Origin of the sequence: Rhizobium sp. 862_C5_N1_2 (assembly GCF_051811205.1) — a bacterium.
In the GTDB taxonomy this organism is placed as follows: Bacteria; Pseudomonadota; Alphaproteobacteria; order Rhizobiales; family Rhizobiaceae; genus Rhizobium; species Rhizobium leguminosarum.
Genome location: NZ_JBPWPT010000001.1, coordinates 957,180 through 1,012,653, shown reverse-complemented (window position 1 = coordinate 1,012,653; position 55,474 = coordinate 957,180). Strand labels below are relative to the sequence as shown.

Sequence of the window (55,474 nt, the reverse complement as noted above, 5' to 3'; positions counted from 1 at the left end):
CCTATCAGGTGACGCCGCTCAAGGTGAAGGACACGCTCTATCTCTGCACGCCGCACAACTGGGCGATCGCGCTCGATGCCAAGACCGGCAAGGAGAAATGGAAATACGACGCCAACTCAGGCATGAACCCCGACCGGCAGCATCAGACCTGCCGTGGCGTCACCTATTATGCCGATCCAACCGTTGCCGCCGGCCAGCCCTGCGCCGAACGCGTCTACCTGCCGACATCCGATGCCCGGCTGATCGCGCTCGATGCGGCGGACGGGAAGGTCTGCACCAGCTTTGCCGACCAGGGCGTGCTGCATTTGGAAACCGGCATGCGCTACAACCCGGCCGGCTATTACTATTCCACCTCGCCGCCGGTCGCGGTGGCGGGCAAGATCATCGTCGGTGGGGCGGTGAACGACAATTATTCGACTGAGGAACAATCCGGCGTCATCCGCGCCTTCGACATCAATACCGGCGCATTGGTCTGGAACTGGGATTCCGGCAATCCCGACGTGACGACGCCGATCACCGAGGGCCAGACCTATACGACCAACTCGCCGAACAGTTGGTCGGTCTTCAGCGTCGACGAGACACTCGGCATGGTCTATATCCCGCTCGGCAACCAGGTGCCCGACCAGCTCGGCATCAACCGCAGCGACAATGTCGAGAAATTCTCCTCCTCGATCGTCGCGCTCGATATCGCCACCGGCCAGTTGCGCTGGGTGCGCCAGACGGTGCATCACGATCTCTGGGACATGGACGTCCCGGCCCAGCCGGCGCTGATCGACCTGACGAAGCAGGACGGCACCGTGGTTCCAGCCCTGGTCGGCCCGACCAAGCAGGGCGATCTCTATGTGCTCGACCGGCGCAGCGGCGAGCCGATCATCCCGGTCAAGGAAATCCCGGCGCCGGGTGGTGCGGTCTCCGGCGATCATACTTCGCCGACGCAGCCGATCTCGGACCTCACCTTCTCGCCGGAGCCGCTTCAGGAAAAGGACATGTGGGGCGTGTCGCTGTTTGACCAGCTCGCCTGCCGCATCGACTTCCACCGCTACTACTATGAGGGCCGCTATACGCCGCCTTCGCTCAAAGGGACGATCGTCTATCCCGGCAATTTCGGCACCTTCAACTGGGGCAGCGTGGCGGTGGATCCGGAGCGGCAGATCATGTTCGGCATGCCGACCTATCTCGCCTTCACCTCGCGCCTGGTGCCGGCCGCCGATATTCCGCCGAGAGGCCAGGACGAGAAGGGCAGCGAACAGGGGCTCAACCGCAATGACGGCGCGCCTTACGGCGTGTTCATGGGTCCCTTCCTCGGGCTGCTCAAAATCCCCTGCCAGGCGCCGCCATGGGGCTATGTCGCCGGCGTTGACCTGCGCACGGGCAAGATTGCCTATATGCACAAGAACGGCACCGTGCGCGACATGACGCCATTGCCCCTGCCCTTCAAAGTGGGCGTACCCGGCATCGGTGGACCGATGCTGACCAAGGGCGGCGTCGCCTTCTTGGGTGCCGCGGTCGACAACTACCTGCGCGCCTATGACGTGACGAATGGCAGAGAGCTCTGGCAGGCGCGGCTTCCCGCCGGCGGCCAGGCGACGCCGATGACCTATGAGACTGATGATAACAAGCAATATGTCGTCATGGTCGCCGGCGGTCACGGCTCTGTCGGCACCACGCCCGGCGATTACGTGATCGCCTATACGCTGCCTTGATGGGAGAACCCTTTCTCCTCAAGAGAAGGCACCGGCGCAAGCTCTAGGCATGGCTGCATCGCCATTCTCTCCCCGTTTTTCGGGGAGAGTTTTTATGGAAATCTCTAGCAATATTCGCAATTATTACGGGGTCGGCGGTCTTTTCGATCAGTCGGCCAAATCCAAGAATCAGCAAACGACGAACTTCGACAGCACTGCGCGCAATACCGCGCCCGGTCTCGAGCCCAGCAGCACGCCGCCGTCGATCGCCAATACGATGTGGGCCCTGCAAAGCAGCGAGGGCCCCTACATCAATCAGCCTTCCGACGATGAAGTGGCGGCGAGTGCGGCGCATGCCGCCCTGGTCGACGAATTCTCCAAATGGGGCAACATGACGCCGGCGGAATATATCCGGGCCCGCTATCTCGAGCAGCACGATCTGACCGAGGCCGATCTGGCCGCCATGCCGGCCGACCAACGCGCCGCAATCGAGAAGGAAATCACCGAGCAGATCAAGCGCGAGATGGCCGGTATCGAGGATGATGGCACCAAGACGGCGGACGATATCACCGCCGCCTGAGCCACAGGCAGATCTAATCCAGCATGCGGCGGGAGCCTTCTCCGCCGCATTTTCCCGATTCACACCATCTCGACGATCATGCGGCCGACTTCGGCAAAGACCGGGTTGAGTTCCTTCACCGGCACGGTCGTCTCGCTGATATAGACGGCTGCGACGATCGGACCGCGATCCGGCGGCCAGATCACAGCGATATCGCCGAGAGAGCCATTCGGCCCGGTGCCGGTCTTGTCTCCGACCTTCCAATCCGCCGGCAAGCCGGCGCGCAGCCGCTCCTTGCCTGTCGTGCTCGCCACCAGCCAGGCGATCAGCCTGTCGCAGGATGCTTCGGCGAGGACCGAGCCGAGCGTCAGATTGCCGAGCGTGTCGAGCATCGCATCCGGGGTCGTCGTGTCGCGCGGGTCGTCCTTTCGGCCCTCGTTCAGCGTCGGTTCGGTGCGGTCGAGACGGGTCGTGCCGTCACCGATCGAGCGCAGCCATTCGGTCAGCGCCGCCGGACCGCCAAAACTTTCGAGCAGCAGATTGCCGGCCGTGTTGTCGCTGACGGTCACCGCCGCCTCGCAGAGTTCGGCAATGGTCATGCCATCGGTGCCGGCATGTTTTTCGCTGAGCGGCGAATAATCGACGAGCTTGTCCTTGCCATAGGTCACCCGCCGGTCGAGGTTCTCCTCGCCCTTGTCGGCACGGGCAAGCACGAAAGCGGCGGCCAGAGCCTTGAAGGTACTGCACATCGGGAAGGCCTGGCTGCCGCGATAGCCGAAGGAGATGCTCGTCTCAGTGTCGAGCACCGAGACGCCGAGGCGGCCGCCGGTGCGTTTTTCCAGCGCAGCAAGGCGGCGCTCGATGTTGTCGTCGCCCTCCTCGGCACTCTCCTTGGCCCCCTCCTCGGCGTTGGCGGGAATCGCCAGCGCGGGCAAGCCCATCGCAGGCAGGCACAATGCCGAGCCTATCAGCATGCGGCGGGTCAGACTGAGATCCATGAAATCCTCCGGCAAATCAGGAGGACAGAGCTAAGGCGAGATTGCGGCGGCATCTCGTCCCCAAGGTGATGTTAATCGTCCGTCGAGCGACCTTTGTCGTCCGATCGCGCCGATCACGCCGCGCGCGTAACCTCGACCGTTACATGCGACAATTCCTCCAACGCCGAAAGCCTGCCCTTGTAGAAGGCCGGATCGCGCGGCTTCGAGGTAAGGACGGCAACAATTGCGGCATGATGGCCGGGGCCGACCTGCCAGACATGCAGATCGGTGATCCGGTCGTCCTCCGTCTCGATGGCGCCGCGGATCTCCGCCGGCAGCGTCTCGCCTTCGGAAATGACGTCGAGCAGGACGACGCCGGAGGATTTCATCAGGCTCCACGACCAATTGGCGATCACCAAACCGCCGACGATGCCCATCAGGGGATCGAGCCAGAGCCAGCCATAAAGGCTGCCGAGCGTCAGCGCCGCGATGGCGAGCACGGAGGTCAAAGCATCGGCGATGACATGCAGATAGGCGGCGCGGATATTGTTGTCGCCGGTCTTTGCGTGATGGGCATGGTCGCCATGACCGTGCGGACGATGTCCATGCGCGGGATGGGCGTGGTTGCCATGACTGTGATGCGCGTGATGGCCATGCCCATGATGATGGTGCGCATGATCGCCATGCGCGACATGGCCGCCGCCGGCCAGCAGCCAGGCGCTGGCCAGATTGACGGCAAGGCCGATCACCGCCACGGCGATCGCCTGGGCAAAACCGATCGGCACGGGATTGGAAAGGCGCAGCAGGCTTTCCCAGGCCATCAGCAGGGCGATCAGGGCAAGGATGATAGCGCTGGCGAAGCCGGCGAGATCGCCGAGCTTGCCGGTGCCGAAGGTGAAACGCGGATTGCGTGCCTGCCGGCGGGCGAAGAGATAGGCGAGCGCCGAAATCAGCAGCGCACTGGCATGGGTCGACATGTGCCAGCCATCGGCGACCAGGGCCATGGAGCCGTAGACGGTGCCGGCGGCGATTTCCGCCACCATCATCACTGCCGTCAGCGCGATCACCAGCCAGATGCGCCGCTCGTTGCGCGTATGATCGGCGCCGAGGAAGACATGATCATGTTCCAGGGCATTGATTCCAGCTTTGTCGCTTTCCACACTCATGACAGGCTCCTTCGTCATCGCGCTTAGAGCGGTTCAGCGCTTCAGCGTTTCATGAAAACGCAAAACCGCTCTAAGCTTTTGTTTTTTACGCAATTCCCGGCAAAATCGCTTCGCGCTTTGCCTGGGAAAATCGCTTCACACTTTTCCTGGAATTGCTCTAGCGCATATAGGTTCTCAACACTTCCGATATGTCCTCGACCGCCTCCGCCCTTGCCGCATCGTCGGCGGCATTCAGCACGTGCTCACGCAGATGATCGTCGAGCACCTCGCCGGTCAGCCCGGTCAGCGCGCCGCGGACGGAGGCGAGCAGTTGCAGGATCTCGCCGCAAGGGCGCTCAGACTCGAGGGCGCGCTCGACCGCCTCCATCTGCCCCTTCAAGCGGCTGATGCGGGCGACGAGCTTCTTTTTCTGCAGGGTGGTGTGGGACATGATGGGTCCTCATATAGCATAGGGGGGTATACTATCAAGAGTGAGGCCAGGGCTCAATGCCTGTGATGGGCTCCGATCCGCCATTGACAAAGCCCGCATTTCCGACGATCTATGATCCATGATCAAAAACGCGCACCAGAGCCGCTCGTATTTTTGGCTGTACCTGTAAAGGGCGGCCGGACAAGATCATATTGTCAACAAGCCGCCGTCAGGCGGCTTTGTTGTATCGGCAGCGTCCTGACGGCAGAATATCAAAGGACGCGAAGACCATGACCGAAATCGAAGACAGCGAAATTTCACTGATGCGCCCATCGGTGGTGACGATCCGCGCCGCCAAGCCGCGCGACCTGCCCGAACTCAACGAGATGATCGCCCTGCTTGCCGCCCATCACGGCGATTCGGCAGGCACGACGGCGGAGCAGCTGGAGCGCGACCTCTTCGGCCCGCTGCCCTGGATTAATGCGCTCGTCGCCGAGACCGGCGGAGGGCTGATCGGCTACGCCATTCTCGTGCCGCTCTACAGGGCGCAGGAAGGCAAGCGCGGCATGGACCTGCACCACCTCTTCGTGCGTGACGGCCATCGCGGTCACGGCACCGGCCAGTTGCTCGTCGACCGGGCGCGCGAGACCGCCCGCAATGCCGGCTGCGGCTACCTCTCCGTCAGCGCCGCCACCGGAAACGTGCTGGCGCACCGCTTCTACGAACAGCTGGATTTCACCCCGCGTCCGGTGACCGGCATGCGCTATATGCAGTCGATCGCTTAGGGTGACCGGCTCGAAGGTTCGGCTTTCGCAAGAGCCGAAGCTCAACGCATCAAAACGGCTGCACAGTATTGCGCGACATGCTTTGTCGAATTGCATAAGGAGCTTTCATGCCTGATTTCAAACTCCATTGTTTCGCTCTGTCGGGGAATTCTTACAAGGTCGCGCTGTTCTTTGCGCTTGCCGGCATCGAGTGGGAAAGCATTTTCGTTGATTATCTGGGCGGCGAAACGCGAACCGAACAATGGCGAAAAACCATAAACGAACAGGGCGAGGCGCCTGTGCTCGAACATGGGCAAACGAAAATCAGCCAATCGGGGATCATCCTGGACTACTTGTCAGAGGTGACAGGCCACTTTGGGGCGCAGACGGTCGAAGAACGGCGTGACATCATGCGTTGGATTCTTTTCGACAACCATAAATTCACGAGCTACTACGCAACGCTGAGGTTCATGTATGGCCTTCAGAAGAGCGGCGAGACGCCCGTCGTCGAGTTTTTGAGACTGAGGGCCAAAGCTGCCTATGCCATTGTTGACGAACATCTGGCGCACCAGGCCTTCATGGTCGGCGACCGACTGACGATCGCAGACCTCTCTCTGGCGGGCTACGTCTTCATGCCGGAGGAAACCGGGATAGATCACAGCGCCTTCCCGGCTATCACAGCCTGGAAAGATCGTATCAGCAAGATGCCCGGCTGGCGCCATCCCTATGATCTGATGCCAGGTCCCACCTCCCTATAAGCAGGCGTGGGACCTTGCGAAGGTGCCAGGCACAACCGCACTTAAAGCGCGTCGCATCAAACTTGATTCATGCGACGCGCTTTGGATCTTTGTTTTTACGCATGTCGTTGCCGCAAAACCGCTGCGCAGTTTTGCGCAACATGCTTTAGCGTCCCGGCACGGCCTTCAGATAGGCGGCGATCGCCTCGCGGTCGGCGGCCGGCAGATGGGCGATGTTCTGCTGCACATCGACCATAGAGCCGCCGACGGAATCGAAATCGGGGGTGAAGCCGGTTTCGAGGTAGCTGGCGATATCGGCCTCGCTCCAGCCGCCGATGCTCTTGGAGGCCGGGGTGATATCCGGTATGCGGCCCTTGCCTTCCGGATTGGGGGCGCCGGCGAGCCACTGATCCGCCTGGAAGCCGCCCAGCGCATCGCGCGGCGTATGGCATTCGCCGCAATGACCGGGGCCTTCGACGAGATATTGCCCGCGCTTGATCTTGTCGTCGCTCTTGGCGAGCGCGACGCGCGGTTGGTCGCTGAAATAGAGGAATTTCCAGCCGCCGAGCGCCAGCCGGATGTTGAAGGGGAACGGCAGCTCATGCTGTGGCGCGACATTTGCGCTCTTCGGCAGGGTCTTCAGGAAGGCGAAGAGATCGTTGACGTCCTTATCGCTCATGCGGGAATAGGAGCTGTAGGGAAAGGACGGGTAGAGGTGCTCGCCACCCGGGCCGACGCCGCGCTTCATCGCGTTGCCGAATTCGGCGAGCGTCCAGGCGCCGATGCCGGCCTTTTCATCGGGTGAGATGTTCGGCACGTGGAAGGTGCCGAAAGGGCTCTTCAGCGCCAGGCCGCCTGCAAGCGTCAGCTTTGCATCGCCTTCGGAACCCGGTGCTGCATGACAGCTGACACAGCCGCCCGCCCAGAAAACCATCTGACCGTTCGCCGGGTCCGGCGCGCCGAGACCGGCCCAACGGCTCTCCGGCAGCGGATCGGGTGCGGTGACGAGATAGAAGGCGCCGCCGCCAAGCACGGCGACGCCGATCAGACAGAGCAGTAACCGGATGAACCTGCGGACCATGCTCCGCCTCCCCTTTACCGAGATTTTCCTGCTTGGAGCGGTTCTGCGACCAGCCCGCACGGGCGGAGAATAAGGTGATCCGCGCCGGCGGCAAGGCCGGCGCGGGTCGCGTATCAAGTTCCAGATCAAACGGCCTATCAATCCTTGATGCGATAGGCCTTGTGACAGCCGCCGCAATTGGCGCCGAGCGTGTTGACCGTGGCGCCGACGGCGGCGGCATCGGCCGGAAGCTGAGCCAGCGCGGTTTCGGCGTCGGTGGAGAGCTTGGCGGCGCGCGCCTTGAAGTCATCCATGTTTTCCCAGATCTTCGGGCTCGCCTCTTCGTCGCCGGTCTCCGTGCCCGGCTTGAACTGGTCGGGGAAGACCTTGGCCGTTGCGGCGATGGTCGTCAGCGCCGCCTTCACCGCCTCGGCGTCATAGGGCTTGGTGCCCTTGGCGATGGCTGCCAGGGCGCCGGCCGAACCGCCGATCTGCTTCATCAGCGCAATGCGCGAATCATGAGTACCGTCGGCGGCGGTCACCGAACCTAAGGCTATGCCGGCCATCGCTGCGGCGGCAGCTACTGCTTTCCAATTCATATTCCTCTCCATTTCTCCTCGGCCAACTGGCCGGAGGCCAATCTGCACCGGGAGCATGACAAAATCCATGCGTCCTGGCAGTCACGTTTTGCCGGAGCATCATAAAAACAATGTGATAGGCCGTTCTCTGCTTTTATGCATGTCGTTATCCCGGAACCGCTGCACACTTCCGGGCGACATGCAGTGGCGCTCAAGCGCTTTTCCACCCCTGCCAGAGGCTGAAGGCGGAGACGACAACCAGCAGCAGTCCGGCGAAGCGGCCGACAAAGGCCGTGACGTCAGGGTTGGCGACGAGCAGGTCGCGGCTGCGGCCGGCGGTCATCGCCAGCGTGCCGTAGATGGCAAACTGGGTGACGACAGTCATGACGCCCATGATCAGCCCCTGCATCCAGATCGGGCCATATTCCGGTCTGAGGAACTGCGGATAGACGGCAAACATGAAGATATAGGCCTTCGGATTGACCAGACAGGTGACGGCGCCCTGGCGAAAGGCGCGCCAGCCGGAGCGTGCCGTTCCCGGCCCGACCGCCTCGACGGTGATCGAACTGCGGATCAGCGAAATACCGATCCAGATCATGTAGGCGACGCCGGCAAAGAGCAGCACGTTGAAAAGCTGCGGCAGCATGGTGACGAGCACGCCGACGCCGGCTGCGCCATAGGCCGAATGCACGGCGCCGCCGGCCATGATGCCGCCGGTCGCCGCCAGCCCGCGTTTGACGCCGCCGGTCAGCGAATTGGCGAGCACGAAGAGCATGTCCATACCCGGCACGATGATGATGCCAAAGAGAAGGGTGAAGAAGAGCCAGAGGTTTTCGTGGTAGTTCATGTCAGTTACCGCCTTGGGTTCTGCGGGCCGTTTTGAAAGACCCTGATTGATTTCAATCCGATAGGCGGCTCTATACGGGAACCCAACTGACAGTGTATTGTCAGGAGCGTGGCGGATGGGAGAGGCAAAAATGCGCAAGGCCTCGCGGCTTTTCGAGATCATTCAGATCCTCAGGCTGGCAAGAAAGCCGATGACAGCAGCGACGATGGCCGAGACGCTCGAGGTGACCGTGCGCTCGATCTATCGCGACATCGCCGCCCTTCAGGCGATGCGGGTGCCGATCGAAGGCGGGCGCGGCATCGGCTACATCATGCGGCCGGGTTTCGACCTGCCGCCGCTGATGTTTTCGATCGAGGAGATGGAGGCGATCGTGCTGTCGCTGGCGCTGCTCGAACGGACGGCGGACGAGGAGCTGAAGCACGCCGCGCGCCGGGTCAACCAGAAGATTGCCGGCGCGGTGCCGGCGCCGCTACGCCAGGCGATGGACAACAAGGCGCTTTACGCCTGGGGCTCGATTGCGCAGCCGGCCGGCTTCGACCTGGCGATCGTGCGCCGCGCGATCCGCGACGAACGCAAGCTGATGCTCGGCTACCGCGACGAACTCGGCCGCGCCAGCGAGCGGACGATCCGGCCGATCGCGCTGATCTATTATTCGCAGACCGCCAATATCGTCGCCTGGTGCGAGCTGCGCCAGGCGATCCGCAATTTCCGCAGCGACCGGGTGGAGCGCTGCGCAACGAGCGAGGATTTCTTCAAGGGCGACGGCGACCGGCTGCGGGAGCTTTGGACCAGTGGGTGGACGGAGAAGGCTGTGCCTGCCTTATATCAGCCGTTCGGCCGATCATCGACACGCTCGATCGGCTTCCGCTGTTTCGCAACTAATAAGCCAGCGTGCGGCTCACCTCGCGGCCGAAGCCGCGGATTTCGATACGGTCGGCGTGGACCTCAACGATCGCGAAAGCGTTTTCCGTCTCGGTGTCGACCACGCCCTTGAAATTGACGAAGTGGCAGGCGCCGGCCATGCCGTAATTGCCGACGTGGTCGTGGCCGTTTAGATAGGCGACGACATTGCTGCTGGAGGCGAGCAGCTCGACGATGCGCTCGCTGTCCCACATGCCGTGCTCACTGGGCGGATGAATGGGATAGTGATTCATGACGATCACCTTCTCGCCGGCCTCGGCCGCTTTTGCGATTTCCTCGCCAAGCCAGGCGAACTGGTCGTCGCTCAGTGCGGCATTCCAGCGATGGGCATTCCTTGCACCCTTGGCCTGCAGCTCCGCCAGCATCTCAGCGGCAAGCGCACGATGATGATGGCCTTCGGGCGGCGCGAAGATGCTGACCTCGTTGCCGTCGAGCACGATAAAGCGCCAGCCGTGGCGCAAGAAGCTGTAATAGGGCGATGGCATGCCGAGGCGCGCGGCGACTTCGGATAAGTGTCCAGCAGAATCCGAGAAATCGTGGTTGCCGAGCAGGAAGAGCGCCTCGTGCCTGAGCTTGTCATAGACCGGCAGGATATCGTCGAAGCTTGAAAAGCTGCGGTCGATGACATCGCCGAGCGTCATGACGAAGCTCAATTCCCAACCGTTAAACACCTCGATCGCCGCGGCGACCTTGGCGAGGCTGTTGGCGTAATAGCGATCCATCGCCACATGCGGCGCGATCGCCGCATATTGCGGGTCGGCGATGACGCCGAAGCGGAACAAGGGAGACGCAGAGGAAGACATGGGGCGTGATTAGGAGCGGCTAGTGACAGGGATGTGACGGCTTCGTGTGAAAACGAAACACCCGGCGTTTGAGGCGCCGGGTGTCAAATTCGAAGAGGCGGACGACATCGCCGCCATGGCGGCTGGTCTGGTACCGCTTACTTCGTGGCTTCTTCGTAGCGTTCCAGGACATAGTCCCAGTTGATCAGGCTATCGACGAAGGCTTCGAGATATTTCGGGCGGGCGTTGCGATAGTCGATGTAATAGGAGTGTTCCCAGACGTCGACGCCGAGGATCGGGGTGGCGCCGTGAACCAGCGGGTTTTCGCCGTTCGGGGTCTTGGAGATTTCGAGCTTGCCGTTCTTGACGGAAACCCAGGCCCAGCCGGAGCCGAACTGGGTGGCGCCGGCATTGGCGAAATCGGCCTTGAACTTGTCATAGCCGCCGAGATCGGAGGTAAAGGCCGCTTCGAGTTTGCCCGGCAGCTTGTTGCCGCCGCCGCCCTTCTTCATCCACTTCCAGAAATGGATGTGGTTGTAGTGCTGGGCCGCGTTGTTGAAGAGGCCGGCATTGGTGCCGAAGGACTTCTTGACGACGTCTTCGAGCGAGAGGTCCGAAAGACCGGCTTCGGCGGCGAGCTTGTTGCCGTTGTCGACATAGGCCTTATGGTGCTTGTCGTGGTGGAACTCCAGCGTTTCCTTCGACATGAAGGGAGCAAGCGCTTCGTAATCATAGGGAAGTTCAGGCAATTCGAAAGCCATGTCAGATCTCCTCTTGGCAATTGATTGCGTCTCGGCAGGTGAGGCGGAACATAGGAGCGGAAAGGGGGAGAGGCAACCGGCGAATTATCAAAAAACGACCGGCCGGAGGAAAATTTGCCTCAGTTACAGGGTTGGAGTCGCGCGTAGAAATCGCTTGGGCAAATCAATGGGAATGCCCGCCCCGAAAACCGCTTTGCCTGTTATGGAGATCAACGGAGCCCCGATATGAACAGGAATATAATCCAGCCTCTCACTGCCGCCGTACTGCTTTGCCTGGCAGGTACGGCGCATGCCTCCTCCGATGACGCCTGGAAGCAGCTCGCCGCCGACGTCGAGGCCAAATGCAAGAAGGCAGCGGTCACGATCGAGAAGCCCAGCACCACGGTCGATCCGTTCGGCAGCTCGCATTACGGGCTTGCCCTGGTGACAGGCAAGCCGAAGGGCGCCAAGGGGCTGATCGCCCAGATCTGCGTCTACGACAAGCAAAAGAAAACCGTCGAGATCGGCAGCGAACTGGACGCCAAACAGCTTGGGCTGATGCCGGCAAAATAGGCTGTAGCGGGGTCACCCCAAAGTGCCCCCCGGTGTGGATCTGTGCCTTGGGTCACATTTCGCCGGGAACCGGAACCTACCCTTAGGAGTTGAGAGGCTGGGCTTTAGAGCGGTTCAGCTTTTGAGAGAAGCACAGAACCGCTCAAATCTTTTTATTTGATGCAATTCCTGGGGAACCGCTTTCCACTTTTCCTGGGCTTGCGACTGCATAATTCCCTAAAGCAGAATTGATTTAGGGGCAAAATTATGCAGCAATTCAAAGTGTTACAGCGCCCTTTGCGCGTCCGAAAAGACGTGCGGCGCTGTAGGGAGGTGCCGGCATGTCAGAGCTTCGCAGCAGGGCGGAAGATCAGCAAAAAATCTATCAGCGTTGGGCGCCGGTCTATGACCGCGTCTATCGCGGCATCCTGCGCGATGGCCACCGCAAGCTTGCTGCACTCGCGGCCGCAGCCGGCACCGATATTCTGGAAATCGGCGTCGGCACCGGCCTGACGCTCGGGCATTACCCGCGCCACTGCCGGGTAACCGGCATCGACATTTCCGAACACATGATCGCGCGGGCGCGTGAAAAGGCGAAACGCGAGAAGCTGCAGCATGTGCGGGCGCTTGATGTGATGGATGCCCATGCGCTTACCTTTGCCGACCGGTCTTTCGATGCGGTCTGCCTGCCCTTCGTCATCACGCTCATCCCCGAGCCCGAACGGGCGCTTGACGAATGCGCGAGAGTGCTCAGGCCGGGCGGCGAGATCATCCTTGCCAGCAAGCTTGGCGACGGCGCCGGTCTGCAGGGCGCGATCGAGACGGCGGTGGCGCCGCTGGTGCGTCACATCGGCTGGTCCTCCGCCTTCCGCGTTCACCGCATCGTCGCCTGGGCCGAGCGCCGCGGTGATTTCGCGCCTGCCGATATTCTGCCGGTCTTTCCGAACGGCTTCTTCAAGATCGTCAGGCTGAAGCAGCACGGACTTGCCGCCTGAGACCGGAAACTTTTTCCCCGCGTCGCTTATTCTGATGCTACCGTTTGTCTGAGGGGACTGCATGACATCGGATTTCTTTTTCTTCATCGTCGTGGGTTTCTGCGCGCAGATCGTCGACGGCGCACTCGGCATGGCCTTCGGCGTGCTGTCGACGACCAGCCTTCTCGCCTTCGGGGTGCCGGCGGCCAATGCCAGCGCCATGACGCATGTGGCGGAAATGTTCACCACCGCCGCCTCGGGCATCTCGCACGCCTATCATCGCAACGTCGATTGGCGCCTCGTGGCGCGGCTCGCACCGGCCGGCATGATCGGCGGCGCGATCGGCGCCTATCTGCTGGCCAATATCGACGGCAAGGTGATCGCGCCCTTCGTGTCGGCCTATCTGATCGCGATCGGGCTGGTGATCCTCTACAAAGCCTTTCGGCCGCCGCCGAAACGGGATGTCCGCGACTGGATGGTGCCACCGGTCGGGCTTTGCGGCGGCGTGCTCGATGCGATCGGCGGCGGCGGATGGGGGCCGATCGTCACCAGTTCGCTGGTCAGCCGCGGCCATGATCTGAAACGGGTGATCGGCTCGACCAATTTCACCGAATTCGCGGTGACGCTGACGATTTCCCTGACCTTCATGCTGACGCTCGGCTGGTCGGAACTCAATTCGGCGATCGGCCTGATCATCGGCGGCGTCATCGCCGCCCCCTTCGGCGCGATCCTCGTCAAACGGCTGCCGGTGCGGCCGCTGATGGTGGCGGTCTCGATGATCATCATCGGCACGTCGGCAATGCGGCTCCTGTAAAGCAGTGGCGCGTCCCCGTCTCGGCCGAGCTTACAAACTGCGGCCGAAATAGACATCCACGGAGGCGATCTTGTCGCCGCGGAAGCTAAGGCTCTCGATGTTGCGGAAGCTGCCGCCATCCCGTTTTTCGGCGCGATAGCGGATGACCGCCTCGTCGCCGTCGATCGCCAGGAATTCGATGTCAAAGCCGCGGAAGACCGGCTCCTTCGGCCAGCAGCGCTCGAAATAGCTCGCCCGGTCGATGTGGTCATCGCGCGGACTGGAGAAGGTGAAATCCTCCGTCAACATCGCACCGACGATATCCTTGCGGTCGTCGAGATAGGCGGCGTAGAGATGACGGACAGTCTGCTCTCGGGATGTGCGCATGTCGCTCATGGCAATGTCCTTGGATTGACCGATTGCATAACGCAATCGGTCATGTTGTAGCAGTTTTGTCCGAGAGGGTCCAGATTGCGGCTCTCATTTCCGAAGACAGGCCACCAATGCGGAAGCGCCATCTTGAAGGATGGGCCATAGCGCGGTTATATCAGCGCGTGCCCGCCCTGGAACGGCGAGCGCATGCACCGCTACGGCCTATGCGTTCGACCTCGAAAAACTCGATCTCAGGACAGTTTCACCCGCGCCGATCTCCTCGCCGCGGCAAAGGGCACATTGTTTCACCATGCGTGCGGAACTTCGCCCGCGCGATCAATGCCGGGGCCGAGAGAATGACCGATACGCAATTGGACGCCGCCAGCGCCAGGCCCGGCTCGATCCACTGGAAGCGCAATCTCACCATCTCGCTGATCGGCTCCTTCACCACGATCGTGGCGATGACGCTGCTGCTTCCCTTCCTGCCGCTTTATGTCGAGGAACTCGGTGTCAGCGACCATGCTGACATCGTGCAGTGGTCGGGTATCGCCTATGGCGCCACCTTCTTTGCCGCGGCTCTCGTCGCGCCGCTCTGGGGCCGGCTCGGCGATATTTACGGCCGCAAGCTGATGCTGGTGCGCGCCAGCCTCGGCATGACGCTGGCGATCTCGCTGATGGGCATGGCCGGTAATGTCTGGCAGCTGGTGGCCCTGCGCCTCTTCGTCGGGCTTGCCGGCGGTTATGCCTCCGGTTCGATGGTGCTGGTGGCGACGCAGACGCCGAAGGACCGTTCGGCCTGGGCGCTCGGCGTGCTCTCCTCCGGCATCATGGCCGGCAATCTCGTCGGGCCGCTGGTCGGCGGGTCGCTGCCGCCGATCATCGGCATCCGCGGCACGTTTCTCGCCGCCGGCGGCATGATCTTCCTCGCCTTTCTCGCCACGGCCTTGCTGATCAAGGAAGAGAAATCGCCGGCTCGCAAGCAGGCGGCCAAGGCCAGCGGCGGCTGGAAATCCATTGCCGATAAGCGGCCCGTCATCGCCATGCTGGCGACCGGCATGCTCTTGATGTTCGCCAATATGTCGATCGAGCCGATCATCACCGTCTATGTCGCGCAGCTCGTGCCCGTCGAAGCCCAGGTGACGATGATATCGGGCATCGTCATGTCGGCCGCTGCCCTCGGCAGCATTCTCTCGGCCTCATGGCTCGGCAAGCTCGCCGACAGGATCGGCCATTGGCCGGTGATTTCAGGCGCGCTCGCCGTCGCCGGGCTGCTGCTGATCCCGCAGGCCTTCGTCACCAGCTCCTGGCAGCTGATCATCCTGCGTTTCCTGATGGGCGCAGCACTCGGCGGGCTGCTGCCCTGCATCGCCGCTGTTATCCGCCACAGCGTGCCGGACAGTGCGGCCGGCAGCATTCTCGGGCTTTCCATCTCGTCGCAATATGTCGGCCAGGTGGCCGGCCCCATCCTTGGCGGCTTTGTCGGCGGGCATATCGGCATGCGGGCGGTGTTCCTCGGCACGTCAGTACTGCTTCTCGCAGGTGCTGCCTATTCCTGGATGGTACGGCCGAGGGAGACATCCGGCTAAGGGGCGCTCCCGCAGATCAGCTCGACGCCCGACCGGGCGATCGCTTCCAGCGTCTCGCGGCTGTCGCCGGCGCGGGCGCGGACGGCGAGCGAATGCATGACGGCGGAGGCGAGCCTTGCAAGCATCTGCGGATCGGCGCTTTGGGGAAGCTCGCCCCTGTCCACGGCAAGGCGCATGCGCTTTTCGATCTCGTCGTCGAAATCATTGAGGCTGCGGCCGAGCACCTCGCGGACCCGCTCATGCTGGATCGCCTCGGCCGACGCCGTGCCGATCAGCAGACAGCCGCGGGCAGCGGTTTCACCGTGCAGATAGATCGCCAGCGCACCGGCATAGACGCGGGCGATATTGTCGCGCAACGGCAGTGACGGGTCGAGCGCCTCAGTCAGCACGTCCATGCCGTCCTGCCGATACCCCTCCAGCGTATCGAGATAGAGATCCTCCTTGTCGCCGAAGGCGCCGTAGAGGCTCGGGCGGTTGAGGTTGGTCGCAGCGCTCAGATTGTCGAGCGAGGCGGCGGCATACCCCCTGTCCCAGAAGACATCCCGCGCCTTGCCGAGCGCCGCCTTGGCGTCGAAGGCCCTTGGGCGGCCGCGCTTCTTTTCGTCCTTCATATTTTGTACCGTTTCGCAGTAAATTCTTGACGAAGATTATTTTATGCGAAACAGTACAAATGTTCAAACGCTATCGGCGGGCGGCATCGACCGCCTCCCCAAGGAGAGGAAACCGCAATGAAACTCTATATGCACGCAGCCGCCTGTTCGCTTTCGCCGCACATCATCTGCCGTGAGCTGGGGCTTGATATCGAGCTCGTCCAGGTCGACCGGCAGACCCACAGGACGAGCGACGGCGAGGATTACCTCGCCATCAACGGCAACGGCTATGTGCCGGCGCTGATGCTCGACGATGGCAAGGTGCTGACCGAGGGGCCGGCGATCGTGCAGTTCCTCGCCGACAGCGTGCCGGAAGGGGCAGCTATGTTGCCTGATGTCGGCGACATCCGCCGCAACGAGGTGCAATCCTATCTCAACTTCATCACCGCCGAGCTGCACAAGCCGATGGTGTTGCTCTTCAACCCGATTTATTCCAGCGTTCATGGCGAGGTCCGCGCGCTGATCTCGAAGCGGCTCACCTGGCTGAACGGCCGTCTTGCCGGACCCTATCTCACCGGCGATGCCTTCACGGTGGCAGATGCCTATCTCTTCGTCTGCCTGAACTGGTCGCCCTGGACCGACATCGATCTCAAGCAATGGCCTGATCTGCACGGCTTCATGGCCCGGGTGGCGGCGCGACCGAAGGTGCGCGAGGCGCTGCAGGCCGAAGATCTCGAGGCCTTCGATGCCGACGGCGTCTATTTCGCGCCGCACGCCTATCTCGCCTCATCAGGACGGACCGGCTCGCCGCTCAGGCCGTAAACGCTATGTCGGCCACACCCGCGACACCGAGGGGCATCAGAGGGCGTTGACGGCGACCGGCAGGGCGCGCTTGTGGCCGGTCGCCCGATAGGCGGCGAGGATGCGGCGGCGGGCGATCTCGCCGACCGGCTTGCCTTCGAGAAAATCGTCGATCTCGTCATAGCTGACGCCATAGGCCTCCTCGTCGGGACGCAACGGGCGCTGGTCCTCGAGATCGGCGGTCGGCACCTTGAACACCAGCTCGTCCGGGGCGCCGAGCCGCTTTGCCAGCAGGCGGACCCGGCGCTTGTTAAGGCCGGCGAGCGGCAGGATATCGGCCGCGCCATCGCCGAACTTGGTGAAGAAGCCCATGACCGCCTCGGCCGCATGATCGGTGCCGATGACGAGGCCGCCAAGCGCCCCGGCCAAGGCAAACTGGGCGATCATCCGCTGGCGGGCCTTGATATTGCCGAGGATGAAATCCTGTCGGCCCGCATCGGCAAAGGCGAGGCCGCCGTTTAACGCGGCGCCAAGCATCGCATCCGCCGGCGCCTTGATGTTGACTACCATCGAGCGGTCGGCGCCGATCGTTTCCAGCGCCCTCACCGCATCCGCCTCATCAGCCTGGACACCGTAGGGAAGGCGCACGGCGATGAATTCGGCCGCGTGGCCGCTGTCCCGCAGCTCGCGCACCGCCTTCTGGGCAAGCAACGCTGCCGTCAGCGAATCGACGCCACCGCTGATGCCGAGGACGTAGCCGCGCATGCCCGAAGCGATGAGATAATCCTTGAGGAAACCGGTTCGCCGTTCGATTTCGCGCTCAGGGTCGATGTCGGCGGCGACACCCAGTTCGCGGATGATCTCACCTTGTTCGTCGAACAGCACAGTCATAAGCCTCTTCCTCCCCGCTTGCGGAATTTCGGCGCCACTATGGCGAAAAGATGGGGGGAAGACGAAGCCGTTTCGGGCAGACCTGCCATGCATTTTATGCAAGTGGGCGGTTTGGCACCTACCGCACGATCGTGAACAGCTCCACCGGATCGGCAAAACCCTTCAGCCCGTGCGCCCCGACAGAGACGACATCCCCTGCCCCGGCCTCCTCACGGAACGGCGCCGACATCAGCAAGGGCTCTCCCAGTTCGCTGCAGGCGGTCTGGATGCGGCTGACCAGGTTGACGTCGCCGCCGATCAGGGTGAAGTCGAGGCGGCGGCCGGAGCCGACATTGCCGTAGCTGACCTCGCCGTAATGCAGGGCGATGCCGGCCTTCACGCCGAGGCCCTCATATTGGAAATGGTCGATCTCATCGAGGATAGCGCGGGCCGATGCCAGGGCCGCGCCGCACGAATGGGCGGCATCATAGCCCGGGAAAAAGGCAAGCACGGCGTCGCCCATGAATTTCAGCACCTCGCCGCCTTCGCGGGTGATGGCCGGCACGATTTTATCGAAGTAGGCGTTGAGCAAGCCGAGCACGGTGCTGCCCGGCAGCCGGTTCGACAGTTCGGTAAAGCCTCTGAGATCACAGAGCAGCAGGGCTGCCTCCATCGATTCGACCTCGTCGCGGCGGATGCGGCCGGCCAGGATGCGGCTTGCCGTCAGCGGGCCGATATAGGTATCGAGCAGGCTGAGCTCGACCTGGCGAAGGATGCGCAGTTCGCTGGTGTTGCGCAGCGCCGGCAGGATGCGCTCGATTACCTGACGTTCGGAGGCGGTAAAGCCGCCCGGCCGCTTCGTACCGAAGACGGCAGCGCTGACCGGGCCGTCGACATTGCAAAGTGGCGCGATGACGAGCTGCATCAGGCCGCGATCGGCAAAGACATCGATATGCTGCCAGCGGCCATGCACGCTTTCTCTGGTATCGACGACCAGCGGTTCGCGGGTTTCCATGACCTTGCGCAGCGGCGTATTTGATATGGCGACGCGCGCGCCGTGTTCCCGGTCGTGGATCTCGACCGGCTCGCCCGGCGCCCAGGCAATGGTGCGGCCGATGAACTCGGGATGCAGCGTCATCAGATGCAAGGTCAGCCGGTCGACCGGCAGGCCGAGCGCCTGGAGCCTGCGGCCGAGGCCGGAGACGAGGCCCGCTTCATCGAGCGCGTGGCATTCATCGCCGGAGAGCCATTCGATGATGGAGAGCAGCGCAGCGGCGCTGACGGCATGGCCGGCGGTCTTCGTTTGGAGCCTGTCGGTATCGGGAGCGTAGATCGCTGACGTCATGGCTTTCTTCTCCTTGAGGGAGGCGGGGCGCTAGTGAGCGCCGCCGCCGGAGAGTTGACCGGGTTTCCTGAGAAGCAGGGTTGCAAGCAGGGCGACGACGAGGGCGACGCCGAGCAGGAAGAAGGTGTCACTGAAGGCCATGATATTGGCCTGCTTGCGTATTTTGAGCGCGATGGCGACGACGGCCTTGTGGCTGGCGAGCGCCTGATCGCTGACACCGTGGCTCATGAAGTAGCCGGTAAGCCTGGCGATGCGATCGCGGGTGGCTTCCTCGAAGACCGAGACCGAGTTGGTCAGGATGTTCGAGTGGAACTGTTCGCGCTTCGACAGGAAGGTCTGCAGCGAGGCGATGCCGACGGCGCCACCGAGATTGCGCATCATGTTGAAGAGTGCGGAAGCCGAACCGGCATTCTCCTGCTCGATGCCTGCGGTAGCGATTGCCGAGAGGGGCGTGAAGACGAGCGCCTGGCCGATGGCGCGGACGATGTTAGGCCAGAACAGCTGATCGCTCGCATAATCGCCGGTCATATGCACATTCATGAAATTCGAGGCGGCGAAAAGGGCAAAGCCGACGACGATCAGCAGGCGGACATCGAAACGCTTCATCAGGCGCGGCACCAGCGGGATCAGCAGCAGCTGCGGGATGCCGGTCCAGGCGAGAACCATGCCGATCTGCTCTGAATTATAGCCCTGGATGCGGGTCAAATAGATCGGCAGCACGAAGACCGAGCCGTAAAGCGCAATGCCGAGCAGGAAATTGGCGACGATGCCGAAGCCGAAATTGCGGCGCACCAGCAGGCGAAGGTTCAGCAGCGGATTGGCGGTCTTCAGCTCGATGATCAGGAACAGCGTCAGCGAGACGGCAGCGATAACAGACAGGCGGACAATGAAATCGGAGCCGAACCAATCTTCCTTGTTGCCCTCTTCCAGCACGGTCTGCAGGGCCGCAAGGCCGATCGCCATGGTGACGATGCCCGGCCAGTCGCCCTTGGCGAGCAGCTTCAGGTTCATCGGCGCGCGGTCGAGCGAGACCCAGAGCAGGCCGACCATCAGCGCGCCGGGCACCAGGTTGACGTAGAAGATATGTTCCCAGCCCCAGTTCTCGGTGAGATAACCGCCGATCGTCGGGCCGATCGCCGGCGCGAAGGTGGCAGACAGGGCAAAGAGCGCGAGACCGATCGGCTGCTTGGCCTTGGGCAGCAGGGTGATGATGATGGTGAAGGCCATCGGGATCAGCACGCCGCCGGAAAAGCCCTGAATGGCGCGCAGGATGATCATCTGCTGCAGATTGGCCGCGAAGGCGCAGGCGACGGAGAAGATGAGAAAGAGGATGGCGTTGACAAGCAGATAGTTACGGACCGAGAAGACGCGCGCCAACCAGGCGCTCAGCGGAATGACGACAATCTCGGCGATCAGATAGGAAGTCGAAATCCAGCCGCCGTCATCCGTGCCGGCGCCGATCGCGCCCTGGATATCGGCAAGCGAGGCGTTCACGATCTGGATGTTGAGGACGGCCATGAAGGCGCCGAGCGTCGAGCCGACAACGGCTGCCCACATGCGCAGAGGGCTCATGACGGCAGGTGCCACGGGCGCTGCGGCGGCGGGGCGCGTCAGCGAATTGCCGTTTGCGGCGATCTGAAGAGTGGCCATGGCTTATCTCCTTCCAGCTCTCGCGGGAAACTTTCTCATGACGGGATTCGGGTGATCATTCGGAAATGATCGGGATCATTGGGCGAAGAAGGGAAGGATCATCCAGCGTGGCTGGATAATCCCTCTTCGGCCGCCCCAGAGGCTTGGGCAGGCTTGGTCTCGCCCACCTTGGTCTCGGCAGCTCGGGTTTGGGCAGCCTTGGTATCGATTTCAGGCTCGACCGACATGCCCGAGCGCAACAGCCCGCTCGGCGCTTCGTCGTCGATGACGATCTTGACCGGGATACGCTGAACGATCTTGGTGAAATTGCCGGTGGCATTGTCCGGCGGCAGCAGCGAGAATTCCAGGCCGCTTGCCGGCGAAACGCTGTCGACATGACCCTTGATCGAGATATCGGGAAAGCTGTCGACCTTAATCTCGACCGACTGGCCGGGGCTGATATAGGTCAGCTGCGTTTCCTTGAAATTGGCGACGACATAGACCGCATGCAGCGGCACGACGGCCATGAGCTGCGTGCCCGAGGTGACATACTGGCCGACCCGGATCGACCGGGCGCCGACCGTGCCGTCAACGGCAGCGACGATGTCCGTATAGGAGAGGTTGAGCTCTGCTTGGTGGGCGGCGGCGGCCGCACGGTCGCGCTGGGCAACGGTCTGTTCGCGCTGGGTCTGAAGCACCGGCACCTTATTCTGAGCCGTGACGAGGGCTGCCCGGTCGCGCTCGACGGCAGCAGCGGCCTGGTCACGGGCCGACTGGGTCTGTTCGGCGCGAGACTGGGTGCCGGCGCCGTTGGTGATCAGGCGGGCCGAGCGGGCGGCATCGGACACGGCAAAATCCAACGACGCCTGCGAGGCATCGATCGTCGCCCTCGCCTGCTCGATCACCGATTGCTGCAAGGAGATCTGGGCGTCGATATTGGTGATGGCGGCTTCGGCCGCCTTCACATCGGCTCTGGCCTGCGACAGTGCAGCCTGGAAGTCGCGATCGTCGATGCGGGCGAGAACCTGGCCGGCCTTGACCGCGTCATTGTCGTTGACCAGCACCTGGCTGATATAGCCGGCGACCTTCGGGGCGACAGTGGTGTAATCGGCCTTCACATAGGCATCGTCGGTGGTTTCGATGAAGCGGCCGACCGTCCAGTAGCGATAGCCGAAATCGCCCGCGAAAGCGACGCCGGCAAGCAGCGCGGCGGCAATGACGGCGCGCTTGACGATCCGACGGCCGGTCTTTTTGGGCGCTTCCGCGACTGATGCGTCCGCAGCCGGTACTTCGGCGACCGGCGCTTCAGAGACAGGCATGGCGGGCGCCTCGGCGGCCGGCGCCCTGGCGGCTTCCTCGGCCAAGATCTGCTCGGCCTGCTTCGCACTTTCGAAAACTTGCCTGTGGGGTAACTCGACCATCGCAATTCTCCTTCACCGTTGGCCTCCTCCGTGAGAGGCCATGTTCGATGCGCAGGAAAATGCACCCTGACATTTATTTTGATAATCTGCTTAAATCGGGAAGGATCATCAACTCTCAGCGGATAATCCGAGGGCAATATGGATCGGCTGACAAGCCTCACAGTCTTTGGCCGGGTGGTGGAATGCGGTGGTTTTTCCGCCGCCGCGCGCCGGCTCAACATGTCCGTCACCATGGTCGGCAACCACGTGCAATCGCTGGAGGACCGGCTCGGCGTGCGGCTGCTCAACCGCACGACGCGCAAGGTCAGCCTGACCGAAACCGGCAAATATTACTATGAGCGCTCTTTGCAGATCCTGGCCGAGCTGGAAGAGGCGGACCGGACGGCGGGGGCGCTGAGTTCGACGCCGCGCGGCACGTTGAAGGTCTATACCAGCAGCGCCATCGTGCGTTTCCTCTCGCCTGTCGTCAGCGAATTTATGGAGCTCTATCCGTCGATCTCACTCGATTTCAGCGTCGGCGAGCGGATGGTCGACATGATCGAGGATGGCTACGATCTGGTGATGCGCACCGTACTGCCGCCGGATTCGTCGCTTGTCGCGCGCAAGCTGACGCCCTGGCGCCATATGCTCGTCTGCTCGCCGGCCTATTTCGAGAGCCGTCCGATGCCGAAGACGCCGGCCGAGGTCGCCGATCACAATTGCCTGCAATATGCCTATTACCCCTATGGCGACGAATGGCGCTTCGAGGATGGCGAGGGCAAAAAGGAGAGCGTCAAGATCAGCGGCAATGTCGTCTCCAACAGTGCCGAGATGCTGCGCTTCCTGACGCTGACCGGGCGGGGCATCTTCCTGGCGCCGAGTTTCGTGGTGTTCGACGACATCGCCGAAGGGCGGCTGGTGAAGATCATGCCGGACTACCGGCCGATCGAGTTCAACATCAACGCCGTCTACCCCAACCGCAGCCACCTGCCGACCAAGGTGCGGCTGTTCATCGATCTCTTGGCGGAGAGATTTGCGGAACATCGGAAGTGGATGACGTGAGGGTGCGCCCCGGGTAGGCCTGCTCTCACTTTTTTTGCGAATGGGCTCGGGTGTGGCTGGCACCGACAGCGCCGGCCCTGCGCTTGCGCTCCGGGCGTTCGCCACTGCAATCGATTCACTGGATCGATTGCTCCCGCTTCGCGGGATCGTGGCTCACTCCTCGCTTTCGCTCCTGCCGTAGGCCCAATCCATGTAGAGTTCCAGCGCCTTGCGGGTGACCGGGCCTTCCTGGAGATCGCGGTCGTCTAGGCGGGTGACGCTGACGACCTTGGAATAGTTGCCGGTAGTGAAGATCTCGTCGGCTTGCATGAAATCCTCGACGGAGAGCGTTGCTTCGTGCACGTCGAAACCGGCCTGGCGCAGCAGGCCGATGACGCGGGCGCGGGTGATGCCGGCGAGGAAGGTGCGGTTGGCAGCGGGCGTCATCACCACGCTGTCCCTGACCATGAAGATGTTCGAGGAAGCCGTCTCGACGACGTTGCCATTCAGGTCGCGCACCAGCGCATTGTCGAAACCGCGGCTGCGCGCTTCGGCGATCATGCGGCCGCTGTTTGGATAGAGCGAGCCGGTTTTCGCCTCGGTCATCGCGGTTTCCGGCGAGGGGCGACGATAGGGCGAGACGGTGAGGCTGGTGCCGCCATGGCCGCCCATCGGCGCCTCGAACAGGCAGAGCGCGAAGCGGGTCGATTCCCCGTCGACGGCGACGACGCTGCCGGGCGAACCGTGTTCGCCCCAATACATCGGCTTGATATAGATTGCCGTCGCACCGTCGAATTTCGCGACGCCTTCCCAGGCAAGTGCGGCAATCTCCTCGGCTGATTTTACCGGCTTCAGGCCCATGGCGAGTGCCGAGCGGTTGATGCGCTGGCAGTGCAGGTCGAGATCCGGCGCGATGCCGTCGAACCAGCGGGCGCCGTCGAAGACCGTGGAGCCCAGCCACATGGCATGCGAGGTCGGCCCGATCAGCGGCGGATTGCCGGGGAGCCACTCCCCGTCGACATGGGTCCAGGTGGTTGAACGGGGTGATGTATCGACGGCCATGATGGTTTCCTCCTGAAGCCGGAGAAGGAAAAACCGCCGCGGCAAGCCGGGTCAAGGACAAATCCCGAGCGGAAACGCGGAAGCAAGAAAATGCCGGGGAATGGCGGCAGGCCGCAATATTCGTGCGCAGCACGGCGGCTTCATCGATGGGTGCATCAGCAAAAATGATGGAATGGAATGTTGGAATGGCTGCCTGCCGCATGGCATCATGCGCGCAATCGCGGATAGACAGCAAGGGAAGACACCGATGAAAGCCATGTTCTACGAAGCCTTCGAACAGGCGCCCGAAATCCGCACCCTGCCCGATCCGACGCCAACCGAGGATGGCGTCGTCATAGCGGTCGGGGCCAGCGGGCTCTGCCGTAGCGACTGGCACGGCTGGATGGGCCACGACCCGGATATCCGCCTGCCGCATGTGCCGGGACACGAGCTTGCCGGGCGGATCGTCGCCACCGGCCGCGGCGTGATGCGCTGCAAGGTAGGCGACCGGGTGACCGTGCCCTTCGTTTCCGGCTGCGGCCATTGCAGCGAATGCCATTCCGGCAACCAGCAGGTCTGCCCGAACCAGTTCCAGCCGGGCTTCACCCATTGGGGGTCGTTCGCCGAATATGTGGCGATCGATTATGCCGATACCAATCTGGTGCACCTGCCCGATACGATCGACGATGCGACGGCGGCAAGCCTCGGCTGCCGCTTCGCCACTTCGTTTCGCGCCGTCGCCGATCAGGCCCGCACCGGGCCTGGCGAATGGATCGCCGTGCATGGCTGCGGCGGCGTCGGCCTGTCAGCGATCATGATCGCCACCGCACTCGGGGCGAATGCGATCGGCATCGACATTTCAGAGGAGAAGCTCGCCTTCGCGCGGGAGTGCGGGGCGGTGGCGACGGTCAATGCGTCAGGTCTCGCCGACGTGGCGGAAGCGGTGCGCGAAATCACCAAGGGCGGCGCGCATGTCTCGATCGATGCGCTCGGCCATCCCGTCACCTGCTTCAACTCGATCAAGAATCTGCGCCGGCGCGGGCGGCATGTGCAGGTGGGGCTGATGCTGGGTGAACACGCGACGCCGCAGATTCCAATGGCGCAGGTGATCGGCCACGAGCTGGAAATCTACGGTAGCCACGGCATGCAGGCCTGGCGTTACGACGCCATGCTGTCGATGCTTTCGGCCGGCAAGATCGCGCCGCAGAAGCTGATCGGACGGCGGGTTAGCCTCGAGGAGGCGGTGCCGGCGCTGATGGCGCTCGACAAGGCTGAGGCCACGGGAATCAGCGTGATCACCCGGTTCTGATGAAGTGCGACTCCACCCTCCCCTCCTGTGGCGAGCACGGGAACCAGGGAGAGCGGGCCGGGCTTAGAACCTTATTCAGCTACGCCGATCGAGGCGAGAAAAGCTGATGAAGCCGGGATCTTGGACTTATCCTTGATCTCGATGATGAGGCGCGGATTGCTTTCGAGCTTGGCAAGGGCCCTGAAGACAGCGTGCCAGTGGATCGAGCCCTCACCGAGGCACCAATGGCGATCGGCATATCCGTCTGCATCCTGCAGATGGACATGCTGCAGGCGATTGCCAGCGGCCTTGACGTAATAATCGACCGGCGGAGCACCGGTATAGCCATGGGCATAATGGGCGTGGCCGGTATCGATCGAGACGGCGACGGCAGGCGATTGGAAGCTTTCGGCGAGCGCCACGCGAATATGCGGATCCTTGTCCTCGATGTTCTCGATGACCATGGTGCAGCCGATATCCTCGGCGCGCCTGACGGCATCGCGCAGGGTCATGTGCGTGCGCTCGACCAAGGCCTCGCGGGCGCCGGCATTGTCGTCGAGATTGTTGTAGGACCAGGACGTATAGGGGCTGTGGATGACCATTTGGGTCGCGCCGATGGCGGCGCAGACATCGAGCCCCTGCAGCAGACGCCGGGTGACAATGGCGCGGATATCTGGATCTTCCGAGGCGATGGTGAAGCCCCAGAACGGGCCGTGAATGCCGAGGCGGCCACCATGACCGTCGAGAAGCCTTCTGGCGCGGGCGGCGAGCGGCGCCCAGTCACCGTTCAGAATCTCGGCATCGACGAAGCTCTGCAATTCGAGATCGCGGGACTTTTCGAACAGCCAGTCACGGTGAAGTTCGACTTCATCGAGCGTCATGGCGGCGCCGACGACGGGAAGAGAGGACATGGATACGCTCCATCAATGTGAATGATCAATGTGAATGCCGGGACGGCGTGGAATGACGGCCCCCAAGAACGGCTAAGAACGGCCGCCGCGTTCTATGCGCCCCTTCTGTGTCGGCGGTATTACAGGCGCCGAGCCTTTCGCACCCTCTGGCCTCAGTCATTTTCGCATAGCTGATGCGGCATTGGCGGACCTTGCGGAAACGCCCCAAAGTACCGATATCGGCCCCGACAGTCTCGTGACGCAGTGGCGCGCGAGCGGCGCTGAACCCCTGGCAACGGAGCCGTTTGTTCATCGCTTCGGCCGATGTAGCGCGCTTCTTTGAAAGCGTTCGGCGATGTTACCCCCAACAACAGGGCGGGTTGTCAAAGGCGTCGCAAAGGTCTAACGGCTGCGCCCGCAAGAAAAAGCCCATAAGAAGAAGCCCTGTAAGAAAAAGAAAGAGACATGATGTCCAACTCATTTGTGAAAATGCCTGCGAGCGACGAGGCAAAGCGGTTTTTCGTCCTCGGCGACCGGGTCGAGCGGCGGCTTAGAATCAGCGGAGCCTGGCTCAATATCTTCGACGTCACCGTGCCATCAGGCAGCCGGACGCCGAAACATGCGCATGCGAGCCCGGAAGTGTTCCGCATCATCGAGGGAAAGCTGACGATCTGGCGCCTGAGCGACAGCGGCCCCGAAGAGATCGAAGCCAGCGCCGGCGACATCGTCACCATCCCGCCCTTCATGGTGCACGGCTATTCCAACCGCGGAACCGTTCCCGTGGTCTTTTCCGCGGTCGTCGATCGAGACATGGCCGAGTTTATCGAAGCGGAAGGCACGACCGAGCCACCGAAGGTCAGCCCTTCGGCGGAAACCATCGCTCGCATGACTGCGGCCGCCAATTCGTACGGGATCACCATCCTCGCGGCCTAGCGGCCGCATCTGGGGGCGTCATTCCGCGGCCATGCTCTCCACGCCTGGGGAACTTGGCCGGAGAGCTGCAACTGCAAAGGAAGCGAGTTCATGAGCTGATAGCTCACAGTGGCTCCAAGGCAGGGCGCCAATAATTCTGGGGTCCCATAAGGAGATGATTGAGGCGCAAAAGCAGGATGCGGCCGCGTCAACATTCCTCGGAACGAACTCTTCATTCGCGATGCCGGCGCAAACGAGCTCCCTCACATGCGCCTCAAGTCGTTTCAGATGGTCTCTGAATGATGGCCAACTGCCGTCTGCGGCGAGAACAACGAGGTCGAACATCTGGCTGTCGCCGAGACGTGCCTGCAGCATCAGGCGGTGTTGCCCGAGCGCGGTTTTTTTCAGGCGGCTCGCCGCACTGGTGAGCTCGCCGTCGGCAGACGGAGTGAAGCGGAGGTCAGTTTCGAAAAAATTCCCGGCGATGGCATCCCAAATCGCCGCCTTGGAGGGGAAGATTTTGTACACACTTGCCGGCGACTTCCCCAGCAGTCGAGCAATATCGACGACGTTTGTTTTCGTGGGCCCGTACAGCCGGCACGCTGCCGTGCCGGCTTCGACGATCGAGGAGATGTAATCAGCTCGCGGCTGGTTTTTTACAGTCGTGCCAACTTCCATTTGCCAATCCTATCTAGTCCGCATGCTGGACGGGTCTCAGACCGCTCTGATCGAGGCGGCTGACGATCAGTACGCAATCTGACCATCCACCATCTTTCCCCCATTCGAGGAGAGCTCCCGCTTCAGGATTTCTCGCGCCTCCGGGCTGATGACCGCGACTGGAGCCGCAACGGCTACGCGCGCTGCCGAGCCGGCGAAATTGGCCGCCGTCATCCCGATCTGATCGGCAACGCTTGCCTCTCCACCCTCGAGGCTCTGCCCTGCCAGCCGCCGCCCGAGCAGGCGCACGATCTCAGGACTGTCGGCGAAGGCATTGTGGCCGAGCGGATCATTCGTCGCGATGGCGCTGGTATCGATAACGGAAACGCCGAGTTGGTCGAGAAGAGGCGCGTAGGGTCTGAGATCGGACCCGCCGACGCGGCTAACGCCACCCGATAACCAGCTCGACATCTCCAGCGCCTTGTCACGTGTCGATGTCAGGATCACAAAGTGTGGCCGCTTCGCCCCCATCTCGGTGAACTGGCGACGGAACACGTCGATATCGATGTCCGGCGATGCGAGAACAACGTTCTTCACCTTCGTCGGGATTGATTTCTCGCGCATGGCGACGCCACGCAGCGCCTCGGCCGCAAGCCAGCCGCCCATGGAATGGGCGAGGATCGTCACATCGGAGACGTCGGGACTGTTCACAGCCTGGAGGATCAGATCCTCCAGAGCGCGACGCGAATAGTTGGCGCTCTCCTTGTCATAGAGGTAATCGAAGACACGGCCCCTTGATGGCCAGGTGAAGAGGATCGGTGCGGCGTCGGTTCCCGAGTCATGGACGATCTGCGCGAAGCGGAAGACGGCATCGGCATAGGTGTTGTTGAAGCCATGCACGAAAATGATGACCTGATGCTTGGTGTTTCGATTCTTCCGGTACCAGTCGAACGCCTGGCCCTCGGATTGCACCTTGGCAACCTGCGTGACCGCAAACTGCTTTTGCGGGTTGGGCGGCATGCGGGACGGCCACTGCACCTCTCCGATCTTGCGGTTCCGATCGGGCGGGATGGATACGTCGACGCTGTTAAGGGAAATCGCCGTCCCGCGGTCGCCGGAAAAGAGTTTGCCGGGATCCTCCGAAGGCTTGCGCGTCGTGGCGACGAGCATGGTGACCCGGCTCGTGCCGGCCGGGGCCACGGCGAGAGGCTGCAGGACATCCTGCACCCGGTTGGCGCAACCCGATGTAACGAGTGACAGGGCCACAAGGACCAGGACGGCGCGGCCCAAGCGGGCAGCGATCGCCTTGCCGAACCCAAACCCAAAGCTGGTGAGACCCTGGGCAATGCGCCCAGGGAGTGAGAGGGATGTGGTCATCTCAGTGCTGCTCGGCTTCGCGAAGAATCCGGAACCAGGCGACGTAGAGCGCCGGCAGGAAGAGAAGCGTCAGCGCCGTTCCGACGACGATCCCACCCATCATCGCGTAAGCCATCGGACCCCAGAAAATCTCATGCGAGATCGGGATCAGGGCCAGAGTCGCGGCCGCGGCAGTGAGCATGATCGGCCGCATGCGGTGTTCGGTCGCCTCCACCACCGCCTTCCATGCCGACATTCCCTCTGCACGCAGCTCCTCGATCTGCACGATCAGGATCACGGAGTTGCGGATGAGGATTCCGACCAGCGCGAGCACACCCAGGAGTGCGACGAACCCAAGCGGCGAGTTGCTGGCGAGCAGTGCCACGACGACGCCGATAAGGGCCAGCGGCGCCACCGAGAAGACCAGGAACAGCCTGTGGAAGCTCTGAAGCTGGATCATCAGCAGCGTCGCCATGATGACGAACATAGCCGGCGCCACCTTCGCGATCGGACCTTGCGACTTGGCGCTTTCCTCGACCGCGCCGCCGATCTTGACCGAATACCCGGCCGGCATCGTCTTTTCGAAAGCTGAAACCTTGTCGGAGAGTGCCTTCACCACCGTCGCCGGCTGCGTCGCATCGCCGATCCCGGCCTTGATCGTGATGGTCGGAATTCTGTCGCGGCGCCAGATTGTCGGCTGTTCGAGCTCGTAGTGGAAGGTTGCGACCGATGACAGCGGGACGGATTGACCGCTGCTGCTTTGCAGTTGCAGGTCAAGCAGGGTGTCGATCGAGCCGCGCTCCTTTTCCGCGGCACGACCGATGACATCGACCAGATAGATGTCGTCCCGGACCTGCGTTACGGCATTTCCTTGTACGACAGTGTTGAGCGCCATTGCGATGTCCTGGGACGAGACGCCGAGCTGTCTGGCCTTGTCCTGCAACACGTCTATCTTCACGACACGGGCCGGCTCGTTCCAGTCGAAGGCAATGTTCCTGAGGGAAGGATAAGTGCCGACAATCGAGCCCAGCTTCTGTGCCAGGTCGCGCACCGTCTGCAGATTTTCGCCGGACACACGGTACTGGATCGGCTTGCCAACCGGAGGCCCGATGTCCAGAAGCTTCACGTAAGCGTCCGTTCCCGGAAACGTCTTCTGAAGGTAGGTTTCCATCTGCTGCTTCAGCTTGTCCCTGACGTCCAGTCCCTTGGTGACAATGACCGTCTGGCCGAAAGAAACGTCAGCCGGCTGCACGTCGAAGGAAAGAACGAAGCGCGGCGCACCCCTGCCAACGTATGTCGACCAATGCTCGATGCCAGGGTTGTCAGTCAGCATCTCATGCTCGAACTGGGCCATCTGGCGGCTCGTTTCGGCGATCGAACTGTTCTGCGGCAGGTTCCAGTCGACGATCAGTTCCGGACGGTCAGAGCTCGGGAAAAATTGCTGTTGCACCATAGACAGGCCAACGATTGATCCAGCGAAGAGAAGGACTGTTGCGACGATCGTCATCCAGCGCCAGCGCAGGCAGAATTGCAGCACGTTCGAAAACGCCTTCGCAAACCGACCCTTGTGCTCAGCGTGCTTCTTCATTGTCTTTGGTAAAATGGTCACCCCGATCAGGGGCGTGAACACGACCGCGACCACCCATGAAACGACGAGCGAAACCGCAATGACGACAAAGAGCGTGAAGGTGAACTCGCCGGCGTTGCTCTTGTTGAAAGCGACGGGGATGAAGCCCGCGACCGTAACCAGAGTGCCGGTCAACATGGGAAACGCAGTCGATGTGTAGACGTAGGTGGCGGCCTTCGTGAGACTGTCGCCCGCTTCCAGCCGTGCAACCATCATCTCGACGGCGATCATGGCGTCGTCGACGAGGAGGCCGAGCGCGATGATCAGCGCTCCAAGCGAGATGCGCTGCAGCGATATGCCAGTGTAGAACATGACCATGAACGTGATGGCGAGAACGAGCGGGATCGCGATTGCCACCACCAGGCCGGCCCTCATCCCCAGACTGATGAAGCTGATCGCGAGCACGATCGCGACTGCCTCGAACAGGGCTTTCGTAAAGCCGCCGACTGCCTCCTCAACCACCTTCGGTTGGTCGGATACCTGTTCGACGGAGACGCCGACCGGAAGCTCCTGGGTGATTTTGCTCATCGTCTTGTCAAGCGCTTCGCCGAAGGCAAGCACATTGCCGCCCGTCTTCATGCCGATCGCGAGCCCAATGGCGGGCTTTCCGTTGAAGCGGAAGAGCGACGTCGGCGGGTCGACGTAACCACGGGTGATCGTGGCGACGTCGGTCAGCGGGAAGAACCGGTCGTTGACCCTGAGATTGATCCCCCGCAGGGTGTCTTCAGAGATGAAACGCCCGCCGACCCGCAAAGCGACCCGCTCCGGCCCCGTTTCGACAAAGCCGGACTGGGTGACGGCGTTCTGCGCCTGGAGCGTGGCAATGATGGCGGAGCGGTCGATGCCGAGAGCGGCGATCTTGCGGGTGGAGAACTCGAGGTAGATCACCTCGTCCTGCGCACCGACGATGTCGACCTTGCCGACGTCGGGGATGTTGAGGATCTGCGTTCGGGCACCCTCTGCGAAATCGCGCAGTTCTCTCTGACTGAGGCCGTCCGCCGTGAAGGCAAAGATATTGCCATAGACGTCGCCGAACTGGTCATCGAAGAAGGGGCCGACCACGCCTTGGGGGAATTCGTGCTTGATATCGTCAATCAAGTTGCGGACGCGCGACCAGGTGGGCTTTACGTCCCGTGCGTTCGTATCCGGCAGCAAATCGACGAAGACGATCGTTTGACCGGCAGTCGTAATGCTGCGGGTATGTTCCAGTTTGTCGAGTTCCTGGAGCTTCTTTTCGATGCGGTCGGTAACCTGCTGCGTCACCTCCTGGGCAGAAGCGCCCGGCCACTGGGCCTGGATCACCATCGTCTTGATCGTGAAGGACGGATCCTCCTCGCGGCCGAGCCCGAGATAGGCAAAGGCGCCCGCCGCCGCGAACATGATCATGAAGTACCAGACGAGAGAACGATGCTCGAGCGCCCAGTCAGAAAGGTTGAATTTGTTCACGGGCGTGGCTCCTGTCCGAGTTGCACTTTCTGTCCATCGGTGAGTTCATCGACTCCGGCGATGACGATCTCTTCCCCTTCCCGCAGGCCCGCTTGAACCAGGACAGAACGGGGGGCGGACGCCGGACCTTCCAGTTCAATCACTCTCGGAGCGACAGTGGCTGTCGAGCGATCTACCACCCATACCTGGCTGGTGCCGCCTTCATGGCGAATGGCGGAGAGCGGCAGCGTGATCGCCTGCTTCCTTTCTCCGACAAGCGGCGTCGCGGTGACCACGGCGCCAAGGCGGAAGATGTCCGGCGCCTGATCGATCCCGATCTTCAGCCGATAGGTGCGGGTATTGGGATCGGCCTGCGGTGCGATCTCGCGGACCACGCCAGTCGCCTGGATCCTGCTGTCGAGCTGGAGGGCGACGTTGAAGCGGTCGTCCAGGCGAATGCGACTGAACTGCGCTTCCGGCATGTCGACGACCACGTCGCGCTGCTCGAGGCGTGCCAGTTTCAAGACCGGTTGGCCGGCAGAAACGGTCTGCCCCATTTCTGCGGACGTGGCGGTCACGACGCCATCGAACTCGGCCCTCAGCTCGGCGTAGCCTAGCTGCTCGCGCGCCTTCGCAAGGCTGGCCGTCGCTTTCGCAACATTGGCGGTAGCCGACTTGAGCTGCTGGTCGGCAAGATCGTGATCAGCAATGCTCGCTGCATTGCTTTGGACGAGCCTTCGCTTGCGGGTTTCCGTCGTCGCGGCGTTCTCGAACTGCGCCTGGGCGTTGTGGAATTCCGCCTCCGCGCTCGTGACCGCGAGCTGCAGAGTGAGCGGATCGATTTCCGCCAGGACATCGCCCTTGTGCACAAGGTCACCGACATCGACCTTGCGAGACACCATTTGCCCCAGCGTCCGAAACGCCAGGTCGGTCTCGATGCGGGCTCGCACCACGCCGGGCAAACTTACGATTTTGTCCTGTTCGGCCGCGGCCATGACGACTTTGACAGGGCGGGGGACCGTCTCCTCCCCCGCAACGGAGCTCTGATCGCAGCCTGCAAGCAGCGACACTGACAGAAGAAGCGGGAGAGAGGTATATATGCGATTGAGGGTCATCTCACTTGCCTTCCCAGGCGACGGCCTGGCCTTCCTTGAGGAACTTTCCGCCTTCGGTGACGATCAGGTCTTGTGCGGCGACGCCGCCGGTGACGACGAAATCGCTTTGGCGATATCGGTCGACCGAGATCCTACGGAGCGAAACGGATTGGTTTTGAGTGTTGACGAGCCACACGGCAGGTTCGCCCCCGGCTGATGCGATCGCGGTAGAGGGCAGCACGATTCCGTCGCGCGGCGAGGCGCGCAGCTTGCCCACGACAGGCGTTCCGAGCGGCCATGGCGCGCCGTCCTGCAGTCCCACCTTGATCCGGATCGTGCCTGCCTTCGCGTCTATGACGGGAGAGACCTCGCGAATGCTGGCGTGGACGTCGCTCGCAAGGTCGGAGACCGGTGCGACCTCGACGTCGTTCAGCGGCCGGCCATCCAGAAAGAACGCCTCGAAGACGTCGAACACTGCGTCTCGTGGCCCGTCATGGGCGAGCGTGAAGGCCGACTGCGCTGCTGACACCACCTGCCCGGCTTCGATGCTGCGCGCCGTGATGATGCCGTCTGCGGCGGCCTTCAGCTCGGTGTAGGACAGAGCGTCCTCTGCCGTCGCGAGCGCGGCCTCGGCGGCCTCGAGGGAAGCCTGTGCGCTCAGCAGCTCCGTCTGGGCATCATCAAAGACCGCCCTCGGAACGGCCTGCGACTGCAGGAGTGACTTCGCCCGGTCGAAGGCGAGCGTCTTCTGCGCAACGACGGCCTGCGCCGACGCCAGCGCGGCACGGGCGACGCTGACGTCCGCCTGCTGTTCCGTGTCGTTGAGCCGGGCGAGGACGTCGCCGGCGCGGACATGCGACCCGACGTCGACCCTTCTCTCAAGAACCCGGCCACTGACGCGAAAGGAGAGTTCGGTCTGGACCCTCGCCTTCACCTCGCCGGTGATTTCCGCACCCGGCTGATACTGAGCCTCGGCTGCCGCGACGACGCGGACCTGCTGCGGCGGCGGCGCAACTTCAGCTTTCTCTTCGCAGGCAGCTAGGACTGCGCAGGCGAGACCAATTCCCAGCAATCGAAAGGACTGCATTTTTTGCTCCTAACAGGCCATCGCCCAATGTTGACAACGCCCACTTAATGGCTAAAGTAGACGATGTCAACATCTCCGTCAGAAAATGTTGACACACGCAACATGGGCATAGGTGAAGCAGATGCGGTTAGCCGCCGGACAGCCGAACAATTCCAATTGGATGATCGACCGAGTTATTAAAAAAACATCGCGGGCGGAACGGAAGGCGCGGCGTCCCCATGAAATACTGGAGGCCGCGTTCGAGGAGTTTGCGGCAAAAGGTTATGCGGCAACCCGAGTTGAAGATGTCGCAACCCGACTGCGGATAACAAAGGGAACGGTCTACCTCTATTTCCCGACCAAGGATGTTCTTTTCCAGGAGATGTTTCGTCACGCGTCGACGTCATCCGCAGACCTGTCGACCGCCATCGGCAGCCTTCGGGGATCCTGCGCCGATAGGATCCGCGACCTACTGCTTATCGCTTATGAAAATACGGCCAACGACCGAAAGACGAGAGAACTCCTGCGCTTGTCCGTCGCCGAAGGAACTCGTCTTCCCGAAATGGTCGATTGCCGTCATGAGCTATTCATCGCACCGACGCTTGCAGCCCTCACGGCCTTGGTCGAGGAAGGCGTGAAATCGGGAGAGTTGAGACATGATACGGCCACCAATACGCCTGACGTGCTCGCGAGTTCGATTTTTCAGATTGCCGTCTGGCATCTCATGCTTGCCGATCGAAAGCCGATCGACGGCAGGGCGCTTATGGAGGCGCACATTAACCTCGTTATGAACGGGCTTCTGCGGCGTTCGAAACGAATGGCCTGATTTGGCGAGGTGCGTCAGAGCGGACGGAGCTGTGCAACTTTCGATGCTGGCAAAGGCCGGATACGTCGTGCGACGTATCCGGCCTTTGCCTCTTCCCATGCTGAGCTGAATCTAATTGCCGCTAGGAACGCGATTGTCATCCGACGGCGGGACTTCGCCCGTGACCGTGATGTTTCCCTGGATCTTATAGACGATCCGTAGATTGGCGGCCGCAGCCTGAAGCCAACCGACCGCATCCTCCGATGACCATGCCGTGCCCTCCGGTGGCAGGCTCTCAAACAGGCCGGCAATCAGCGGATTGACAGACTGGGACCTGCCATTGCCGCCGCTCTGGTTCGACCCGCCCTCTCCGCTGCCAACGGGCCGGTCGGAGCGGCTCTGATCGGAAGAGCTCGCATATTCCCCGCCAGATGAGCCTGAAGACCTGGCGTGAGACGAACCTGAAGAGCCCGCCTGGGACGAACCCGACGACGACGCGTCGGCAGAACCCGAAGAGGTGCGGTGGGACGAACCCGAGGACGCTGTGCCAGAGGAACCTGTAGCGGATCCAGACTGGTATCCGTCGGAAGAATATGTCGTTCCGCCGGTGCTGGAGGCGGCTGCCGCACCGGTGACGACGCCTGCCGCATACCCGCCCAGAACATAGGCTCCGCGGCGATAGTATCCACGACCATAATCCCCACCGCCATACTCTCCGTCACCGTAGTCGCCGACGCCGTGGTCTCCACGACCATAGTATCCACTGCCAAAGTATCCGTTGCCGTTGCCGGAGACTTTGACATCGCCGGAATTGTTGACGGTGACATTGCCCGAGTCCTTTGCGGCGATGTTGCCGCCGGAGTTCATGAAGGTGCGGTTCCCGTTGATGTTACCGCCCGAGTTCAGCGTGTTGCGGATATTTCCAGACGCGTTACTCCCCCCGCGGCCAGGCCCTTCCGCCAATCGCCCCTTTGCGCCGCCGACACCTGGCATACGAGTACGTGGGTTCGCCGGAGGGCGGTTCTGAGCGCTCACCGGCGGCCGACGGTGGCTCGCCATTGGTGGACGCGGAGTGCGGCCTATCTGCGGACGTGGGCCCCCGCTTGGCCCGCCCGACGGGAGATGCGGTGGCCCTCCAGACGGCAGGGACGGCGGGCCGCCGGGGGGCGGCGCAAACTGACCGAAGGCAACGTCCGATGTGATGGCCGTTAAAGCGAGAAAAGCAAGGCAGGTGCGCTTGAGATGGTTCACCACTTCCTCCCCTCGGTTCCCGACGCGACGGCTGGTGTCGGCTCGATCTTTTTCACATCAGCAGGAGGTTCAAAGGTGAATTCGGAGTCGGACAGAGGGGGCTCGGTCGTCCAACTGGTGAATTCGGCAACAAAGCTTGGTTGGCCCTGCAGCAACGGGTAGGTGACGACCAAGCGATGCGGCGTCGCCGCGTCATTCTTCTCGAGCCACAATTCCACATCGATGCCGGACTTCTGTGAGAAAAGCAGATGCCGGCACTCGACCCCGTCGATGGTAGCCATGCCCACCTGCTCGGCCGCCATGGCATCGCCCAGCAGCACTTCGTCCGGAGAGCCCGCAAAAAGGACGCCGAGCGGAAAATCGAGGTCCAGCTTGTCTGCGATCTCGTCGAGCGCGGACGATATGTCGCCCGACGCGGGGATCGTCATGTATTTCTTTCTGTCGGGAAAGAAGACCGAGCCCGCCTTGCCGTCGTAGAAGAGATCGTGTCTGCCGTCATCGCCGATAAACTCGACGGCGATCCGATCGGGCCGGCGGGCGGCGATTTTGATCGTATGGAAGATGTGAAGCGGTTGTCCGAATTCGTCCAGATAGACGCTGATCGTTCTTGCCGTGACCGACAGGTCCCTGGCGTGCAGCGTCTTTCCCATCTGCGAAACGGCGGTCGCGGCCTCGTCGCTGATCGCTGGCTTGAACGGAGGTGTCGGTTCATCCGCGCGGGCTGTCGGCAGTGTGGCGAATCCCACAAGAATGCCGAACGCGGCAGTCTGCCCGACATTCCGCAGTATCGCAGTCACTCCACGCACGCTTACGCCGTCGACAGAGCGGTTCGTTGCCACCGAAGGTCGCCGGGCCTTCGCGAGGGCCCGCCGCAAACCATTACAGACTTCCATGTTCATTTCCTTTGATACTAATCCAGATAGCGCGAGCCTACTGCGGCTCGTCGCGAGGTAGAGTTGGTCAGGGGTGTTGGAGCGTTTCTGTCGCACGGCGCCGCAAAGGGTGTCGTCCGTCTGTCCGCAATCGATCCTACTCCATGAACCAGCCGTGGCTCACGACCAGCGACTGACCCGTCACGGCATTGGACTTGGCCGCCGCGAAATAGAGAACAGCGTCGGCCACATCATCGGTGCTGGTAAACTCGCCGTCGACCGTATCCTTGAGCATCACCGCCTTGACCACCTGCTCCTCGCTGATGCCGAGCTCGCGTGCCTGCTCGGGGATCTGTTTGTCGACGAGCGGCGTGCGCACGAAGCCGGGACAGACCACGTTGGCGGTGACGTTGTGCTCGGCTCCCTCCTTTGCCAGTACCTTGGCCAGTCCGATCAGTCCGTGCTTGGCCGTGACATAGGGCCCCTTCAGCTTCGAGGCTTCCTTGGAGTGCACGGACCCCATGTAGATCACCCGGCCATAATCGGCGGCATACATGTGTTTGAGGCAGGCGCGAGTGGTCAGAAAGGCGCCGTCGAGATGGATCGAAAGCAGCTTTCTCCAGTCGGCAAAGGGAAAGTCGACCAGCGGCTTGACGATCTGGATGCCAGCATTGCTGACCAGCACGTCGATCTTGCCGAACCTGGCGATCACCTCGACAACGGCCTTTTCCACCTGCTCTTCTTCGGCGACGTTCATCGCCACCGCGAATGCATCGCCGCCCTTGCTTTTGACCTCGGCGACCGTTGCGTTCGCGGCGTCGAGATTGAGGTCGGCGATCACGGGAATGCCGCCTTCGGCTGCGAAGCGAAGCGCGATCTCCTTGCCGATGCCGCTCGCGGCTCCGGTGACAATCGCCACTCTTCCATCAAATCGAGACATGGATAGTTCCTTTCAGTTGCGGGAGATCAGTCGTTTTGGAGGTAGTCGAATACGACCTCGCCGAGGCCGAGCGTCAGGTCGGCGATGTAATGGCTGGCCGACGTGACCTCCCGCACGGGCAGCCGCGCGACGTCGCACATCGCGTGTTCGAACAATTGCAGGGCTGCTGGCCCGGCCCATGCGCCCTTCAGGGTCACATCCTCGAGATAGTAGCGCACGAGTTCGCAAATCCGGGGCGAACCGTCGACGTGCGGGATGATCTTCAACATGAAGGCGGGCTTCGCCATTGCCTTGGCCAGCGGCTCCAGCGGGAGTTCCCGATGCTTGTAGCCCATGGTCGCCCTGACGCAGAGAACCGAGCCATAGTGCAGCGTTCCGACAAGCGTCTCCTGCTCGTGCGAAAGCTTCGGGGTCGCCAGCTTCTTCGGAAAGCCCCAGATCTCACGGCCGCCGGCGATCGGAGAGTTGTCGTCAAGGTACATGGCATGCACATAGCTGCCTTCCTGCACCTTGCCCGATGGCGTCGTGAAGCGCACCGGAATGACCTGCCCGGTTTCCGTATAGTCCCCGAAGCCGGTCGAATCCGGCATGCGGATGAATTCATAGGCGACGGTGTCGCCGATCACTTCCAGCGGCTCCGGCACGACGGCGCGCAGGGTCTCCGGATCGGTCCGGTAGTTGATGACGACAAATTCGCGGTTGTAGAACTTGTAGGGTGGCCTCGGATAGGCCGGATTGTTGAGCGGCATCGCGAAGGCATTTTCGCGGACTGCGGCGATCTTCATGGTCGTGCTCTTCTCTTTGGTGAAATCTCAATCGAAGTCGAAAATGGCGACGCCGTCCGGCGTGCCGGGCCGCTGCAGCACCTCGGGGTGGCGCAATGTTTGAAGGGCGTCGTTGTAGCCTGAGGCCCAGTGCTCCTCCATCGTCAGCCGGGAGAACTCGTAATCCTTGGAGCTCGCTTCGTATTTCTTGGCGCGATATATGAGTTGGACGATGTTGTAGACCTTCTCGTCGGCTTGATCGACGAGCAGCTTGATCTCCGGATCGGCTTGCAGCAGAGCGTCCTGCGGGACGAGTTCGACCAGATGGCCGAGCGCGCGGCGCAGCCGCTGCTGCGTCTTGAAATGGTCGGTCGCCGCGCGCGTGCGGCTCGAGAAGCGGATATCCTTCTGCCGCAGTTCGATTCCGAGAAGGTCACGCGGGAACTCGCCACTCGCGCTCCAGAGATCGACTTGAAAGGCCAGCGTGTCCTGGCGCGGCGCGTTATCGAGGACCCATTGCAGCGGCGTGTTCGATATGAGGCCGCCGTCCCAGTAACACTCGCCGTCGATCCTCGTCGCCGGGAAGCCAGGCGGCAGGGAGCCGCTCGCCATGATATGTTCGGGGCGGATATCGTGGGTCGTGGTATCGAAATACTCGAAGTTGCCGGTGCGTACGTTGACGGCGCCGACGCTGAAACGCATGGCCCCTGCATTGATGCGGTCGAAGTCCACCAGCCGTTCCAGCGTCGCCTTCAGCGGTGCGACGTCGTAGAAGCTTTCCGCCTCGATGCTGCCGGCGGATGAAAAGAAAGGTGGCACCGGACGGGGCCTGAAGAAGCCCGCGGCGCCGTCCATAAGGGTGGCGAAGGCATGTGCCTGATTGAGCAGGCCACGCGCGAAATCACCCTGGAACCCCATCGCCCCTAGCATTGCCGAAAACAGAGTGGGAAACCCGTGAGCCGGGGCGGTTACCGTCTCCCAGAAGCTCCTGAGCGCCTCCACTCGTCTTTCAGGCGGATTGCCGGCGATCAGAGCGCTGTTGATGGCACCGATGGAGATGCCGGCGACCCAGTCAGGATGCAGACCGGCTTCGGCCAGTGCTTGATAGACGCCGGCCTGATATGAGCCGAGCGCCCCCCCGCCTTGCAACAACAGCGCGATACGCTCGAATGGCGGACGCTCCGCTATGCGGTGCCTCTTGTTTATGACGGGATGTTGAGCGGCCATCAATGTACCTTTTTTGTTGTAGCGTCCGTAGGCGCCGATCGCGTGCTCGTATGCGCCGAAATAGTAGACGGAACGGGCACGCCACATGTTGACAACGCCCACTTAAAGATGAGAGTAGACAATGTCAACATCACGCAGTCAAAATGTTGACACGAGCAACTTAAAAACCTAATGGACGAATATGACCAAAGATATTTCCACCACAGAGCAGCGCCCGTATCATCATGGCGACCTGCACAGGGCGATCGTGGAGGCGGCACTCGATGTCCTCAGCGAATCCCAGAGCACGGAATTTTCGCTTCGGGAGCTCGCCCGACGAGCGGGCGTCAGTCACAACGCCCCCTACAAACACTTCGCCGACAAGCGCGAATTGCTGGCCGCCGTCTCGGCAGTCGGATTTGAGCTCCTTGCGAAGCGGATGGCCGATGCGACAAAGGAACTCGACAGTCCGCGCGAGCGGCTGGCAGCTATAGCGCGCGCTTACGTTTGCGGCGGCGTCAACAATCCAGCGCTCTACAGATTAATGTTCGGCGGCTACCTTGGTGGCCAGGACAATGGGCGCCCTGCGATCGAAAGAACTGCGGCCTACAGCATGAAAGCCGTTGTGGTAGAGGCGATATGCGACGGCGCTCTTGGGCGCCTCATTCCCAACACCGCGGCAAACACGCGTACGATCGATGGTGCCATTCTAATATTCTGGTCGCAAATGCATGGACTTACCTTGCTGCTGGTAGACAGCCTCGTCGGCCCCAGCGGCAAGATTGAGGAGCTGAGCGAGGGCGTGTTGCAAGGCATGCTCGACGGATTGGCGAATTGTATCCCGGAAATACCAGTCGGCGTGTGGGTGGGGCCTCCGCTTGCAGAGTAGAACCTCCCAAGCCTCGCGCTGGTAAACCTTTGAATTTTTGTCAAGCACGCCTGGGCATTGGGGCTGGTCGGCGATCCGCCCTGTTATTTACGTGTCGCGCGCGGCTCGTTCCGAGAGGAGAATCTCATGGACGCATACATCTCTGCTCTGATGGGTCTCGCCGGCATCGCGATTGGCAGCCTGACCTCATTTGCCAGCACGTGGATGACGCATCGATCACAGGTGAAGGAAAAACAACGCGAGGTCGAGATTGCCAAGCGCGAAAAGCTGTTTTCGGATTTCATCGCCGAAGCCACGCGGCTTTACGGTGACGCACTAAGCCACCAGAAGGACGACGTTTCCGATCTCGTGCTGCTTTATGCACTGGTCGCTCAGATGCGTCTGATTTCATCCCGTTCGGTCGTGGACGCAGCCGAACTGGCGATGGCAAGGATCGTCGAGACCTATTTGACGCCCAATCGCTCACTCTCTGAAATCCGGGATCTTGCCCGTTCCGGCGCGATGAACTTTCTCCTCGATTTTGGTGAGGCTTGCCGGGCAGAATTGGCGACAGGACGCCTGGCTACCAGACGGTAGGATTTTACGGCACTCAGTAGAAAGCCACCATCTGCCACGTTGGGCGCACAAACCGGCCGGTGAACAAAGACGCGCGATCGCCGCCGCACATTGATTTCCGTATCTTGACAGCCTCCGCCGAGGCCACCGCGCAGACAAAACCGGAATTGCGACCCAGGAAGGCGGCCGCTATAGGACGCAGCGATGAGATCCGCCTCGCCTCACGTGTCGTCTCGGAAGTGAGATCATCCTTCATCGCATCGCCAGCGATTTCAATCGGCTCACCAGTTCATCCAAAGCCGCTTCCACCGTTTTCGAAGCCGTATCGATGAGGATTGCATCGTGCCATTCGTCATAGGCTCTTTCGGAAGTCTCTTGCCATGTCGGCTTCACGAGACCTTCGACGTCAGTGAGGCGCGTTTCAACACGGTTGCGGTGCTCGGCTTTGTCCGAGCAAACGACCTCGACCTCCGCCGCCGTCACCCCAGCGGCTTGCGCGACCGAAAGCCACGCTGACCTGGTTATCCGAAGCGGGTTGACGGAGTCGGCGATAACAGTCCTGCCAAGGGTCAAATTGTCTCCGGCGATACCGTAAGCCACGATATAGCCTGCAGGCCCGGCATCATCGGCAATTCCGGAGGCACGGATTGCCTGCTCGATGGTATCGACGCGCACATGGACCGCATTCAACCGCTCAGCCAAAGCGCGGGCAATCGTCGTCTTTCCACTGCCAGGCAGACCACCGAAGATAATGAGCATCGTGACCTCGTCGTTTTTGGAGAGGCTCCACGAGAACGTCAGAGCAGCTCGCGGTCAGCGCAATACTTCACCATTGAGGCCTGGTTCGCAATTCCTTTGTCAGCACCGGGTTTTCATGACCGGCCTCAATGACAGCCCATCCGAGCGCTTCGTAAAACCCCACGGCGTTTCGCGCCGCATTCACAAGCAATCTCTTGACCCCGTGTTGTGATGCGATTTTTTCGAGGCCTGCCATGAGCATTCGGCCGTACCCCTTTCCCTGGCGTTCCGCCCTGATCGCGACGGTCCGCACCCATGCTGTCTGCTCGCTCATCAGATCAAGCCGAGCCGCACCGACCGGAGTGTTTTCAAGCAGAAGCAGCAAAGGGAAATGTCCATCTCTTCGATCATCGGGATGGTTCGCATCATAGCCAGTCAACCCGCGGGCCTCGAAGAGGACGGCGCGGCGGATGTCGTGGTAGGCATTCCAGTGTTCATCCGCAAACACCTGGACGACCATCCAGGCGTCTTCGCCCTCGTCATTCGGAAATCTGGGCTCTGTCATCGGCGGCCTCGTTGATGCTGGTGAACAACCGGTCGGCAAAATCGGTGACTGCCTCACGAGCTCGATAACAGGAACTTCGGACGGGTAAAGACCGAGAACAATCGTGCGTGTGTCTCCCATGAGTTCCAGTTGTTCGTTCTACTCCGGTACTCAGCCACCCACTTCAAGAGGCCATCGAATTGCGTTCCGGTCTCGCCGCCTTGGATGCCTCGCAGCTTGATGTTGGCGATGCATTCCTCCTCCGGCAGGTCAATCCAAACCAGGATCGTCGTGCGGTTGAGGACCATGTTCGCCAGTTGCCCGTAAACGCCCTCCATGACCCAAGCATTGCCTTCGGCCGCCGCCTTGACCATCTCGTCCCGCAACGCTCTGTCGCGATCGATGCCGTAGCGCCCCGGCTCCCAATGCATGTCATCAAGGTGGACAATCGGATGGTGAAGCTGCTCACCAATACGACGTGCGAGCCATGATTTACCCGCGCCGCCATTGCCCATGATGAGCATGCGGTCAAATGTGGCCGAGGGATTGGGAAACGTCATCGGCAACTCCGAGGACTTTGCGCTGATCCTGGTTTGTGTGACCTCAGCGCGAGATATTGAATGCTTTCAAATCAAAATTGAGCGCGCGCCATCCTTGCAGTTATGTTCGCGTGAGGAAAGCTGGCCGCAGAGTAAAGAAATTCGCGGTCGCCATCACCAGCGCATCGAGAGCTGCAGTGCCGCGCGATGTATTGAAGGCGTGGTCGATCGGACTGATCCGAAGCTCGTTGTCCCCGTTATGGACCGACACGAATTTTCGTCCTGTGCCCGCCGGAATGGCAGTATCCAAGGACCCTTCCGCCACAAAGAGCGGGCCATCATAGGCCTTGATTTCATCGAACGGATCGTGCGTTGCCACCTCTTGAAAGAAGGGGTGCCTGAGCTTGAGCCTGGCGCCCCACGGCATCACGATCTCGGTCGCAATGCTCTCTTCCGCCAAACCACGAAGATAGGTTTCCCGACCGACCAGAGCGGGAAAGGAAACACTTGGCTCTCCAATAGCAGCCCAAAGAGCAATCCCCGACGGTCTATTGGTTCGGCCGCCTATCGCAGCAGCGACCAATCCACCCTGGCTCCACCCCAGCAGGAAGATGCGGCGTCCATCGACGCGGGGGTCGGACCTGAGAAACTCCATGGCGGCAATGCCATCGGCTATTTGGCTCGAATATGTCGTGTTCTCAAACAGGCCGTCGCTTTCGCCGCTTCCACGGAAATCGATCCGAAGACTGGAAAACCCTAGGGATGCAAAAGACCTGGCTATGTAGGCGAAAATTCCTTTGCCTTGGCTTGGAATCTGAAGCTCATCGCGAACTCCGCCAAACCCCGGGAAAAGCAGGATCACCGGCTGTGGTTTTCCGGCAGCAAGGCGCAACGTGCCGACAACACGCTCTCCCTGAACGTCAAAGGCTACGACCTCCTCTGACGGTTCGTTACTGTTGCGGTCCTTTGGCAATTTCCACCACCGAGATACACCCAAACACAGAGCTGAGGCGGCAACAAACGCGCGCGGGTGCCATCTGCTGCCAAGGGAGCGGCGCTCGGCGGCGTCGCACGCCGTATGTCTAGAACTCTTCCCAGTTGCCCTCGGTCGACGCCGGTGCGGCTGAGGTGCCGAAGGCGGCTGTGAGCTTGCCGCCGAGTGCACGGGCCGGTGACGGAGCGGGCCTGGCATGGTCGGTGGCCGAGGCGGGAACCGGTCTGCGCATCGAAAGCATCGCCCCGACCGGGCGTGCCACCGGCTTGGCAGCCGCCCGGGCGGCGGGGGCCGCCTTGGCCACCTGGCCGAGATTGAACTGTGCCAGACGCTCCGAGAGGGCAGACACCTCCGTCACCAGCGTATGCGAGGCGGCGTTCGATTCCTCGACCATCGCGGCGTTTTTCTGGGTCGACTGGTCCATCTGGTTGACCGCCGTGTTGATCTCCAGGAGACCCGTCGATTGTTCACGGGCGGCCTGGACGACCGCCTGGACATTGCTGTTGATCTGCTGCACTTCGGCAACGATCGCCTGCAGCGCCTTGCCGGTCTGGCCGACGAGATCGACGCCACGCTTGACCTGGTCGCCGGACGAGGTGATCAGCGCCTTGATCTCCTTGGCGGCGGTGGCCGAGCGCTGCGCGAGTTCACGCACTTCCTGGGCGACGACGGCGAAGCCCTTGCCGGCCTCCCCCGCACGCGCCGCTTCAACACCTGCATTGAGGGCCAGCAGATTCGTCTGGAAGGCGATATCGTCGATCACGCCGATAATGTTGGAGATCGACCGCGAGGATTGCTCGATGCCGGTCATGGCGTCAACGGCATTGCGCACGATCTCTCCGGACTTTTCCGCACCATCCTTGGTGCGGCTGACGAGCGTTCCCGCCTCCTCGGCGCGAAGGGTGGAGTCCTTGACCGAGGTGGTGATCTGCTCCAGCGCAGCGGCGGTCTGCTCGACGGAAGCGGCCTGCTGTTCGGTGCGGCGGGCGAGATCGTCGGCGCCCGAGCGGATTTCTTCGGAACCGGCCTGAATGACGGCAGCGTTTTCGGAGAAGGAAATCAGGGCTGCCTGGAGCTTTTCGACAGACGCATTGAAATCGACGCGGATTTCGTCAAGGGAGTCGGTGAATGGCTTTTCCAGCCGGATGGTCATATCTCCGTTGGAAAGGCTGGCCAGTCCGTTGCCGAGTTCGCTCACCGCAAACTTGATCGAATCCTCACGGGCGGCATGGAGGACGGAACGTTCCTGTCGTTCGATCTCTTCGCGGGACCGGGAGCTTTCCGCATCGGCCTCGAGCCTGATCTTCTGGCGATTGCTTTCCAGCAGGATAGCGAGGGAGCGTGAGAGGTCGCCGATTTCGTCCTCGGCATTCTTGTCGTTCAATTGCACGTCGAGTTGGCCATGGGCGATGCGATCGGTCTCGGCAATCACGCCCTCTATGCGGCGGACGAATTTGCGGGCAATGAGCCAGCCGGCGAAACCGAGCAGGAGTGCAGCGATAGCGGTGATCGCAACGGCGCTCCAGGCCATGTTATTGAGTTGGGCAAAGACGGTGGATTTGGGCACCGAAACAATGGCGTACCAGTTGAGGTCATTCGTGAGCTTTACCGGATAGGCGACCGAGAAATAGCTCTGACCGTCCGGACCTGCGATCTCCTGCTCGACGCCGGGCCTGGCGATCAACTGATCCCAGCCGGCGGTGAGCTCACCGCCGTCCTTGATATTCTTGCCTGCGAGCGCAGCGGAGGGATGGCTGATAATGCTGCCGGCACCCGTCACGAGGCTGAGATAGCCGGTCTCCATCGGGTGGACTGCGGAGATCGCCTTGTTGGCGTCGTCGAGCGAAATGTCCATGCCGGCAACGCCAAGCGCCTTGCCATCGACCACGATCGGCTTGGCGACCGAGGTCATCAGCACATCCTTGCCGTCGACCGCGTAGACATAGGGTTCGATGACGACGGTCTTTTTCTGGGTAAAGGGAAGCTGGTAGTAGTCGCCGGCACCCGACACGCCATAATCGACCAACGGCGTGTGCTGGATCTTGTCGCCACTGCGCACCCAATAGGGCACGTAGCGGCCGGTGGTGTCGTGGCCTTCCTTGCCGACGAAATCCTTGTCCTTGCCGTCGAAGGCATTCGGTTCCCAGCCGGTCCAAACACCGAGCGCCATCGGATTATCCTGCAGCATGTTCTTCAGCAGGTCGTCGGCGGTCGCACGACTGGCGTTTCCGCTTTCCTTCATCGTCGACAGCGACGTCTCCAACGCATTGACGATGCCGAGCGCCACGCTCATGGATTTCTCGACGTTGAGCGCGTTGGTGGCAGCGATCTGGAGCATCTGATCGAGGCTCGATTTGCGCATATCGTTATAGGCGATGTAAAAAAGAACGCCCGATGCCGCGATCGTCGCGACGACACCGCAGGCCGCCACGGAAAAAATGTTGCGTCCGGTAGCCGATTTGAACTGCATGCGCGTACCTCCTCGAGCGGGCATGTCGTCGATCGAGCCGGGACGTGGCTGCACGTCGCGGAAATCGTTCGCAATTTGAAGAAAATACGAAGAGGCTGTTAATTTACGGTGTATTGCGCCAGCTTTACTTATGAGCTGGGCAGCTGTTCACGGGCTCACCTTGATTTGTCATAGGCTCTAGCGCCGCGCGTCTTTTCAGACGTGCAAACAATGCTGTAGCGCTTTGAATTTGTGCATAATTTGTCCTCGGCACCACCTCTTTGCCGGATCGCTATTCCAGCTCATGGGACGCGCCGCAGTGCCGCTGCTACACCCTAAAAATTCCATCTGCCAATAGCTCGATCATTATAAAGCGCTCGTTGCAGAAGCGCGGAAAATCCGCCGAAATCCTCAATCAGAAAGAGGTGCTACTGTCCTTTTCAAAACTGTCACATCAAGACGCTATAAGGATTTTCGCCCGACGCCTCTTGCGCCGAAAGCGTTTCACCGCCAAAATTGCGCCATGCCTGACAGCGACCCATCCAGTACAAGCTCCGCCCGCTCCAACCGGGATCTCCCGGCCGAAGAAGCTGGCGACCACTGTAGGCGGTGCGATGACGTCCGCCTCGCCTCAGGCATATCAGGTTCCAGCAGAGAGCGTTCCAGACCATCGCGAATGACGGGCGGCCGCTGCAGGCCGACTGGATTTCCAACCGTTCCGGCTGGGTCGGGCTTGCCACCTCAAGGAAATCTGAGGACTGATGGAACCTGTACTGATGTTAACACGATGATGGAAAGACGATGGGCGATGCTGATATAGCGTCACTTCGAACGCCTTGCCGCGTCGCCTCATCAATACGGCACTAAAACCTCAACGAATAGGGTCCCTGTGTTTCTGGAAATTGGAATTGTGGCGTTTCTCACCATCGTAAATGGTGTGCTCGCCATGTCGGAGTTGGCTGTTGTGTCTTCTCGAACAGCCCGCCTAAAGGTTCTCTCTGACAATGGGAGCAAAGGTGCAGCTCAGGCAATCAAACTTGCCGAAAACCCCGGTCGCTTTCTCTCTACGGTTCAGATCGGCATCACGCTGGTCGGCGTTCTCTCCGGCGCTTTCTCAGGGGCCACGCTCGGCGGCCGCCTGAGCGGATGGCTGGAAGCCCAGGGGCTGTCATCGACGGCCGCCGATGCCATTGGCGTAGGTTCAGTCGTTGTGGCAATCACCTATCTTTCGTTGATCATCGGCGAACTTGTTCCAAAGCAGATCGCATTGCGAGAACCCGAAGCGGTTGCGGCCAAGGTCGCCCCAGCTATGGCGGTACTTTCAAAAATCGCGCTACCACTCGTGTGGCTTCTAAACGCCTCCGGAAATCTTGTGCTTAAGCTTTTGGGCCAATCAGGAAAAGGTGGCGACAATGTCTCTGACGCAGAGATCAAAACTGTTCTGGCCGAGGCGCAGTCGGCTGGCGTGATCGAAAGCGAAGAGTCCGCGATGATATCAGGCGTTATGCGACTGGCTGACCGCACCGCCCGAGCGCTTATGACGCCCCGACGGGACGTCGAAATTATTGATATTGACGACAGCCTTGATGAAATTCGGACCCAATTGCACCGGACGAAGCGGTCGCGGTTGCCCGTTCGGAAAGGCAGTTCGGACGAGGTGATCGGCATACTTCCGGTCAAGGACTTCTACGACTCGATGTCCGAACACGGCAGTGTCGACATCAAGGCTCTGACGCAAGACGTCCCGGTGGTTTCAGACCTTTCAACCGCCATCAATGTGATCGAAGCAATCAGGAAATCGCCCGTCCACATGGTGCTGGTTTTTGACGAGTACGGTCATTTCGAGGGAGTTGTTTCGTCAGGTGACATTTTGGAAGCGATCATGGGAGCTCTCCAGGAGGGACCTATCGATGAGCAAGCCATCGCTCGTCGAGACGACGGTTCTTACCTCGTGTCCGGCTGGACGCCGATTGACGAATTCGCTGAGTTCTTAAATCTCAAGCTCGATGACGATTTGGAATATCAGACTGTGGCTGGCCTGGTGTTGGAAGAGTTGAAACATCTGCCGGAACTGGGTGAGAGCTTCACGCGAGATGGATGGCGCTTCGAAGTCGTCGATCTCGACGGGAGGCGCGTCGACAAAATACTTGTGTCTGCGGATTGAAGGTCGGCAAGCTCGACGGCCGCAACATCGGCAAGATCCGCATCCGCCACATGGAAGATGTGGCCTGATATCAGGAGTGAACGCCATGGCATGGTCCGCCAACCAATATGTGAAATTCGAGGACGAACGCACGCGACCGGCGCGTGACCTGTTGGCACAGGTGCCGCTGCAAAGCCTTCGCCACGCCATCGATCTCGGTTGCGGACCGGGCAATTCGACAGAACTGATCATCGAGCGCTACGGGGCGGCCGGCGTCTCCGGCGTCGACAGCGACATGAACATGCTGGAGGCAGCGCGCAAGCGACTTCCGGACACTGCCTTCGTCGAAGCCGATCTCACTCGCTGGCAGCCGGACGAACCCGCAGACCTTTTGTTTGCCAATGCCGTCTTCCAATGGCTGCCCGATCATCTCGATATTTTCGACCGGCTGATGGACGGGCTTTCCGAAGGCGGCGTGCTTGCGGTGCAGATGCCCGACAATCTCGGCGAACCCTCGCACCTGGCGATGGAGGAGACGGCGCATGCCGGACTGTGGAAATCCGCCTTCGAAGCGAAGACCGTGCGCCGCAAGGGGCTACCGCCGCCGTCCACTTACTACAGCCGGCTGATCGCCAAATCCTCGCGCGTCGATATCTGGCACACCATCTACAATCACCCGATGGCGGATGCGGCTGATATCGTCGAATGGGTGAAGGGAACCGGGCTGATGCCCTATCTCGCCCATGCCGGCGAAGAGCATCGCGAGGCATTCCTGGCGGATTACCTCAAGCGGGTGGAAAAGGCCTATCCAAAGATGTCGGATGGGCGGGTGCTGCTGAGGTTTCCGAGGATTTTCATGGTGGCGGTCAAAGCGTAACCGACCTCGGGCGCATGTCAGATGCTGTCAAATGCCTGTTACCCCTCGCCGCCTATGTTGCGGCGAAACCGGCACGCATTATAGTCGGCCGCAAATTGCAAGGAGATGACACATGGACGCTGCCCCAACCCCGCCGGTCACCCTCGTCATCTTCGGCGCCACGGGAGACCTGACGCGCCGCCTACTGGTGCCGGCGATCATCAATCTAACGCGCAGCCGCCTCGTCGGCGACGATCTCCACATTCTCGGCATCGGCATCGAGCCGGGTGACGATGAATTCCTGCGCGGGCGGCTCGACCAGTTCCTCAACCATCTGAGCGGCGAAGAGCCGACGGTAAAGGACGAAGCCTGGGAAAGCCTGCGCCGGCGTATTTCCTATACGTCAGGCGATTTCACCAAGGACGATATTTTCATCGAGATCGGCAAGCGGCTGGGGCCGAATGCCAATGCCGCCTTCTATCTCGCGGTGCCGCCATCCTTCTTCGGGACGATCGTCGAGAAGCTCGCGGCGCATGGGCTGACCGATGAAAGCAATGGCGTCTTCCGCCGTGTCGCGATCGAAAAACCGTTCGGCACCGATCTCGCCTCGGCGCAGGCGCTCAATGCGCAGATTCTCGCCCAGGTCGGGGAAAGCCAAGTCTACCGGCTCGACCATTTCCTCGGCAAGGAGACGGTGCAGAACCTGATGACGGCGCGTTTCGCCAACATGATGATCGAGTCCTTGTGGAACAGCCGCTACATCGACCATGTGCAGATCACCGCCGCCGAGATCGTCGATGTCGGCAGCCGCGGCAAATTCTACGATGCGACAGGTGCGCTGCGCGACATGGTGCCGAACCATCTTTTCCAGCTGCTGGCGATGATCGCCATGGAGCCGCCGAACAGCTTCGATGCCGAGGCAATCCGCAACGAGAAAAGCAAGGTGCTGAAGGCGCTGCGCATCTATACGCCTGATGAGGCCAAGACGCACGGCGTGCGCGGCGCCTATGGCGCAGGCCCGCTCAATGGGGCTCAGCTTCCCGCCTATCGCGACACCAAGGACGTTTCGCCCGACAGCAGGACTGAGACTTTCGTGGCGCTGAAGCTCTATGCCGATACCTGGCGCTGGGCCGGCGTGCCCTTCTATCTCAGAACTGGCAAGGCGCTGACGGCGCGCGACACCGAGATCGTCATCACCTTCCAGCCGGTGCCCTTCGCACAGTTTCGCGAGACCGATGTCAAGAGCCGCCTGCCGCCGAACCGGCTGGTGATCCAGGTACAGCCGGACGAGGGCATGAGCATGGAAATCTCGATCAAGTCGCCTGGGCTTTCCGTCGATACCGTGCCGGTCTCGCTCGATTTCCGCTATGCCGACAAATTCGATATCGCCAAGACGACCGGCTATGAATCGCTGCTCTACGATCTCTTTATCGGCGACCAGACGCTGTTCCAGCGCGCCGACGGCATCGAGGCCGGCTGGGCGGCGGTGCAGCCCTTCCTCGACATCTGGGCTGGGGATCAGAGCGTGCCTGACGCTTACGCTCCGGGCAGCATGGGACCGGCCTCAGCCGACGAACTGATCCAGCGCGACAGGCGGCAGTGGCATGAACTCGGCGTCATCCTGCATCACGACAAGAATGACGGCAAATAGCGCCCTCCCCTGGTGTTACTGGTTTCCGTTATCACGGCATGCGGCGCTGACCGAGGCGCCGCTCTTGCCGCCTTCGGTGGCAAGCGCTCCGCGTGCCTTGCGCGGCGGGCAGCGCGCCCAGTCGACCGGACCGCTTAGAGGCTCGTTGTCGATGCTGCCGGTTTCGATCGAGTCGAGCGGGATTATCAGCCCGCTTTGCGTTTCAACTCCCGGCGCGGTGCCGAGCGGCGGCGTGCCGTCGATCCGGCCGCTGGCATCCATGCCCATGTTCGACTGGGCAAGAACCGGGGCGGAGAGGCTGAGGAGAGCGATCGAAGTTGCTGCAATAAACCTGCGCATGATGCTATTCCTTCTGGTTTCAGCGATCGTTTTTGTTTCACGCAATTCCGGACGGAAAACCGCTGCACACTTTTGCTGGAATTGCTCTAGCAACAGGCGATGCCAGCTCATTGTTCCCCCGGAAGCGGGCCGCAGACGATCAAAGTTTGGCGATCGGCCGAAGCCACCTCAAAGCGGGGGATATCAGGCTCAATCGCGCCAGCGCGACAGGAGTTTGTCGAGACCTGTCGGATAGAGGTCGATGCCGGCGTCGCGCAGTCTGTCGCGGCCGAACCAGCGCGCCGTCGCCGCAAGGCGATCAGGGCCACCGCGGCAGATCACCAGACGATCGGAGGACCGTACCCGCGCCCCGTCTGAGGTCAAGGATTGACATCTATTGCCATATGCATGTCACAACTCCATATTGACGACAACGAAAGGAAAACCATGCCCAACGTCGCGCTCGGGAACCACTATGAAGAATTTGTGCGGAAGCAGCTGGAGTCCGGCCGCTACAACAACGCCAGCGAGGTTGTCCGCGCAGGCCTGCGGCTGCTGGAGGATCATGAGGTGGCTCGCGAGCGCTGGCTCAATGAGGAGATTCCGGCGCGCTACGACGAGCTGGTGAACAAGCCGGGCATCGGCATCCCGGCCGAGACAGTGCGCGCCCGCTTTGAAACCAAGCGGCGGAATGACGCGGCGAAAGCCAAGTAGGGCATGGCCTACCGCATTGTCTACCATCCGAAGGCGGAAGCCGAACTCGACAAGCTCTATGCCGATATCGCTGTTGAGGCGGGAACGGGCATCGCCGGCGACTTCGTCCACGCCGTGATGACCTTCATTGAGGCCCTGGAGACGTTCCCGGAACGGGGAACGGTGCGGGAAAGCCGAATTCCCGGCCTTCGTGTTATCGGCTACCGGCGCAGCGTCAGCGTGGCGTTCTCGGTCAGTGGCGGTGACGTCAACATATTGGGCGTGTTTGCGCGTGGGCGTGATATCACTGACGAGGTTCTGGAAGAACGACACGGGTGAGCCGACAGGCGAGCCTCCTCCGCGTGAACGCTAGGTTGCAGGCATCTTCGGCTCAGCTCGCCGTGCTGCTGACCGGCCATTTCTTAAAGTGGAACGGACCTTTGCCTCGGCGATTTCACTGCAAATATGAGGTGCCCCGCAACGACGCGAGGCTCCTGCCGATCAATCATCTCAGACGAACTGGCTGAGGCCCGGGACGGAAGCGACGACCTCGTCGACGACTTCCTCGCCAGCATATTGCTTGGCGATCGCGATGGTTTCCTTGGCAAGCGAGGTGATCTCGCCCATGCCGAGGCCTTCGCCCATCAGTTGCTGGCCGAGCCCCATGATGCCGCCGCCGCCGAGCGAGCTCATCAGCCCGCCGAGCAGACCGCCGCCGCCGGCACCTGCGCCGTTGAACTGGGCGACGAGATCGGCGCCACCGGGGATCGCTTCGATCATCTTGGCAACCGGGCCATCGGCGGCCTCGCGCTGGAGGAAGCCGAGCATCATGCCGAGCGCCTTTTCGGCCAAATCAGGCGCAATACCCACACGATCGGCGATCTGGGTCACAATTTCATTCATCGTCAGCCTCCTGTTTTTTGACGTTAACGTCAACGTTATTCGAAATTCCACAGCAACTCAAGCCGGCCCTCCCCGGGCGGCGCTTTGTCCGGTTTTGCTTTCAATGCAAACAGTTGTCCGCATGCGCCTGCCTGCTTATAACAGGGAAACGATGGTTCGATGAAGGTAGCTGAAGCAAGCCTTCTCATAAATGGCGGCAGAGCCCCAAGGGAGCATTCCGAATGATCGAGGAAGGCAAGATTTTCATCGGCGCGAGCCGCAATCCCGATGACAGCATCAACAAGCCGGAATATCTCGACCTGAAATTCGGCAATCGCCACGGCCTCGTCACCGGCGCTACCGGCACCGGCAAAACGGTAACGCTGCAGGTGCTCGCCGAAGGTTTCTCCCGGGCCGGCGTTCCGGTCTTTGCGGCCGATATCAAGGGCGATCTTTCCGGCATCGCCGCCAAGGGCGAGCCCAAGGATTTCCTGACGAAGCGCGCCGAGCAGATCGGCTTTGCCGATTACGAATTCGACCAGTTTCCGGTGATCTTCTGGGATCTGTTCGGCGAGAAGGGCCACCGTGTGCGCACCACCATCGCCGAGATGGGACCGCTGCTACTCGCCCGCCTGATGGACGCCTCCGAACCGCAGGAAGGCGTCATCAACATCGCCTTCAAGATCGCCGACCAGGGTGGGCTGCCGCTGCTCGACCTCAAGGATTTCAGCTCGCTCTTGAACTATATGGGCGAGAATGCCAGCGAACTTTCCAACCAGTACGGCCTGATCTCCAGGGCCTCGGTCGGCTCGATCCAGCGGGCGCTGCTCGTTCTCGAACAGCAGGGCGCCGAGCACTTCTTCGGCGAACCGGCGCTGAAGATCACCGACATCATGCGCACCAGCAATAATGGCTACGGCCAGATCTCGGTGCTGGCCGCCGACAAGCTGATGATGAACCCGCGGCTTTACGCCACTTTCCTGCTCTGGCTGCTCTCGGAGCTGTTCGAGGAACTGCCCGAGGTGGGCGACCCCGACAAGCCGAAGCTCGTCTTCTTCTTCGACGAGGCGCACCTGCTCTTCAACGATGCGCCAAAGGTGCTGACCGAACGCGTCGAGCAGGTGGTGCGGTTGATCCGCTCCAAGGGTGTCGGTGTTTATTTCGTGACGCAGAACCCGCTCGACGTGCCGGAAACGGTGCTCGCCCAGCTCGGCAACCGCGCACAGCATGCACTGCGCGCCTATTCGCCACGCGAGCAGAAGGCAGTGAGGACGGCGGCCGATACCTTCCGTGCGAATCCGGCCTTCGATTGCGCCACCGTCATCACCAATCTCGGCACCGGCGAGGCGCTGGTCTCCACGCTGGAGGCCAAAGGCGCGCCTTCGATCGTCGAGCGCACGCTGATCCGCCCGCCATCCGGCCGCGTCGGCCCGGTGACGGATGACGAGCGCCGGCAGATCATGGACAGGAGCCCGGTTCTCGGCATCTATGACGAGGATATCGACCGCGAATCCGCCTTCGAGCTGCTGGCCGCACGGGCGAAGAAGGCGGCCGATGCCGAAGCCGCCAAGCGAGCCCAGGAAGAAGCGCCTCAGCAACAGGGCGGCACGACCTCCGGCTGGAACCTGCCGGGCTTCGGCGGCGGCAATGACGACGACAACCAGGGCCGCGGCCAATCGCGCGGCCGGACTTCCGGCTACCAGCGCGAAACAGTGGTGGAAGCGGCAATGAAGAGCGTGGCGCGCACGGTGGCGACCCAAGTCGGCCGGGCGCTGGTGCGCGGGATCTTGGGTAGCTTGAAGCGGTAAGCCTGGGTCCCTTCTCCCCAGCGGGGAGAAGATGCCGGCAGGCAGA

General features: G+C 61.6%; 53 protein-coding genes and 3 pseudogenes (1 of these 56 running past the window's edge). 22 read left to right on the top strand and 34 right to left on the bottom strand.

Annotation, left to right across the window (positions count from 1 at the left end):
• On the top strand, positions 1–1,703 hold the 3' portion of the coding sequence (locus tag ACD590_RS05120; RefSeq protein ID WP_130716023.1) for a glucose/quinate/shikimate family membrane-bound PQQ-dependent dehydrogenase. The gene continues 637 nt to the left of window position 1, outside the view; 1,703 of the gene's 2,340 nt are visible here — the last part of the coding sequence; its start codon lies off the left edge, out of view; its stop codon occupies positions 1,701–1,703.
• 94 nt (positions 1,704–1,797) lie between these two features.
• Positions 1,798–2,262 carry a hypothetical protein gene (locus ACD590_RS05115; protein ID WP_439002280.1) on the top strand — a complete coding sequence of 155 codons (465 nt, stop codon included), beginning with the start codon at positions 1,798–1,800 and terminating at the stop codon, positions 2,260–2,262.
• A gap of 59 nt (positions 2,263–2,321) precedes the next feature.
• On the opposite strand, the gene bla is transcribed toward ACD590_RS05115, so the two are convergent.
• From bla to dmeR, 3 genes are all read right to left on the bottom strand, one after another.
• A complete protein-coding gene (bla, locus tag ACD590_RS05110; RefSeq protein WP_439002279.1) occupies positions 2,322–3,239 on the bottom strand; it encodes a class A beta-lactamase in 918 nt (305 codons plus the stop codon).
• Positions 3,240–3,352: 113 nt separating this feature from the next.
• On the bottom strand, positions 3,353–4,384 hold the full coding sequence (gene dmeF / locus ACD590_RS05105; RefSeq protein ID WP_439002278.1) for a CDF family Co(II)/Ni(II) efflux transporter DmeF: 1,032 nt from the start codon (positions 4,382–4,384) through the stop codon (positions 3,353–3,355).
• A gap of 157 nt (positions 4,385–4,541) precedes the next feature.
• Positions 4,542–4,814, bottom strand: coding sequence for a Ni(II)/Co(II)-sensing transcriptional repressor DmeR (gene dmeR, locus ACD590_RS05100; RefSeq protein ID WP_018241231.1), 273 nt, complete (start codon positions 4,812–4,814; stop codon positions 4,542–4,544).
• A 269-nt stretch (positions 4,815–5,083) separates the two neighbouring features.
• On the opposite strand from dmeR, the gene ACD590_RS05095 reads away from it, so the two are divergent.
• Positions 5,084–5,578 (top strand): GNAT family N-acetyltransferase, encoded by a 495-nt coding sequence (locus tag ACD590_RS05095; protein WP_018446273.1) that lies wholly within the window; start codon positions 5,084–5,086, stop codon positions 5,576–5,578.
• A gap of 107 nt (positions 5,579–5,685) precedes the next feature.
• Positions 5,686–6,315 (top strand): glutathione S-transferase family protein, encoded by a 630-nt coding sequence (locus tag ACD590_RS05090; protein ID WP_018241229.1) that lies wholly within the window; start codon positions 5,686–5,688, stop codon positions 6,313–6,315.
• A gap of 145 nt (positions 6,316–6,460) precedes the next feature.
• On the opposite strand, the gene ACD590_RS05085 is transcribed toward ACD590_RS05090, so the two are convergent.
• The 3 genes from ACD590_RS05085 to ACD590_RS05075 all read right to left on the bottom strand — a co-directional run bounded on the left by ACD590_RS05085 (position 6,461) and on the right by ACD590_RS05075 (position 8,779).
• On the bottom strand, positions 6,461–7,375 hold the full coding sequence (locus ACD590_RS05085) for a cytochrome c (protein WP_018241228.1): 915 nt from the start codon (positions 7,373–7,375) through the stop codon (positions 6,461–6,463).
• A gap of 137 nt (positions 7,376–7,512) precedes the next feature.
• Positions 7,513–7,953, bottom strand: a complete 441-nt coding sequence (locus ACD590_RS05080; protein ID WP_018241227.1) for a c-type cytochrome — start codon at positions 7,951–7,953, stop codon at positions 7,513–7,515.
• A gap of 190 nt (positions 7,954–8,143) precedes the next feature.
• On the bottom strand, positions 8,144–8,779 hold the full coding sequence (locus ACD590_RS05075) for a LysE family translocator (RefSeq protein ID WP_131605271.1): 636 nt from the start codon (positions 8,777–8,779) through the stop codon (positions 8,144–8,146).
• A gap of 130 nt (positions 8,780–8,909) precedes the next feature.
• Here ACD590_RS05075 and ACD590_RS05070 point away from each other — a divergent pair.
• Positions 8,910–9,593: pseudogene (locus tag ACD590_RS05070) on the top strand (helix-turn-helix transcriptional regulator); the annotation flags it as partial.
• A 64-nt stretch (positions 9,594–9,657) separates the two neighbouring features.
• Here ACD590_RS05070 and ACD590_RS05065 read toward each other — a convergent pair.
• Together ACD590_RS05065 and ACD590_RS05060 are read right to left on the bottom strand one after the other, a co-directional pair.
• Positions 9,658–10,503, bottom strand: a complete 846-nt coding sequence (locus ACD590_RS05065) for a metallophosphoesterase (RefSeq protein ID WP_439002277.1) — start codon at positions 10,501–10,503, stop codon at positions 9,658–9,660.
• 137 nt (positions 10,504–10,640) lie between these two features.
• A complete protein-coding gene (locus ACD590_RS05060) occupies positions 10,641–11,243 on the bottom strand; it encodes a superoxide dismutase (protein WP_008528928.1) in 603 nt (200 codons plus the stop codon).
• A gap of 225 nt (positions 11,244–11,468) precedes the next feature.
• Between ACD590_RS05060 and ACD590_RS05055 the strand changes: the two genes are divergently transcribed.
• The 3 genes from ACD590_RS05055 to ACD590_RS05045 all read left to right on the top strand — a co-directional run bounded on the left by ACD590_RS05055 (position 11,469) and on the right by ACD590_RS05045 (position 13,562).
• Positions 11,469–11,795 carry a hypothetical protein gene (locus ACD590_RS05055; RefSeq protein WP_028733845.1) on the top strand — a complete coding sequence of 109 codons (327 nt, stop codon included), beginning with the start codon at positions 11,469–11,471 and terminating at the stop codon, positions 11,793–11,795.
• Between the two features lie 320 nt (positions 11,796–12,115).
• On the top strand, positions 12,116–12,769 hold the full coding sequence (locus tag ACD590_RS05050; RefSeq protein ID WP_018241222.1) for a class I SAM-dependent methyltransferase: 654 nt from the start codon (positions 12,116–12,118) through the stop codon (positions 12,767–12,769).
• A 61-nt stretch (positions 12,770–12,830) separates the two neighbouring features.
• Complete coding sequence (locus ACD590_RS05045) at positions 12,831–13,562, top strand: sulfite exporter TauE/SafE family protein (RefSeq protein WP_018241221.1); 732 nt, start codon at positions 12,831–12,833, stop codon at positions 13,560–13,562.
• A gap of 30 nt (positions 13,563–13,592) precedes the next feature.
• Here the strand turns inward: ACD590_RS05045 and ACD590_RS05040 are convergent, their stop codons facing one another.
• The gene (locus tag ACD590_RS05040; protein ID WP_112906333.1) at positions 13,593–13,937 is read right to left on the bottom strand and encodes a nuclear transport factor 2 family protein; all 345 of its coding nucleotides are present in this window, start codon (positions 13,935–13,937) and stop codon (positions 13,593–13,595) included.
• Between the two features lie 332 nt (positions 13,938–14,269).
• Here ACD590_RS05040 and ACD590_RS05035 point away from each other — a divergent pair, with 332 nt between their 5' ends.
• The gene (locus ACD590_RS05035) at positions 14,270–15,499 is read left to right on the top strand and encodes a multidrug efflux MFS transporter (protein WP_439002276.1); all 1,230 of its coding nucleotides are present in this window, start codon (positions 14,270–14,272) and stop codon (positions 15,497–15,499) included.
• On the opposite strand, the gene ACD590_RS05030 is transcribed toward ACD590_RS05035, so the two are convergent.
• Entirely contained in the window at positions 15,496–16,110 is a 615-nt protein-coding gene (locus ACD590_RS05030) for a TetR/AcrR family transcriptional regulator (RefSeq protein ID WP_112906332.1), read from the bottom strand. The genes ACD590_RS05035 and ACD590_RS05030 overlap by 4 nt on opposite strands.
• Positions 16,111–16,227: 117 nt before the next feature.
• Here ACD590_RS05030 and gstA point away from each other — a divergent pair, with 117 nt between their 5' ends.
• A complete protein-coding gene (gstA, locus tag ACD590_RS05025; RefSeq protein WP_439002275.1) occupies positions 16,228–16,911 on the top strand; it encodes a glutathione transferase GstA in 684 nt (227 codons plus the stop codon).
• A 36-nt stretch (positions 16,912–16,947) separates the two neighbouring features.
• Here gstA and nadE read toward each other — a convergent pair whose 3' ends face one another.
• The 4 genes from nadE to ACD590_RS05005 all read right to left on the bottom strand — a co-directional run bounded on the left by nadE (position 16,948) and on the right by ACD590_RS05005 (position 22,155).
• Positions 16,948–17,781 carry an ammonia-dependent NAD(+) synthetase gene (gene nadE / locus ACD590_RS05020; RefSeq protein ID WP_028733840.1) on the bottom strand — a complete coding sequence of 278 codons (834 nt, stop codon included), beginning with the start codon at positions 17,779–17,781 and terminating at the stop codon, positions 16,948–16,950.
• 118 nt (positions 17,782–17,899) lie between these two features.
• The gene (locus tag ACD590_RS05015; protein ID WP_439002274.1) at positions 17,900–19,105 is read right to left on the bottom strand and encodes an adenylate/guanylate cyclase domain-containing protein; all 1,206 of its coding nucleotides are present in this window, start codon (positions 19,103–19,105) and stop codon (positions 17,900–17,902) included.
• Between the two features lie 30 nt (positions 19,106–19,135).
• On the bottom strand, positions 19,136–20,755 hold the full coding sequence (locus ACD590_RS05010; protein WP_018446281.1) for an MDR family MFS transporter: 1,620 nt from the start codon (positions 20,753–20,755) through the stop codon (positions 19,136–19,138).
• Between the two features lie 98 nt (positions 20,756–20,853).
• A complete protein-coding gene (locus tag ACD590_RS05005; RefSeq protein ID WP_018446282.1) occupies positions 20,854–22,155 on the bottom strand; it encodes an HlyD family secretion protein in 1,302 nt (433 codons plus the stop codon).
• A 138-nt stretch (positions 22,156–22,293) separates the two neighbouring features.
• Between ACD590_RS05005 and ACD590_RS05000 the strand changes: the two genes are divergently transcribed.
• On the top strand, positions 22,294–23,196 hold the full coding sequence (locus tag ACD590_RS05000) for a LysR family transcriptional regulator (RefSeq protein ID WP_018446283.1): 903 nt from the start codon (positions 22,294–22,296) through the stop codon (positions 23,194–23,196).
• Between the two features lie 153 nt (positions 23,197–23,349).
• Here the strand turns inward: ACD590_RS05000 and ACD590_RS04995 are convergent, their stop codons facing one another.
• A complete protein-coding gene (locus ACD590_RS04995) occupies positions 23,350–24,237 on the bottom strand; it encodes a branched-chain amino acid aminotransferase (RefSeq protein ID WP_028733836.1) in 888 nt (295 codons plus the stop codon).
• Between the two features lie 247 nt (positions 24,238–24,484).
• Here ACD590_RS04995 and ACD590_RS04990 point away from each other — a divergent pair, with 247 nt between their 5' ends.
• Positions 24,485–25,525: a zinc-dependent alcohol dehydrogenase family protein gene (locus ACD590_RS04990; protein ID WP_439002273.1), complete on the top strand. Its 1,041-nt coding sequence runs from the start codon at positions 24,485–24,487 to the stop codon at positions 25,523–25,525.
• Between the two features lie 71 nt (positions 25,526–25,596).
• Here ACD590_RS04990 and ACD590_RS04985 read toward each other — a convergent pair whose 3' ends face one another.
• Positions 25,597–26,415, bottom strand: a complete 819-nt coding sequence (locus ACD590_RS04985; protein ID WP_028733834.1) for a sugar phosphate isomerase/epimerase family protein — start codon at positions 26,413–26,415, stop codon at positions 25,597–25,599.
• A 444-nt stretch (positions 26,416–26,859) separates the two neighbouring features.
• Here ACD590_RS04985 and ACD590_RS04980 point away from each other — a divergent pair, with 444 nt between their 5' ends.
• Entirely contained in the window at positions 26,860–27,327 is a 468-nt protein-coding gene (locus ACD590_RS04980; protein WP_028733833.1) for a cupin domain-containing protein, read from the top strand.
• 18 nt (positions 27,328–27,345) lie between these two features.
• Here the strand turns inward: ACD590_RS04980 and ACD590_RS04975 are convergent, their stop codons facing one another.
• The 5 genes from ACD590_RS04975 to ACD590_RS04955 all read right to left on the bottom strand — a co-directional run bounded on the left by ACD590_RS04975 (position 27,346) and on the right by ACD590_RS04955 (position 34,552).
• Positions 27,346–27,984, bottom strand: a complete 639-nt coding sequence (locus ACD590_RS04975) for a TetR family transcriptional regulator (protein WP_131702222.1) — start codon at positions 27,982–27,984, stop codon at positions 27,346–27,348.
• 66 nt (positions 27,985–28,050) lie between these two features.
• A complete protein-coding gene (locus ACD590_RS04970; RefSeq protein ID WP_439002272.1) occupies positions 28,051–29,340 on the bottom strand; it encodes an alpha/beta hydrolase in 1,290 nt (429 codons plus the stop codon).
• 1 nt (position 29,341) lies between these two features.
• On the bottom strand, positions 29,342–32,392 hold the full coding sequence (locus ACD590_RS04965; RefSeq protein WP_439002271.1) for an efflux RND transporter permease subunit: 3,051 nt from the start codon (positions 32,390–32,392) through the stop codon (positions 29,342–29,344).
• A complete protein-coding gene (locus ACD590_RS04960) occupies positions 32,389–33,486 on the bottom strand; it encodes an efflux RND transporter periplasmic adaptor subunit (protein WP_439002270.1) in 1,098 nt (365 codons plus the stop codon). Before ACD590_RS04960 ends, ACD590_RS04965 begins: the two co-directional genes overlap by 4 nt.
• Before the next feature lies 1 nt (position 33,487).
• Positions 33,488–34,552, bottom strand: a complete 1,065-nt coding sequence (locus tag ACD590_RS04955) for an efflux RND transporter periplasmic adaptor subunit (RefSeq protein WP_439002269.1) — start codon at positions 34,550–34,552, stop codon at positions 33,488–33,490.
• A 121-nt stretch (positions 34,553–34,673) separates the two neighbouring features.
• On the opposite strand from ACD590_RS04955, the gene ACD590_RS04950 reads away from it, so the two are divergent.
• Positions 34,674–35,357 (top strand): TetR/AcrR family transcriptional regulator, encoded by a 684-nt coding sequence (locus ACD590_RS04950; protein ID WP_439002268.1) that lies wholly within the window; start codon positions 34,674–34,676, stop codon positions 35,355–35,357.
• 111 nt (positions 35,358–35,468) lie between these two features.
• Here ACD590_RS04950 and ACD590_RS04945 read toward each other — a convergent pair whose 3' ends face one another.
• From ACD590_RS04945 to ACD590_RS04925, 5 genes are all read right to left on the bottom strand, one after another.
• Complete coding sequence (locus tag ACD590_RS04945) at positions 35,469–36,203, bottom strand: hypothetical protein (RefSeq protein ID WP_439002267.1); 735 nt, start codon at positions 36,201–36,203, stop codon at positions 35,469–35,471.
• A 380-nt stretch (positions 36,204–36,583) separates the two neighbouring features.
• Positions 36,584–37,480, bottom strand: a complete 897-nt coding sequence (locus ACD590_RS04940; RefSeq protein WP_439002266.1) for a DUF2092 domain-containing protein — start codon at positions 37,478–37,480, stop codon at positions 36,584–36,586.
• A gap of 136 nt (positions 37,481–37,616) precedes the next feature.
• The gene (locus ACD590_RS04935; protein ID WP_439002265.1) at positions 37,617–38,399 is read right to left on the bottom strand and encodes a 3-hydroxybutyrate dehydrogenase; all 783 of its coding nucleotides are present in this window, start codon (positions 38,397–38,399) and stop codon (positions 37,617–37,619) included.
• A gap of 26 nt (positions 38,400–38,425) precedes the next feature.
• Positions 38,426–39,184 (bottom strand): acetoacetate decarboxylase, encoded by a 759-nt coding sequence (locus tag ACD590_RS04930; protein WP_439002264.1) that lies wholly within the window; start codon positions 39,182–39,184, stop codon positions 38,426–38,428.
• 27 nt (positions 39,185–39,211) lie between these two features.
• A complete protein-coding gene (locus tag ACD590_RS04925; protein WP_130759500.1) occupies positions 39,212–40,390 on the bottom strand; it encodes a patatin-like phospholipase family protein in 1,179 nt (392 codons plus the stop codon).
• Between the two features lie 181 nt (positions 40,391–40,571).
• Between ACD590_RS04925 and ACD590_RS04920 the strand changes: the two genes are divergently transcribed.
• Together ACD590_RS04920 and ACD590_RS04915 are read left to right on the top strand one after the other, a co-directional pair.
• Positions 40,572–41,258 (top strand): TetR/AcrR family transcriptional regulator, encoded by a 687-nt coding sequence (locus ACD590_RS04920; RefSeq protein WP_028733821.1) that lies wholly within the window; start codon positions 40,572–40,574, stop codon positions 41,256–41,258.
• 126 nt (positions 41,259–41,384) lie between these two features.
• Positions 41,385–41,834 carry a hypothetical protein gene (locus tag ACD590_RS04915; protein WP_028733820.1) on the top strand — a complete coding sequence of 150 codons (450 nt, stop codon included), beginning with the start codon at positions 41,385–41,387 and terminating at the stop codon, positions 41,832–41,834.
• A 231-nt stretch (positions 41,835–42,065) separates the two neighbouring features.
• Here the strand turns inward: ACD590_RS04915 and ACD590_RS04910 are convergent, their stop codons facing one another.
• The 5 genes and pseudogenes from ACD590_RS04910 to ACD590_RS04890 form a co-directional block, all read right to left on the bottom strand.
• The gene (locus tag ACD590_RS04910) at positions 42,066–42,572 is read right to left on the bottom strand and encodes an AAA family ATPase (protein WP_028733818.1); all 507 of its coding nucleotides are present in this window, start codon (positions 42,570–42,572) and stop codon (positions 42,066–42,068) included.
• Between the two features lie 67 nt (positions 42,573–42,639).
• Positions 42,640–43,116: a GNAT family N-acetyltransferase gene (locus ACD590_RS04905; protein ID WP_439002263.1), complete on the bottom strand. Its 477-nt coding sequence runs from the start codon at positions 43,114–43,116 to the stop codon at positions 42,640–42,642.
• Positions 43,091–43,655, bottom strand: a pseudogene (locus tag ACD590_RS04900) (AAA family ATPase). Before ACD590_RS04900 ends, ACD590_RS04905 begins: the two are co-directional and overlap by 26 nt.
• Before the next feature lie 100 nt (positions 43,656–43,755).
• Entirely contained in the window at positions 43,756–44,607 is an 852-nt protein-coding gene (locus ACD590_RS04895) for an alpha/beta hydrolase (RefSeq protein ID WP_439002262.1), read from the bottom strand.
• Positions 44,608–44,716: 109 nt separating this feature from the next.
• On the bottom strand, positions 44,717–47,098 hold the full coding sequence (locus ACD590_RS04890) for a methyl-accepting chemotaxis protein (RefSeq protein ID WP_439002261.1): 2,382 nt from the start codon (positions 47,096–47,098) through the stop codon (positions 44,717–44,719).
• 868 nt (positions 47,099–47,966) lie between these two features.
• Here ACD590_RS04890 and ACD590_RS04885 point away from each other — a divergent pair.
• The 3 genes from ACD590_RS04885 to zwf all read left to right on the top strand — a co-directional run bounded on the left by ACD590_RS04885 (position 47,967) and on the right by zwf (position 51,727).
• Complete coding sequence (locus tag ACD590_RS04885; protein ID WP_018241201.1) at positions 47,967–49,241, top strand: hemolysin family protein; 1,275 nt, start codon at positions 47,967–47,969, stop codon at positions 49,239–49,241.
• 85 nt (positions 49,242–49,326) lie between these two features.
• On the top strand, positions 49,327–50,097 hold the full coding sequence (tam, locus tag ACD590_RS04880) for a trans-aconitate 2-methyltransferase (RefSeq protein ID WP_439002260.1): 771 nt from the start codon (positions 49,327–49,329) through the stop codon (positions 50,095–50,097).
• A 112-nt stretch (positions 50,098–50,209) separates the two neighbouring features.
• Complete coding sequence (gene zwf, locus ACD590_RS04875; protein WP_439002259.1) at positions 50,210–51,727, top strand: glucose-6-phosphate dehydrogenase; 1,518 nt, start codon at positions 50,210–50,212, stop codon at positions 51,725–51,727.
• A gap of 15 nt (positions 51,728–51,742) precedes the next feature.
• On the opposite strand, the gene ACD590_RS04870 is transcribed toward zwf, so the two are convergent.
• Positions 51,743–52,066, bottom strand: a complete 324-nt coding sequence (locus ACD590_RS04870) for a hypothetical protein (protein WP_018241198.1) — start codon at positions 52,064–52,066, stop codon at positions 51,743–51,745.
• 189 nt (positions 52,067–52,255) lie between these two features.
• Positions 52,256–52,366 (bottom strand): annotated as a pseudogene (locus ACD590_RS04865) (DNA mismatch repair protein MutT); the annotation flags it as partial.
• A 126-nt stretch (positions 52,367–52,492) separates the two neighbouring features.
• On the opposite strand from ACD590_RS04865, the gene ACD590_RS04860 reads away from it, so the two are divergent.
• Positions 52,493–52,759, top strand: a complete 267-nt coding sequence (locus tag ACD590_RS04860; protein ID WP_018241196.1) for a type II toxin-antitoxin system ParD family antitoxin — start codon at positions 52,493–52,495, stop codon at positions 52,757–52,759.
• A gap of 3 nt (positions 52,760–52,762) precedes the next feature.
• Entirely contained in the window at positions 52,763–53,077 is a 315-nt protein-coding gene (locus ACD590_RS04855) for a type II toxin-antitoxin system RelE/ParE family toxin (protein ID WP_182565380.1), read from the top strand.
• Between the two features lie 171 nt (positions 53,078–53,248).
• On the opposite strand, the gene ACD590_RS04850 is transcribed toward ACD590_RS04855, so the two are convergent.
• On the bottom strand, positions 53,249–53,641 hold the full coding sequence (locus ACD590_RS04850) for a hypothetical protein (RefSeq protein ID WP_003546502.1): 393 nt from the start codon (positions 53,639–53,641) through the stop codon (positions 53,249–53,251).
• Between the two features lie 221 nt (positions 53,642–53,862).
• Here ACD590_RS04850 and ACD590_RS04845 point away from each other — a divergent pair, with 221 nt between their 5' ends.
• A complete protein-coding gene (locus tag ACD590_RS04845) occupies positions 53,863–55,428 on the top strand; it encodes a helicase HerA-like C-terminal domain-containing protein (protein WP_182565381.1) in 1,566 nt (521 codons plus the stop codon).
• Positions 55,429–55,474 lie beyond the last annotated feature (46 nt).

What these genes read in the sequence shown, in the direction of transcription:
- dmeR (WP_018241231.1), bottom strand. Translation starts at nt 4,814, where the DNA reads ATGTCCCACACCACCCTGCAGAAAAAGAAGCTCGTCGCCCGCATCAGC.
- ACD590_RS04930 (WP_439002264.1), bottom strand. Translation starts at nt 39,184, where the DNA reads ATGAAGATCGCCGCAGTCCGCGAAAATGCCTTCGCGATGCCGCTCAAC.
- ACD590_RS04935 (WP_439002265.1), bottom strand. Translation starts at nt 38,399, where the DNA reads ATGTCTCGATTTGATGGAAGAGTGGCGATTGTCACCGGAGCCGCGAGC.
- dmeF (WP_439002278.1), bottom strand. Translation starts at nt 4,384, where the DNA reads ATGAGTGTGGAAAGCGACAAAGCTGGAATCAATGCCCTGGAACATGAT.
- ACD590_RS05090 (WP_018241229.1), top strand. Translation starts at nt 5,686, where the DNA reads ATGCCTGATTTCAAACTCCATTGTTTCGCTCTGTCGGGGAATTCTTAC.
- ACD590_RS05080 (WP_018241227.1), bottom strand. Translation starts at nt 7,953, where the DNA reads ATGAATTGGAAAGCAGTAGCTGCCGCCGCAGCGATGGCCGGCATAGCC.
- ACD590_RS04855 (WP_182565380.1), top strand. Translation starts at nt 52,763, where the DNA reads ATGGCCTACCGCATTGTCTACCATCCGAAGGCGGAAGCCGAACTCGAC.
- ACD590_RS05005 (WP_018446282.1), bottom strand. Translation starts at nt 22,155, where the DNA reads ATGGTCGAGTTACCCCACAGGCAAGTTTTCGAAAGTGCGAAGCAGGCC.
- ACD590_RS05015 (WP_439002274.1), bottom strand. Translation starts at nt 19,105, where the DNA reads ATGACGTCAGCGATCTACGCTCCCGATACCGACAGGCTCCAAACGAAG.
- ACD590_RS04910 (WP_028733818.1), bottom strand. Translation starts at nt 42,572, where the DNA reads ATGCTCATTATCTTCGGTGGTCTGCCTGGCAGTGGAAAGACGACGATT.
- ACD590_RS04985 (WP_028733834.1), bottom strand. Translation starts at nt 26,415, where the DNA reads ATGTCCTCTCTTCCCGTCGTCGGCGCCGCCATGACGCTCGATGAAGTC.
- ACD590_RS05040 (WP_112906333.1), bottom strand. Translation starts at nt 13,937, where the DNA reads ATGAGCGACATGCGCACATCCCGAGAGCAGACTGTCCGTCATCTCTAC.
- ACD590_RS04890 (WP_439002261.1), bottom strand. Translation starts at nt 47,098, where the DNA reads ATGCAGTTCAAATCGGCTACCGGACGCAACATTTTTTCCGTGGCGGCC.
- ACD590_RS04970 (WP_439002272.1), bottom strand. Translation starts at nt 29,340, where the DNA reads ATGACCACATCCCTCTCACTCCCTGGGCGCATTGCCCAGGGTCTCACC.
- ACD590_RS04990 (WP_439002273.1), top strand. Translation starts at nt 24,485, where the DNA reads ATGAAAGCCATGTTCTACGAAGCCTTCGAACAGGCGCCCGAAATCCGC.
- ACD590_RS05050 (WP_018241222.1), top strand. Translation starts at nt 12,116, where the DNA reads ATGTCAGAGCTTCGCAGCAGGGCGGAAGATCAGCAAAAAATCTATCAG.
- ACD590_RS05035 (WP_439002276.1), top strand. Translation starts at nt 14,270, where the DNA reads ATGACCGATACGCAATTGGACGCCGCCAGCGCCAGGCCCGGCTCGATC.
- ACD590_RS04915 (WP_028733820.1), top strand. Translation starts at nt 41,385, where the DNA reads ATGGACGCATACATCTCTGCTCTGATGGGTCTCGCCGGCATCGCGATT.
- ACD590_RS04995 (WP_028733836.1), bottom strand. Translation starts at nt 24,237, where the DNA reads ATGGCCGTCGATACATCACCCCGTTCAACCACCTGGACCCATGTCGAC.
- ACD590_RS05010 (WP_018446281.1), bottom strand. Translation starts at nt 20,755, where the DNA reads ATGGCCACTCTTCAGATCGCCGCAAACGGCAATTCGCTGACGCGCCCC.
- ACD590_RS05065 (WP_439002277.1), bottom strand. Translation starts at nt 10,503, where the DNA reads ATGTCTTCCTCTGCGTCTCCCTTGTTCCGCTTCGGCGTCATCGCCGAC.
- ACD590_RS04925 (WP_130759500.1), bottom strand. Translation starts at nt 40,390, where the DNA reads ATGGCCGCTCAACATCCCGTCATAAACAAGAGGCACCGCATAGCGGAG.
- gstA (WP_439002275.1), top strand. Translation starts at nt 16,228, where the DNA reads ATGAAACTCTATATGCACGCAGCCGCCTGTTCGCTTTCGCCGCACATC.
- ACD590_RS04905 (WP_439002263.1), bottom strand. Translation starts at nt 43,116, where the DNA reads ATGACAGAGCCCAGATTTCCGAATGACGAGGGCGAAGACGCCTGGATG.
- nadE (WP_028733840.1), bottom strand. Translation starts at nt 17,781, where the DNA reads ATGACTGTGCTGTTCGACGAACAAGGTGAGATCATCCGCGAACTGGGT.
- ACD590_RS05115 (WP_439002280.1), top strand. Translation starts at nt 1,798, where the DNA reads ATGGAAATCTCTAGCAATATTCGCAATTATTACGGGGTCGGCGGTCTT.
- ACD590_RS04960 (WP_439002270.1), bottom strand. Translation starts at nt 33,486, where the DNA reads ATGACCCTCAATCGCATATATACCTCTCTCCCGCTTCTTCTGTCAGTG.
- ACD590_RS05045 (WP_018241221.1), top strand. Translation starts at nt 12,831, where the DNA reads ATGACATCGGATTTCTTTTTCTTCATCGTCGTGGGTTTCTGCGCGCAG.
- ACD590_RS04850 (WP_003546502.1), bottom strand. Translation starts at nt 53,641, where the DNA reads ATGAATGAAATTGTGACCCAGATCGCCGATCGTGTGGGTATTGCGCCT.
- bla (WP_439002279.1), bottom strand. Translation starts at nt 3,239, where the DNA reads ATGGATCTCAGTCTGACCCGCCGCATGCTGATAGGCTCGGCATTGTGC.
- tam (WP_439002260.1), top strand. Translation starts at nt 49,327, where the DNA reads ATGGCATGGTCCGCCAACCAATATGTGAAATTCGAGGACGAACGCACG.
- ACD590_RS04940 (WP_439002266.1), bottom strand. Translation starts at nt 37,480, where the DNA reads ATGGAAGTCTGTAATGGTTTGCGGCGGGCCCTCGCGAAGGCCCGGCGA.
- zwf (WP_439002259.1), top strand. Translation starts at nt 50,210, where the DNA reads ATGGACGCTGCCCCAACCCCGCCGGTCACCCTCGTCATCTTCGGCGCC.
- ACD590_RS05030 (WP_112906332.1), bottom strand. Translation starts at nt 16,110, where the DNA reads ATGAAGGACGAAAAGAAGCGCGGCCGCCCAAGGGCCTTCGACGCCAAG.
- ACD590_RS05055 (WP_028733845.1), top strand. Translation starts at nt 11,469, where the DNA reads ATGAACAGGAATATAATCCAGCCTCTCACTGCCGCCGTACTGCTTTGC.
- ACD590_RS04860 (WP_018241196.1), top strand. Translation starts at nt 52,493, where the DNA reads ATGCCCAACGTCGCGCTCGGGAACCACTATGAAGAATTTGTGCGGAAG.
- ACD590_RS05095 (WP_018446273.1), top strand. Translation starts at nt 5,084, where the DNA reads ATGACCGAAATCGAAGACAGCGAAATTTCACTGATGCGCCCATCGGTG.
- ACD590_RS05085 (WP_018241228.1), bottom strand. Translation starts at nt 7,375, where the DNA reads ATGGTCCGCAGGTTCATCCGGTTACTGCTCTGTCTGATCGGCGTCGCC.
- ACD590_RS04945 (WP_439002267.1), bottom strand. Translation starts at nt 36,203, where the DNA reads ATGAACTCCGGCGGCAACATCGCCGCAAAGGACTCGGGCAATGTCACC.
- ACD590_RS04870 (WP_018241198.1), bottom strand. Translation starts at nt 52,066, where the DNA reads ATGCGCAGGTTTATTGCAGCAACTTCGATCGCTCTCCTCAGCCTCTCC.
- ACD590_RS04955 (WP_439002269.1), bottom strand. Translation starts at nt 34,552, where the DNA reads ATGCAGTCCTTTCGATTGCTGGGAATTGGTCTCGCCTGCGCAGTCCTA.
- ACD590_RS04975 (WP_131702222.1), bottom strand. Translation starts at nt 27,984, where the DNA reads ATGGAAGTTGGCACGACTGTAAAAAACCAGCCGCGAGCTGATTACATC.
- ACD590_RS05060 (WP_008528928.1), bottom strand. Translation starts at nt 11,243, where the DNA reads ATGGCTTTCGAATTGCCTGAACTTCCCTATGATTACGAAGCGCTTGCT.
- ACD590_RS04920 (WP_028733821.1), top strand. Translation starts at nt 40,572, where the DNA reads ATGACCAAAGATATTTCCACCACAGAGCAGCGCCCGTATCATCATGGC.
- ACD590_RS05000 (WP_018446283.1), top strand. Translation starts at nt 22,294, where the DNA reads ATGGATCGGCTGACAAGCCTCACAGTCTTTGGCCGGGTGGTGGAATGC.
- ACD590_RS04980 (WP_028733833.1), top strand. Translation starts at nt 26,860, where the DNA reads ATGATGTCCAACTCATTTGTGAAAATGCCTGCGAGCGACGAGGCAAAG.
- ACD590_RS04950 (WP_439002268.1), top strand. Translation starts at nt 34,674, where the DNA reads ATGCGGTTAGCCGCCGGACAGCCGAACAATTCCAATTGGATGATCGAC.
- ACD590_RS05075 (WP_131605271.1), bottom strand. Translation starts at nt 8,779, where the DNA reads ATGAACTACCACGAAAACCTCTGGCTCTTCTTCACCCTTCTCTTTGGC.
- ACD590_RS04845 (WP_182565381.1), top strand. Translation starts at nt 53,863, where the DNA reads ATGATCGAGGAAGGCAAGATTTTCATCGGCGCGAGCCGCAATCCCGAT.